The organism is Paenibacillus sp. MAEPY2 (assembly GCF_000499205.1).
Taxonomy (GTDB): Bacteria; Bacillota; Bacilli; order Paenibacillales; family Paenibacillaceae; genus Paenibacillus; species Paenibacillus vandeheii.
In genome coordinates this window covers 115,344-173,014 of record NZ_AWUK01000012.1, presented here as the reverse complement: position 1 = coordinate 173,014, position 57,671 = coordinate 115,344, and the positions used below count along the sequence as shown (strand labels likewise).

The following is a 57,671-nucleotide window of genomic DNA, read 5'->3' as shown; positions in this document are numbered from 1 at the left end:
GAGGTGATTTTGGATTTTACAACATCCAAGCCTACTCCACGGCCGGAGATATCCGAGATTTTATCTGCAGTACTGAAGCCTGGTGCAAACAACAGCTGATTGACTTCATCATCACTCATCTTGGCACCTTGTTCTTCGGTAACAACGCCACGTTTGACAGCTGTTCTCAACAGATTATCGCGATAAATGCCTTTACCGTCATCTTCGATTTCGATAAATACATGATTTCCGCTATGGAAGGCGCGAAGGTTAACTGTCCCCAATTCCGGTTTACCTGCTGCCACACGCTCTGTGATCGATTCAACACCATGGTCTACAGCGTTACGCAGCAAATGCACCAGCGGATCGCCGATCTCATCGATTACCGTCCGATCAAGCTCCGTTTCGGCACCCGTAATGACCAGATCGATCTTTTTGTCCAGTGTTTTAGCCAGGTCACGAATCATACGCGGGAAACGGTTGAATACCGTATCCACAGGAACCATCCGCAATTTCAGTACAATATTTTGCAAATCTGTACTGACTCTGCTCAGATGAGCTACCGTGTCAGACAAATCATTATTACCCGTCTCGCTGGCCAACTGCTCCAAACGGGAACGATCGATCAGTAACTCGCTGAACAAGTTCATCAGTACATCCAGACGTTCTATATCCACACGGATGGTACGTGAGGGTGCAGCAGCTTGTTTAGGTGCAGCTGTTTTGGTCGCTGCCGGCTTCTTTGGTTCGTCTTTTGATGAAGAAACCGATTCCGGGGATGCATCTACTGGAGCAGGAACAGGTGCAGCTTCCATTTCAGCTGTTGCCGCTGCCTGATTGGTCATTTGCTGAAGAGTCTCTTGATCCAGCTGAATGACTTTGGCACTCTCAATTTCAGAGATGCTCATAATGCCTTTTTCAAGTTCCTGCGCCTCTTTGGTTGTTATGTAATACAACGAAAAACTGCGCTCAAACTTCTCTTGTTCGATATCCTGTACTGTTGGGAACGATTTAACAATTTCACCCGAGCGTTCTAACAGATCGAAGACCATATATGCACGTACGCCCTTCAGCTGGCTCTGCTCGCTGACAAGAACTTCAATATAGAGCACACGGTGACCTTCAGCTATGGACTGATCCAATACGGAGTACTGGAATTCGTCCAGTTCAACCGCACTTGGTGTTACTGTACTTGATGATTGGTTTACTGCGGCTGCTGGAGCAGCAGTACCTCCCGTCCATTCACCACTCTCAATGGCTTGGAGAGAGGCTACGATGGAAGAGACATCCGCTTTACCCTCTCCACCTTCGGTAATATCCTGAACCATTGTTTCCAGAGCATCCAAACTCTTGAACAGGGTATCAAAAATGAAATCTTGCATTTTTAACTTTTCATTACGTACCAGATCCAGCACATTTTCCATTTTGTGCGTCAATGATGCCAGATCCTCAAAACCCATTGTAGCAGCCATACCCTTCAACGTATGAGCGGAGCGGAATATGACCTGAACAATTCCCAGATCCTCCGGACTGCCTTCGAGTTGAAGCATATTTTCGTTAAGGGACTGCAGATGATCATTAGACTCATCAATAAACATAGATAAATATTGATTCATGTCCATTGTGAGGCACCTCCTCCATGAGTTACACTCCGTTTATTTCACAGCTTGAACAAGTTTAGGCGCAATCTCCTGCAATGGCAGTAGATGACGCACGCATTGCAGCTCTACAGCAGAACGCGGCATACCATACACAACACAAGTTTCTTCATTCTCCGCAAAGGTTGATGTGACACCGGCTTCATACAATTTTTTCATCATACGAGCGCCGTCACTGCCCATCCCTGTCAGCAAAACCAGATGTCGTTGCAATGACGTGTACGACAGCAGCGACTCAAACATCGTATCTACTGAGGGCCTGTGACCATTGACTGGTTCTTCCTCTGTCAGCTTTATGGTAAATCTTCCGTCTGCCGTTTTGTTGACTTTGACATGAAAGCCACCTGGAGCAATGTAGGCTGTCCCTTTTCGTAGAACCATTCCTTCCTCAGCTTCAACCACATGCAGTTCACTGAATGTATTCAAACGTTGGGCAAGGGACCGGGTAAAATTAGGCGGCATATGCTGAACAATAATGACTGGAGCCGGTAAATCACCTGGCAGCTGCTCCAGCAAAGTCTTGAGGGCTCTCGGTCCTCCAGTTGAACAACCAATAGCCACAAGCTTGTTGAATGAACCGTCTGCTCCCCCTGCTCCCTTATGGGACGGGATTACCTTGGCAATATCCTTGGATGGTTCGGCTGCAGCGGCTGCTGTCTCCTGTTCAGCCAATCGAGACGTATTGGACAAACGGTTTCCCTTGGGAAGCTGCGTTGATTTGTTCGCCTTTGCTAACTTGTCAGTGCTCGTATCCGAGGCTCCATTTGCATCTCGTAAACGCTCCGGCTTCTTGTCCAAACGTCCCGCATTCTGATTCGTCAGTGGAGCAGTTGGCTGCTTCGGTTTTGCTCGCAAGGATTCAGATTTATCACTACCAAGTCGTGTTCCTGACTGGGCAGGTTCTATCGTTTTCTTCAAAAGACCTTTGCGGTCTTGTAAAGGTGAGTCAACCTGAACTCGCTGGGACTGATGCAGCAGTTTGCTCTGCGCTTCATCCCGATTCTTCTTCATGGATGCTTCTCGATCGGCTTTTCGCTTGATTTCATTCATTGCTGCTCGCATCCGCTCAATCAGTGCTTTACCTACTTGGGCAATATCCTGATCATGCACAATGGATGGCTTACGAATAAAGTCAAATGCACCGGCCTCGAGCGCCATGATGGTCTCCTTCATGCCTTGTTCATTAATTCCCGAGAGCATAATTACCGGAACGAAAGATTGCTTCATGATCGATTTTAATGCATCCAAGCCATTCATTTCGGGCATCTCAACGTCCATTGTGATGATATCCGGCTTCAAGTCTATTGCTTTTTGAATGGCTTCCTTACCATTTGATGCTGTTGCCGTAACCTTAAACTCCGAATCTGCTTCTATTAAATCTGAGACAATTTTACGCATAAAAGCGGAATCATCGACAACCAATACTTGATACACCGCCATGTTGTTTCCACCCCTGTTTCCTTTATTCAGAGATCATGTTGTCCGCTTTAGCCACTTTTTCATAAAACCTCTGATTCCTGTCAAGGTTTCGGTTCCCGATCCCGGAGCAGCAGGTGCAGCCAAGTAGTGTTCTGCCAGTTTCTCAATATCCCTGGAAGCTTTGGCATTCGGATATGCCAAACTGTATGGCACTTGCCTTTTAACTGCCTTTACCACTTGGGCATCTTCGGAAATGTATCCAAGCAGCGGGATATCGATCTGTAAAAATCTCTTTGCCACTCCAGCTATTTTCTCCGCCACCCGTTCCGCCTCTTGCTGGTCTTCAACCCGGTTTACGATCATCCGAAAGGGTGTAGCATTTTCCTGGCCATGCATAACTTTGACTAAAGCATAAGCATCGGTTATTGAAGTTGGTTCAGGTGTGGTGACGATCAGGCATTCATCGGCTGCACCGATAAATTTCATATTTTCTTTGGAAAGTCCTGCTCCTGTATCAAAAATGACATAGTCCATCTCCTGAGCAATCTCTTCAACTTGCCCAGCAAAAAACTCCAGATCTCGATCTGACAATGAAAACAATTCTTTCATCCCCGAACCTCCGGCGATATAAGGCAACCCGCTTGCACCAAGCTGTATGATTTCCTGTATGGATTTCTGTCGGTATAACAAGTGGTACAGATTATAGGGAGAAGAGGTTCCCATTAAGACATCGATATTAGCCATCCCTATGTCTGCATCAAATACTAATACCTTTTGCCCCAATGCCTGTAAACTCAGTGCAAAGTTAAGTGTAAAATTGGATTTACCAACCCCTCCCTTTCCACTAGCAACGGTTATGATTTTGGAGGAACGTGAATTACGTCCCCTTTCTTCCACTCCGCTAGGCATGGAGACCATACTTCTGAGTGAGGCTGCCTGGTCCTTCATCGTACAAGCTCTCCTAACAATTGTTTGGTCAGAGAATCCGCATCAGGTTTGAGCAAATCATCAGGCACATTTTGCCCGTTAGCCACATAAGCAAGTTTGAGTGGAAAACGGTGCAGCAGATTAAACATCGGGCCGCAGCTTCCGGTCTCATCCATCTTCGTAAAGATGACCTTATCCAGCCCATATTTGCTGAAATGCTCTGTAATTTGAACCATATCGGCACTTTTGGAGGTCATGCTCATAACCAAAAAGGTTTCACTATTTTCCACAGGCGCGAGTAAGCTTTGCAGTTCTGAAACAAGCAGCTCATTTCTGTAGTTTCTTCCGGCTGTATCCATGAAGATCAGATCACATCCTTCAAGACGGGAGATCGCACGCTGTGTATCACCTGGAGATTGTACGACCTCAAGCGGGACATTTAAAATGGATGCGTACGTTCTTAGTTGCTCTACCGCTGAGATCCGATACGTATCTGAAGTGATAAACCCTACCTTTCGCTGTTTGTTGAACATCTGTTCAGCAGCCAGCTTGGCAATCGTTGTTGTTTTACCAACCCCTGTTGGCCCAGCTACATATACAATACGTGTGGTCGGCAAAATGCCTGCATCGGTACGTTTCTCCAAAAACTGTGAAATTTCCAATTGAACGGCTTGAACGGCTTCTACTTCAGTTAATCCTTTTTCAGCAAGCACCGACTGAACAACGTCAAACCATGATTCCCATACTTCTGGCCAAATGTCTTGCTCCATCAACCTTTCTCGAAGAGCATGAAGCTCCTCTGGTACCGGGTCTGCCGAAGCCCCTTGCTTAGACAACTTGGTCATCATCAGTTTGAGCTCCTGCAATTCAGACATCAGCTGGTCTTGCTGCGGATTGATCTCCTGCTTCTGCTGCCCACTAGCAGATGTTAAACCCGAAAAATCCGCCCCTTGCGGTCGCGGTTTATGCTCGAAACTCAAAGAAGATCTGCCGTTGCTCATGTCTGAACCGATTTTACTCGATTCAGACACAGCAGGGGCATCCGTTAATCTCTCCTGCACATGTTTGTCGGCTGTATTTACAGCCGATTCATCTGAAGCGGCGACAAACGAATGAGCCGTTTGTCGATATGCTTCAGGTACAAATGCGCGAGGCACGGGTGTAAATTGGTTTTGCACTTGCTTTGTTGCTTGTTTTTTTTCTTCCTTATCCACTGCTGCTACAACTTCGATCCTTTTTTTGCGGAACATCCCCAGCATACCGCCCACCTTGATTTCTTTGGTGGACAGAATGACGGCATCACTTCCCAGGTCTTTGCGAATTTGAAGCATAGCTTCGGGCATGGTCTCCACGACGTATTGTTTTACTCTCATAAGTTCACCACCCCGACACTTTGGATTTCAACATTCGGCTCCAACTCACTATAGGAAAGCACTGGTATATCCTGCATGGTGCGTTCGATCACCTGGCGCAGATACATACGAATGGTTGGAGAAGTTAATACAACAGGCTGCTGACCAGACTGGATTAATCGATTGACTTGTTCAGTCAACTTTTGATATACACTCTGCGTTGAGGCCGGATCCAATGCAAGGTAACTGCCTTGATCGGATTGCTGTACACTCTCTGCAATTTTCTTCTCCAGACCAGGTCCAACAGTGATTACTCTAAGCGTCTCTCCTTTTTGAGAGAATTGCTGAGTAATCTGACGAGAGAGGGATTGTCTCACGTATTCCGTCAGTACATCCGGATCTTTGGTATACGTTCCGTAGTCAGCCAGTGTCTCGAAGATTGTAACCATATCCCGAATGGAAACTTTCTCACGCAGCAGCTTGGCGAGTACTTTCTGTATATCTCCGATGGAGAGGACAGATGGAATGAGTTCATCCACCAGCGCAGCATAATTCTCTCTGAGATTATCCACAAGTGCTTTCGTTTCTTGTCTGCCAAGTAACTCATGCGCATGCTTCTTAATCAATTCAGTCAGATGTGTTGCTACAACGGAAGGAGGATCAACAACCGTATATCCTGCAAGTTCAGCTCTGTCTTTGGTTACTTCATCAATCCATAACGCTGGAAGTCCAAAAGCTGGCTCTGTCGTTTCTATACCTGTTACAGACTCTTCTTCGTAACCCGGGCTCATCGCCAGATAATGATTTAACAACAGTTCCCCGCCGCCAACCACATTACCCTTAATTTTGATGACATATTCATTCGGTCTCAATTGGATGTTATCCCGAATGCGGATTACCGGAACAACTAACCCAAGTTCAAGAGCACACTGTCTTCGTATCATAATGATCCGATCCAACAGGTCTCCACCCTGCTGATTATCAGCCAGAGGAATCAAACCATACCCAAATTCAAACTCGATAGGGTCAACCTGAAGTAAGTTAATTACACTCTCTGGACTTCTCACTTCTTCTATCTGTTGCTCCTCTTCCATTTGCTCCTCCGCGACTTGCTTCTGATTCAGGTTGTTCTGCATTCGCCAACCCGAATAAGCTAGCAAACCTGCGAGAGGCAGCGTTGTGATAATATGGATCGGAGTGAAAAATCCGAGCATTGCTATTACAAAGGCTACAATATAAAGGAGCGTCGGGTATGTAAACAATTGCCCCGTAATGTCATCGGCCAGGTTACCTTCCGATGATGCTCTTGTCACAATTAGACCTGCTGCTGTAGAAATTAGAAGTGCAGGAATCTGACTTACCAATCCATCCCCGATAGTTAATACGGAATAGGTGGACAGCGCATCAGCAAAAGCAAGACCATGTACTGTCATTCCGATGATAAAGCCGCCAATCAGATTGATTAGGAGAATAATGATGCTCGCAATAGCGTCCCCTTTTACAAACTTACTCGCACCATCCATGGCTCCATAAAAGTCCGCTTCACGTTCAATTTTGGAACGTCGTTCACGCGCCTGCTGCTCATTAATCAGTCCAGCATTCAAATCTGCGTCAATACTCATCTGCTTACCAGGCATCGCATCGAGGGTGAACCGTGCTGCTACTTCAGCTACACGCTCGGAACCCTTGGTTATAACGATAAATTGAACAACGACGAGAATTAGGAACACAACAAATCCGATTGCAATCTGTCCACCGGCTATCCAGCTACCAAAGGTGGCTACAACAGATCCCGCGTTCCCTTGTCCCAGAATCAGTTTCGTTGTCGATATGTTGAGTGCTAATCGAAACAACGTCGTGATTAGCAACAACGCAGGAAAGATGGAAAATTGCAGTGCTTCTTTGCTGTTCATCGCAACAAGCAGTATCATCAGTGCAAGTGAGATATTGATGACAAGCAGCAAGTCCAACAACCAGGTTGGGATCGGGAGAATCATCATCAACACGATGCCGATGATACCCGCAAGGACAGCTATATCTTTTGTTTTCAATGGATGTACGGCCTCCGATCCCCTGTTATTTCGTTCTGCCCTTTAATTTATATACATAAGCCAGCACTTCGGCTACCGCTTGAAACAAATCAGCCGGTATAGCGTCACCAATCTCGGCTCTCTGGAACAATGCCCGTGCCAGCGGCTTGTTTTCCATTGTAATGACACCGTGCTCTTTGGCAATTTCCTTAATGCGCAAGGCGACGTAATCCTGACCTTTGGCTATAATCTGCGGTGCTTCCATCTCAGACCCTTCATACTTAAGCGCTACGGCAAAGTGAGTTGGGTTAGTGATAATCACATCCGCTTTGGGAACTTCCTGCATCATGCGCTGAACAGCCATACGACGCTGACGCTCCCTGATTTTCCCCTTGATCAGTGGGTCACCCTCCATTTTTTTGTATTCGTCTTTGATGTCTTGTTTGGACATCCTAATGTTTTTCTCGTAATCATACTTCTGGTACATATAGTCGAGTACGGCAAGTACTAACAGGGCTACTGCAATCTTGATCCCCAAGTTTAAGGTGATTGAAGCCGCAAAATGCAGAATCGCATCCAATGAAAAATGTGAAAGCGAAGCAATATCTGACTGATAACCTGTGATGGTACTGTAAACCAGGAAGCCGATTATCGACATTTTCATTATAGATTTAGCAAACTCCACCAAAGAACGAAGAGAAAAAATGTTTTTGAACCCTTTAATCGGATCCAACTTTTCCAGTTTCGGCTTTAGGCCCTCTCCTACAAGCAAGAAACCTACCTGCATGTAATTGACGATTAACGCAACCAGTACTGCACCGAGCAAAACAGGAGCAAGCAATAGCATCACCTCGATGCCATAACGCATCAATAAGGCTACGACGTTCTCCCCAGTGACCTCCATACTCAGTCGATTAATGAAGATGTCTGTAAACAGTCGAACCATACGTTCTTTGTAAAAGTTACTGAACATCATCATGATCAAAAAGGTGAATAGGAGAATGGATGCGCCGGACAACTCCATACTTTTGACAACCTGTCCTTTTTTCCGCGTATCCTGCCTCTTTTTCGGGGTAGCCTTCTCTGTTTTTTCCCCTGCGAACATCTGGAGGTCGAGTTGATATTTCATTTGAATCTTGTCCTCCGTTTCACTCAGCCCGGCCTTTGTCCAATGGTCCCAAGCAATTTTTCCATGGATCTGAACATTACTTCGAACAATTGACTAAATACAAAGGCAAAACTGGGAACCAGCAAAAGCAAAATAGCAAGCCCAACGAGTACCTTAAGCGGCATTCCGACGGCAAATACATTAAATTGAGGAGCCGTCTTTGCCAAGAATCCCAATCCTACATCCGTCAAAAACAGGGCAACAACAATCGGTGCAGACATCTGAAAAGCCAACATAAATGATTCACCTAATGTACGCACCAAAAATTCAGCAATACTTCCATCTGCCAATCGTATAAAGAATGCGTTCGACAACGGAATCCAGCGATAGCTGTATACAATGGCATCGAGCAGATAATGATGTCCGTTCATTGTCAGAAAGAGTAATATTGCAAAGGCATATTTGAAGTTACCTGTAAGCGGTGCAGAAGCACCAGTCATTGGATCAAATACGTTAGCCATACCAAAACCGATCTGAAGATCAATAAAAGTTCCTGCTGTCTGTATAGCTGTCATTAACAGATAAGCAACAAAGCCTAGCAGCAAGCCAATCAATATCTCTCGGATGACCAGCAGGATATAACTCAGATCCGTAGGTACAACCTGGTCTATGCCGTATACCATATACACAGTTAAGGTTACAAATGCCGATAAACCAATTTTAATAGAATTCGGCACATTCCGAGCCGAGAAGACAGGTGCGGTTACAAAAAATGATGCTATTCGACAAAACATAAGCAGAGCGACAGGAAAACTTTGCAACAATGTCTCCATCTGCAACAGCCTACCCTATGTATCTGTATAAATTATCGAGAATGTTATACGTGAAATCGACCAGTATATTCAATATCCAAGGACCAAACAAAAGTACTGCCAGAAGTACGGCAATGATTTTAGGCACAAAGGCCAGTGTTTGCTCCTGAATTTGAGTTGTTGCCTGAAAGACACTGATAATGAGTCCTACAACCAGAGCTAGAATAAGCATGGGTGCGCTGGCCAGCAGTGAAGTATAGACCGCTTTCCCGGCCAGACCGATAATAAACTCCGAAGTCATGACCGTCCTCCTTTAATATTCCGGCTCAAGTGTTAAAACTCAGCAACAGTGACTTCACGACCAGATACCAGCCATCGACAAGCACAAATAGCAGTATTTTAAAAGGTAATGAGATCATGACAGGCGGAAGCATCATCATCCCCATAGCCATGAGCGTACTCGCCACTACAATGTCTATAACCAAGAATGGAATAAAGATCATGAATCCCATCTGGAATGCTGTCTTCAACTCACTGATTGCATATGCCGGTACCATCACAGTAATCGGAATATCCTGGTATGTGCTGGGCTTTTCGGTTTGATTGTACTTCATAAACAGCAATAGGTCTTTCTCCCTGGTGTGGGAGAACATAAACTTCTTCATGGGATCCGCAGCTTTTTCCAACGCCTCGGTTTGTGTGATGTCTCCCTTGAGATAGGGCTGAAGCGCTACCTGATTGATGGATGACAACGTCGGTGACATAATGAAAAGTGTCAGAAAAAGCGCCAAACCGACCAGCACCTGATTGGGTGGCATTTGCTGCGTACCCAAGGATGTCCGCACAAACCCGAGAACGATAACAATCCGGGTAAAACTGGTCATCAGTACTAGCAAAGCTGGTGCTATACTAAGTACCGTGATCAACAGGATAATGGAAAGTGAACTCGTGCTTGGTGTGCTCCCATCCCCGTTTCCAATTTGAATGTCAATATTCGGAATCGGTTCGGCAAAGGCAGCAGTGACGGAGGCCAGACTGAAGAGCCCTATGAATAAACACGCTAACCAAATCTTTTTCTTCATGAATCCCTCGACCGATCTGTAGTATTGTCTTCTTCCAGGACCTTCTCCATCTTCTCTTTACGGTTAGGCATCTGCCGAAGTTTAGATTCAAACAGTTCGTGAAAAGAGGTTGTATCCTCAAGTTCCATTTCCCGCGGCGGTTCATCTTTGCGCAAGCGGGCTGCCAGCTTTGCAATGAGAGGCGAAAGGCTTCCCTGTTGTGCTGAAGCATCCCGTTCAAATGAATCAATGATTCGCTGTGCCTCTTCAAGATCCGAAACCTTATCCACCAGCTGTATGTCATCACCCACACCGAGTAGATAAACGCTACCGCCAATTTCTATAATTTGCAGCGACTTGTTTGGTCCCAGTCCAACTCCACCCAAAATACGAATTGTGCCGTTCCGGAACCATCGCTGATTCCGTTTGTTTAGAAAACGAATCAGGTAGACTATAAGAACCAGAATGACGGCCAGGACAACAATCACCCATACAAGCTGAAAATAATAATTGACTCCCGTGCCTACATCATTTGGAATCTTATCCTGAGCCATCATCATGTCTCTTAAACGCCCAGCGTTTTGCTGATTGCTTCGATAACCCGGTCAGATTGGAACGGCTTCACGATGAAATCTTTAGCTCCGGCTTGAATTGCATCAATAACCATCGCTTGTTGACCCATTGCAGAGCACATAATCACTTTTGCGTTAGCGTCAATTTTTTTAATTTCTTTCAATGCTGCAATACCATCCATCTCAGGCATGGTAATATCCATGGTGATCAGATCAGGACGAAGCTCCTTAAACTTCTCAATTGCTTGTGATCCATCCTGTGCTTCGCCAACGACCTCGTATCCGTTTTTGGACAAAATGTCCCGGATCATCATTCTCATAAATGCAGCGTCGTCCACGACTAAAATTCGGTTTGCCATCTTGATTCAAGTCCTCCCTAAATTGTGCTTATTGTAATTTCTGAATTCGGTCCCATTGGCTTACGATATCTATAACACGGACACCAAAGTTTTCGTCGATGACTACAACCTCACCTTTGGCAATCAGCTTGTTATTCACCAAGATATCGACAGGTTCACCGGCCAGTTTGTCCAGCTCGACAATTGAACCTTGTGACAGTTCTAAAATATCCTTAATTTGCTTCTGGGTCCTTCCTAATTCTACGGTGACTTTAAGGGGAATGTCCATCAATAAATTCAAATTGTTTTCGTCTACCTGGCCGAACGCCCCATTTTGCAAATTGGCGAATTGAACCGGTTGTACGTTTACATTCCTGTTCGGCACACCACCGTAATGCTGCGGTACACCATATGGTTGCTGCGGAGGCATGCTGTAAGGCTGCTGTGGCGGCATTCCTTGAGGCGCCCCCATCGGAGCCTGTCCATATCCATTATAATCCTGAACAGGCGGCTGTTGCGCCTGTGGCGGCATCTGTTGCTGAACCGGAGGTTGCTGAGGGGCAACAGGTGCTGCTGCTGGTGCTGGCTCAGGTGTCGACGTAACTGGCGCACTGGCAGTCGACTCTTGGGCACCTCCAATCAACATCTCTACCATTTCTTTCGCAAAGTGTACCGGAAGCAGCTGCATGAGATTGGAATCAATCAGATCACCAATCAACAGACGGAAGGATACTTGGATCAACGTCTCATCTTCTGGAAGATTGCTGACTCCCTCACCACTTTCCATATTGAGAATATCAATCCCCGGAGGAGAAATATTCACGAAACGGTTAAAGATTGTGGACATGGATGTAGCAGACGAACCCATCATCTGATTCATTGCTTCCTGTACTGCACTGATATGGATTTCATTCAGTTCTTCATCGACCGGATTCCCTTCGCCACCAAGCATCAAATCGGCAATCACTTGCGCATCCCGTTTTTTGATGACCAGCGAGTTGATTCCTTCAAATCCATCTACATAGTTTACATGGACGGCAACGTGAGGCTTAGGAAATGCTTCATCAAACTGTGTCCGGCTAATGATGGACACCTTAGGTGTTGTAATATCTACTTTTAGGCCCAAAAGTGTGGACAAAGCTGTCGCTGCACTACCAAATGTAATGTTACCGATCTCTCCCAAGGCATCCTGTTCCAACTCGGTCAAAAAATCATCAACTGTTTTCTCAGCCGGTTCCGAACTGTTCATCGATTCCGATTGTCTGAGCAAAGCATCGATTTCTTCTTGGGATAAATAATCCTTACTCGTCAAATTCTTCAACTCCTTCGGTGACAATCTTGTCTATTTGCACAGCCACACGATCCTTGATCGTTCCCGGGCTTCCCATATACTTCAGCCTGTCTCCAACTTTAATGGACAGTCCCTCATCAACGGGTTTGTTCAACGTAATGACATCGCCAACAGACAGTCCCAGAAATTCAGCAATTGAAATTCTGGATTCTCCTAATTCCGCAACGACGGGCAATTTGGCTTTGTTCACACGCTCTTTGAGAGCATCATATTCTTCCGGAGCTCTCGTCTTTTTCTCCGAAACAAACCACTGATGAGTCGACAACCGGGACATAATAGGTTCAAGAACGACATGCGGGATACACAAATTGATCATACCTGTGGTGTCACCGATTTTGGTGCTCAGCGAGATCAGAGCAATGGTCTCATTGGGAGATACAATCTGCATAAATTGCGGATTGGTCTCCAGCGCTTCCATCCTTGGAGAAATATCCAACACGGTCTTCCAGGCTTCCTGCAAACTCTCAAACGCACGGCTGAAAATCCGCTCCATAATCGTCGTCTCAATTTCCGTCATCGATGCGATCTTTGTCGGTGCATTTCCTGTTCCGCCTAGCAGACGATCCAGCATTGCATAACCCACGTTGGGATGAACCTCCATTACCATCCGTCCCTGTAATGGCTCCGCCTCAAATATGTTCAATATCGTCATCTTCGGAATAGAACGGATAAACTCGTCATAAGGCAACTGTTCAACCTGAACGACATTGATCTGAACGAACGTCCGCAGTTGGGCTGAAAAATAAGTGGTGAGAAAACGTGCAAAGTTTTCGTGAATACGGGTCAAGCTTCGAATATGATCTTTGGAAAAACGAACCGCTCGCTTAAAATCGTATGATCTAATTTTCTTTTGAGTTTCTTCCTTTTTCAATTCCTCAGCATCCATCTCACCAGAGGAAAGGGCAGCTAATAGGGCGTCAATCTCATTTTGTGATAATACATCCACCATGTTCTCACCCCCTTACAGATTTACAGCGTGTCCTGTTCATTATATTGGTGCTGTCAAAAAAGAAGAAAAACTAGTGCTGGTCAGCTTACCTTCTGGCAAAGCTTCATTAATAAGTTCGGTCAATTTTTTATTAAATTGAATGCGACCTTTTGCTGTAGCCAGTTCATCAGACTTGGTATCCGCAAACGTCTGGATGATAATAGGCTTCACCGTGATTTCCTTGATTTTCTCAAAATCTTCTTTGGCTTTTTTGTCGGATAACTTGAAAGAAAAACTTACAACGACAATATGGTCTATATCAGCCAAATTGGTTTTAATTTCGCCAAGCTCTGAGGAAACTGCAACAATCTCATCCGCAGTCATCTTCTTCTCTGCAGCAGCTGCCGTATGTGTGACAACATTATTTCCGTTCATAAATACAAACACAACTACCACAATGAGTGTTATAGCTAGCAAGCTCGTTGCAAGCCAAGGCAACATCTTTTTCATCAGGACTCCTCCGTTTGCTGCACTTTGATAGTGGCTGCCTGAACCCCGATTTCACGGTTGTAATCTTTAATTTTGGAAATGACTTCATCGGCCTTTTCAAGCACAATAAGTCTCTTTCCGGTTACCAGAGTAATATACGTGTCTGGTGTCTCTTCCACAATTTCAACCATCAGCGCATTTAACCACATGGGAGAACCATTTAACCGCGTAACCGAAATCATGCTAAGCCCCCTCGATCAGAGTGGAGGAGCAAGCTCCCCCACGCATTAAATTACTAATCAGTTATTAACGTTTCAGGTTAACAACTTCCTGAAGCACTTCATCCGACGTTGTAATGATCCGCGAGTTCGCCTGGAATCCACGCTGAGCCACGATCATCTCTGTAAATTCTCCAGTCAGATCCACGTTGGACATTTCCAATTGGCCTGCAATAATTGAGCCTGTTCCATCTTCTGCGCTATTGGCAGTCAAAGGTTCAAGTGCACCATCTGGATTGGCATTGGCAGTCATGCGATACAGGTTGCCCCCGATTTTTTCAAGTCCTTCCGGATTGACAACTTTACCGATCCCAATCTGTGCACCTGGCTCGATAGTTCCATCAGCCATGGTTTGGTTGATCGTTCCGTCCTGACCAATCGTAAATGAAACAACATCATCAGGAATGGTAATGTTACCACCACCGCTGTCCATTACAAATAGACCGTCTGAAGTCACCAAGTTGCGTGCCGCATCAACGTGGAAATCACCGGCCCGAGTAAGGTAGGGAACTTCCTGATCTTCGCTCAATCGTACCAGGAAAAAGCCATCTCCATTAATACGCAAATCTGTTGGATTGTTTGTTGTCATCGGACTTCCTGCAAGATGCAATGTGTCAATAGATCCTACAGATACACCCAAACCGATTTGCCTCGCATTCACACCACCGGATGGAGTATCAGTCGGTGCAGTCACCCCTGCAGTGGTTTGGCTCATAATATCTTTGAACATGACACGACTACCTTTAAAACCAACCGTATTTACGTTCGCAATATTATTACCAATTACATCCAATTTCGTTTGAAAACCCCGCATCCCGGAAACGCCTGAGTACATTGATTTCAACATTTTTAAAAATCCTCCCAGCCTTAATTTGGTTACCGCGTCAGTCGGTCAGCGGCATTCCGGCTCCCGAGAAGGGCCAGCCGGTCAAGAAATAATTACAGCACTGTCAATCTGGGTGAATACATTATCCTTCATACTTTCACTATCCATGGCTGTAACGACAGTGCGATTTTTGACATTAACGATAAAAGCCATATCATTCATCAGAATCAAGGATTCCTTGGCTCCTTTGGCAGCAGCCTTATCCAGGGCAGTGCCAATCTGTTGCATCTGCTCAGTCTTGAGCTCAATACCACGCTGTTCCAACCTTTTGGCAGCATGATTACTCAATTTCAGAAGATTGTCTTCCAAGACCTGTGCAAAAGGCCGTTCAGGTACATTGGACGCTTCTCCCGCTTTAGAGCGATTAAGCAAATTAGGTGTAATTGGGCCTGTGTACAGTTGACCTACTGTTATCCGTTCACTCATAACGTGTTTCCATTGTCTTCAGGCTGCGCTGATGCTTCTGGTTCCTTACTTTCGGTCGTTTCAGCAGAATCTGCAGCGTTCTGAACCGGAGTTTCATTTTCCTCAGCCTGTGTTGGATTGGTTACCTGAATAATTTCATCCAGCTTGATTTCGTCATTGCCTACTTTTGCGTACTGAACACCATCTCGTACGATGATGGAATCCACAATGCCTTGACGCAGGGTTCCGTTATCCTCTTTATTAGAAGAAAGCCAACTGATCTCGCGGCCAATCATGCCAGACACTGTCCCAAGAGACTGATTTAAAGTCTTGAGCTGAGATGAGATATTCACCAGTTGTTCTACCGAACTGAACTGAGCCATCTGAGCAATAAACTCCTTATCCTCCATCGGCTGCATCGGATCCTGATTCTGCAGCTGGGTAATCAAAATTTTGAGAAACTGATCCTTACCTAATTCCTTTGTTGCAGCGCTTGTTGTAGCTTTATTCGCTGCCGAATAGTTAGGCCAGGTATTATTGGTAGAAATCGCTTCATTAGCCATCTTTTCACCTCATTTCTGATTAAGCCTCTGCTGTAAACGTGTCTCTTCGCTGGTCATTACCTTCTTCATGCTCACTGCGCCAGTTGCGTAATTCTTCCTGGAGAGTTGCTGTAGTTACAGCATCATCCGATTGTTCTTCACGTTCACGTGAGCGGCGTTGCTGCTGAGAATTGCTTCCTGGCTGGCGACCACCATCCTGATACATCTGTGAACCAAGTGAGCTGTTCTGAGTAACCTCAAGTCGTTCCACTTGAATACCTTGAGCTTGAAGCGAGCTGCGCAGCTGCATCATTTGCTGTTCCAGCATGTCTTTGGCCATCGTATGCTCGGTCATAAAACGTGCAACCAATTGTCCATTTTGCAAAGTAATCTGTACATCCAGCTTACCCAGATGCTCTGGACGGAGTGAGATCGTCGCCTCCGAGAATCCCTTTTGCTGCACAATATCCAACTTATTCACAACAAACTGTGTCATCTCTTTTGCAAACTGGGATGCTTGCATGACAGGCTCAGCCGGTTTACCTGCTGATGTACCTGATGAACGTAAGGACAACTCTCCTGCGGTGATGATACTGGAATGATCCACTTCTCCAACTTCATTTGTAGTAGGTGTTGAATCCGTTTCAACTGTAACTTTAGTTCCAGCATTTGAAACTGCCGCAACAAGAACTTGCGGTACTACAGAATCTTGCTTGGACGTTTGAACGGGATTGGTTGGAGCCACTTGCACCGCCTGATCCTTAGCGACCACTAATGTATCCAGAATGGATTTAAGTTCAGTCCACCCTTTGTTAAGTCTAGTGTCAACGCCAGCATCTTGCAGCTGACTTTGAAGAGATTGAAGCAGGTGCTTGAATTCTGGAGCATTCTTGGCAACTGTACTATCCGGCTCAGTCATTCCAGAAATCAGCTGTGTAAGCACATCCTGTAATACAAAGCGCACTGCTGCGGGATGCTCGGCCAAATCAATTGCTGATGCTGCACTTCCCGCTTCAGTTGCGGGCTCGTCAGAACCTTCAGCTTGAGTGCCTGAAGCAGCGTTTAATTGAGCATACATCTGCTGAATCAAACTTTGTAAATCCCCTAGTAGCGACGGATCATTTTCCAAAGCTTCATCTAACGAATCCAAATCTGCAAATAATGAACTCAAGATATCTGTAATCGATGTCGGTTCTTCGTCCTCGCTAGTTGCAAAGGTAAACATTAGCGGATTCGCTGTTAAACTCCCTGCTACTGCTGAACTGTTCTCCGCTGTTGCCCCACCGCTTAATGATTGGGCAAGAGTTTGCAGAAAATCACCGCTTCCAGCAGTTGCACCTTTGGATGCAGTTCCGGCAGTCTGAGCTGCTCCTGTTGTCTTGGCGGATGATGTGGATGTCATTTGATATACAATCGACATTTGTTTTCACCTCCTCTCCGTAGTAAACAGACGCTATTAATCTTACTTGTTACCCATTAATTTATTTAATATTTTTGCAGTTTCAACCGAGTTTTCAGTCGACATATTTTCAAGTAATTGAGAACGCGTTGCATCGTCAACAGAATTCAAAATGGTCAAGGTTTTATCCGGGCTCAGCTTGTATGTTTCGAGCAATAGCTTCGCTCCACTAGAGGCCGACATCGAAGCAAACGTTTGACTAAGCTGATTTTTATCCAAATTTTTGGAGTTAGTCGTAGACGCCGTAGATGTCGTTGCAGTCTCTTTCTTTAAGCGGGATTGCAGTGCATCCAGTGCCAGATCACCGGATGGTTTCGCATCCTTCATCATCATCGTGACATCAGCCGCTGTTTTGGGGTCCATTTTCTCCAGTACCTTGGTCCGTGCAGCCGATTGCATCGCACTCAGAAGCAAGACCATCTCTTCATTCGTCATATTTTGCAAAATCGGCGCGGCTTTACTTGGACTCATGTCCGCATACATCTTAGCTAAATCTTTGATCTGTTTCTGATAATCGGACTCCGTCTCCGGAGTTGTTGTCGCAGCGGTTTCAGCCGCTTTTTCCGCATCATCCAATTTCTTTTGCAAATCAGTTGCTTTTTTGGCCTCAGTCGTCGTGGCTTCCTGTGCTGCCTTGAGCTCAGTTTCTTTTGCATTTACCTGTGCCTTCAGCTTTTCTATTGTGGCTTCTGCACTTTCGACCTGCTGCTCGCTCTTCTCCAGTTTCTTTTTCTCCGGATCTAGCACAGGATCAGGTACCCAGTCTTTCACGACAGGAATTTTGTTAGCTACTTCAAGCAGGTTGTTGCGAATATCTACATTAAATAGAGTGAGCAAAACACCCAACAAAACCACAGTGAACACAATTGGGATTGAAATCATCAGAAACTTTTCCCAACCGCCGCTCGACTCTTTTTCCATATCCGTGTCTTTAACAGCCATTGTTCATTCCTCCTTCACGAGACAACTTCGCGTCCGGCCCACATCAATTCGCGCGTCCGGCTTTGGCAGCGAAGCGTACAGTAGCCATCTCGTCCAGATCGTTCTGTTCCCGGAGGAGCATCTCCTGCTGAAATTTGATTTTGGCCTTGTCTCTCGCCCCAAGCCATACTTTTTCGTCCATCATTCTGCCGTTCAGAAACGTCTGATTCCGTTGCACATTGACCTGAGCATGTCTGACATCACTACTTTTACGTGAAATGCACTCGTCAAGGTGATGGACATACCGCTGCATTTCCTGCAGGCTGGATACGGAAGCCGAACTTTCCGTAGCGGATTGAATGACATCAATCATTTCCCTTTTATCATTCATTAGTTGTAAAAGATGCTCTTCCTCTGTCTGGAGTTTCCCGATCGCTGTGGATAACATCCACTCCGCTTGCGTTTTTTCATTGCTTTTCAGGTCAACAACCTTCTGGAAATGATATCGAAATTTCATCGTTTACCCATTCATCTCCTTGCAAATTCAAGAATCAAACGTTCCTGTACTTCACTCAGCGTTACTTTTTCATCGACTTTCTGCCTTGTAAAATTCCAGATGCTATCAATCTGATCTATCGATTCATCGATGGCTGCATTAGAACCTCTTTGATAAGCACCAATGTTGATTAAATCCTCTGATTCTTTGTATACCGCCATGAGTCTCTTCATATTATTAACGGCTTCCAGCTGTTCTTCAGGAGCAATATCCTTCATAACACGGCTAATACTCGCAAGAACATCAATGGCAGGGAAATGACCTTTATTAGCGATAGACCGATTCAGTACAATATGACCATCCAATATACCTCTCACCGCATCCGCAATCGGTTCATTCATATCATCCCCGTCGACAAGGACGGTGTAAAAAGCTGTAATTGAACCTGTAGGCCCAGTCCCCGCTCGCTCAAGCAACTTGGGTAAACTCGCAAAAACAGAAGGAGTATATCCTCTCATCGCAGGAGGTTCTCCCACGGCAAGTCCCACTTCCCTCTGTGCCATGGCATAACGTGTGACGGAGTCCATCATCAACATGACATTCATGCCCCTGTCTCTGAAATACTCCGCAATCGTAGTTGCGATGACCGCACCTTTGATTCGAATCAGAGCAGGTTGATCGGAGGTAGCGACAATAACGACGGATCTTTCCAGTCCTTCCGGGCCCAAATCCCGTTCAATAAAGTCACGTACCTCCCGGCCCCGCTCCCCGACCAAAGCAATGACATTGACGTCTGCTGCTGTATTGCGTGCGATCATGCCCATCAACGTACTTTTACCAACACCTGACCCGGCAAATATGCCGACCCTCTGCCCTTTGCCAACCGTCAGCAGCCCATCAATCGCTCTCACACCAACACTCATCGTTTCGAGCACCCGTGGACGATCCATCGGGTTCACTGGCGTATTGGATGTGGAGTACATCGGCATTCTGGAAGGTAGTAATGATCCGTCTAAAGGTTGTCCCAATCCATCTAACACCTTACCGAGCAACTCTGATCCAACCTGAACCCCAAGTGGTTTACCCGTTCCGACCACATCACATCCAGGACCAATGGATTGAAGCTCACCGAGTGGCATGAGCAGCACTTTGTTATCCCGAAACCCGACTACCTCCGCCTGAAGAGGCTTGGCAGATTTCCCCGGGTAGATGTAACATACATCTCCGATGCTAGCATCCGGACCTTCAGACTCAACCATAAGACCAATGACTTGAGTGACCTTACCGTTAATGCGAACAGGATCAAATTGCTTAAGATGATCCATGTATCGCTGTGAGCTAAGAATCTTCATGTTGATTTTTTCGCCCCTCATCCTCAAGTGCTATGCGGATCAGTTCTTTTTTAATTTCAGAGAGCTGGGTATCTATTCTGGCATCTACGCTGCCAAACGATGATCGTATAACACATCCCTTGTCTTTTACCGTCGCATCAGGCAAAATCTGCAGTTCTGCCTGGGAGTCAATGGCCAGAGCCAATTCTTCACGTGCGGCTTGCACAAAAGAAAATTGATCAGGTGCCACACATAAGGTGATCATCCCCTGTTCACGTTTGCGAGACAAATTCTGACGAATCAGCTCAAGCGTGTGTTCTGGTTCAACCGAGAGTTGCTTGTCAATGACCTTCTCAGCGATACCACAGGCGAGATCCACAAGGAAAGGCTCTGCTTCCTGAATGATCTGATCTTTGGCAACGTATGCTTCTTCAAGCACCCCACGGGCTTCCTTCATCATCTCTTCGATCTGCACCTGGAGATCCAGTTCAGCCTGCACTTTGCCTTCTTCAAAACCCTGCTGAAAACCTTGTGAACGAAGTGCTTCAGTCAGATGTTCATCCTGCTGACGCTGCTCCTGCCACCAGCTATCAATCTGTTCACGGGCTTCTTGAAGCAATCGCTCCGCTTCCTCTGAAGCTTCACGTACCTGCTTTTCTGCAAACTCCTTGGCATCCTCCAGCATCTCCGCGGTAAGACGTTGTGTTTCTTCGTCCACGCGTGCCTGCAGCATCTCAGCTTCGGAACCTTCAGCACGTTCACCGTTTAATTCCGATTCAGACTCTGATCCACCATAATGATGATGATTTTCGAGTCGTTTGCGGTCATCTACCGGTACATACTGGAAAGATTTAATCAAATTAGACAATGATATCATCTCCTCCACCGCGAGCGATAATGATCTCACCAGCTTCTTCCAATCTACGGATCGTTCCTACGATACGAGTTTGTGCTTCCTCAACATCACGCAGCCGGACGGGCCCCATGAATTCCATTTCTTCCTTGAATGTCTCGGACATCCGTTTCGACATATTCCGGAAAACAGCATCCCGTACTTCTTCGCTTGCCACTTTGAGTGCCAGCTGTAAATCTCCGTTGTCGATATCCCGGATAATACGCTGAATCGATCGATCGTCCACATTGACGATATCTTCGAATACAAACATGCGTTTTTTGATTTCTTCTGCAAGTTCCGGATCTTGAATTTCCAACGAATCGAGAATGGTACGTTCCGTACCACGGTCGACGCCATTCAAGATCTGAACGATGGACTCGATACCACCTGCATTTGTATAATCCTGCGTAACAGTAGAAGATAATTTCTGTTCGAGCACCCGCTCCACTTGAGAAATGACCTCTGGAGAAGTACTGTCCATAACAGCAACTCTGCGGGCTACATCGGCCTGCTTCTCTTGTGGTAACGAGGACAAGATCGCTGCTGCCTGCTCAAATTGCAGATATGATAATACCAGAGCAATCGTTTGCGGGCTTTCGTTCTGAATAAAGTTCAATATTTGATTCGGATCCGCCTTACGTGCAAAGTCAAATGGTCTAACTTGCAGCGTAGCCGTCAAACGGTTAATAACTTCAAGTGCTTTTTGCGATCCGAGTGCTTTCTCCAGAATTTCTCTCGCGTATGTAATACCGCCTTGAGAGATATATTCCTGTGCGAGACAGATCTGGTGAAACTCAGACATAATCATATCTTTTTCGGAAGCATCCACTTTGCGAACATTGGCAATTTCCAACGTCAGTTGTTCGATCTCCTCATCACGCAAATGTTTGAAGATTTGAGCGGATACTTCCGGACCTAATGTAATCAACAAAATTGCTGCTTTCTGTCTTCCAGTCAGACCTTGACTGCTTGCCTTCGCCAATGCGTTCACCTCTATTCGTCAGCCAGCCACGTACGCAGCAGATTGACGAATTCGTCTGGCTTTTTCTTGGCCAAACTCTCCAATTGTTTGCGCACTTGACTTTCGTTCGTTACACTGTCCAACGTAATGGACGGAAACTCTGTTGCTACCGGAAGAGGAATTTCCTCTTCTTCTATTTCGTTTTGTTTGCGACGACGGCGTACTAACAAAATCACAACCGCTGCAATCAATGCTGCCACCAGTGCTCCTATGCCCCACATCATTCCGGTGGAAAGCTGGAAACCTGTATTTGCTGTCGCAGCAGTCTGGAAGCCCTGTGATAATACAGAAACTTTTTTGGTCAAATCAGCGTCACTTATTACAGTGCCAGAGTCGGCCAACGAAGCCCGAACGATATTAACCAGTATATTCTCAATAGCATCCTTGACCGGTTGTGCCAATTCGGTTTGTCCTTCAGGTGGTTCAACCGCGACATTAATGGTTAAGTCTTTTACAGTATATGGACTGGATATAATATCCTTAGCGATTCGATTAACCTCATAATTGATGGTGCTTGATGATTCTTCCGAGTTCGCATTGCCTGATGTATCCGAGGATGGATAACCCGGAACATCCTGTTGGCCGGTACCCGCAACACCGCCTGTTGGATTACTGGCCCCCGTGTAACTCTTTTGAATCTCCTGTACACTGATTTCGATGCCTTTCATATTGTCTACATCGACCGGTGTAACCAGATTTTCTTTCCGAGTTTCTTTATCAAAGTTCAGCTTGGAAGCCACAAGAACGTTGACTTTATCCTCGCCTACAATCTGGGAAAGAAATTGTTTCACGTTATTCCGAACATCATTTTCAAATTTTTTCTGCAAAGCCATGTTTTCCTGTACTTCAGTAGATAATCCACCACTGCCACCACGTGCTGTTGGAATCAGTTCCGCTTCATCCGTGTTGGTAATCGTTATGTTTTCAATAGGTAGATTAGGAATAGCTGTCTTAACCAAATTAAAATATCCATCTACCGCAGCCTGATTAGGGTGATAACCCGGTTTAAATTGCAGGGCCACCGATGCGGATGCTTTATCCTGTTCTTCTAGGCCAGCAAAGATATTATCTTTTGGCATATTGACAAGCACTTTAGCATCCTGTATGCCTTGCATTCGTTGAAGCAACTGCTCTACTTCTCCGTTCAATGCATTGTTGTACTTTACATCAAACTCTTTATCCGTCATCCCGATTGGAGATGATGACTCCTCGAATGACTTATATCCTAATGAACCATTCTGAATAATTCCTTGTGATCCGATATTTACTTTTGCAATAGCAACATCCGTGCTCGGTACAGATATGGTTTTTCCGTCTGCACTTAATTTGTAAGGAATACTGGATGAATCAAGATAACTAATGACACCTGCCGAGTCGCTTGCATTCAAATCTGTGAAAGCAACTTCATATTCCGTCTTTGACAATTGCATTGTTAGTACAACTGCAGCCAAAATTAAAAACAGGAAGGTGGAAATAAATAATACTTTTTGCTTTTTGCTAAAACTATTCCAATACTGGGATGCCTTTTCCCTGTACTGGGCAATTCTCTCATTCACTCTGTCACCCCATCCGAAACTTTGCTGGTCTGTCCTTCCGTCATCTCTATCGATTCTAAAGATTAACGATCAGGAGCAGCATCGCAGCTGCTTGTTGTAATAATCAGCGCTGTTGTCGAAGCGCATGTAAGCCAATTTACAATTGCGTACGCATAATCTCCTGATAAGCTTCGACTACTTTGTTTCGGACTTGAGTCGTAAGTTGCAGACTCAACAGGGCCTGTTCGGAAGCGATCATCACCTGATCAACATTCACTTTTCCAACCAGGAATTGGTTTGACATTTCATGTGCTTGGGTCTCCTGTGCAGCTACAGACCCTAGCGCATCCTGTAGGTATGTACCGAAGCTCTGAATCGTTTCGGCTGGTGTAGATGGTTTGCTTTGTGCCGTACTTTGCATCTGAAGCGGTTGAATCCCCTGTGTACTGAACATGTTGTTCTGAATCATTAATGTCCCTCCGTTTCGTATCTGTTCTTTGGTTTTAGGAATATTTCCACCTTTAAGCCGTTAATTAAGATCTTCCGATCTCCAATGCCTTGGATATCATTGCTTTGGTTGAGTTCAAAGCTGTGACGTTTGCTTCATATGAGCGCGAAGCCGAGATCATGTCCACCATTTCTTTCGCGATATCCACGTTAGGCATGTACACATACCCCTCAGCGTTGGCATCCGGATGTGAAGGGTCATAAACCGGCTTCAGGGGCGACTGATCTTCACGAATCTCTGATACTCGAACTCCCTCTCCAGACCCACTACTTCTCATCTGATTTTGAAGCAAACTATTGAAGGAAGTTTTATTGGGCTCAAGCACAACCATCTTACGCTTGTAAGGGACCGCCTCACCGTTAGTTACACTCGCGCGCGTCGTCTCCGCATTGGCGATGTTGGAAGATATAACGTCCATCCGCAAACGCTGAGCCGTCAGAGCCGATGCACTGATACTAAAACTGTTACTGATGTTCACCTAAGTTATCTCCCTTCGACTCCAACACGCATCATTTTGATTTGTTCATTCACTTGCTGAATATAAGCGTTGTAACGTAACTGGTTCTCCGCCAGAAGACTCATTTCTTTGTCTACATCGACGTTGTTCTGGTTGTTATTCATTGAAGTTGACTGGTCCATATTAACTACTGGTGTAGGTACGGAAGAGGAAGGACCTATGACAAAATGCCTTGAATCCGTTACTTTTCCTTTAAGTACAGGCATATCTCCATTCATTTGTTCCTGCAGCATTTCTTCAAAAGCAACGTCGGAACGCTTGAAATACGGGGTGTCCGCATTCGCAATGTTGTCAGCAATTGTTCGTTGTCTAATGTTGGAGGCATCGAGTGCACCTTGTAACCTTTGAAAACTAATATCATTCAAAAGATTCATAATCGCCCTCCTCTCTTTAGAAATTATGGAAATAGATTCAATCTTTTTCCGTCAGGACACTTATGTTTTTTCGACAAAAAACATTCGCTTTTACACGGTTTTCTAGGACTTAAGTAGAATTAACTCTGATGTTGTCGTATAACATAAGTTTCTTCGAGATTGGGATATATTACAATAAGAAAAAAGCCCTATCTTTTCTGAAAGACAGAGCTTTTTGTGTATTTTCTGCAAATTATGAATTTTTTCGTAAATGTCGGGGCCCAAAACAAAAATAAGCTTAAGCACTCTATATGAGCTCTTAAACATTCTTAAAATTTATACTATGCTTCTGTACGATTGAGCACCTCATATTATCACAAACCTGAATTCCATGGAGAGGCTTTAATCTGTTTTCAGTTAGAAATATTTACCGATATAATAAGCTTTCTTATCAAATCAACGATTCTCTTTGATCTTCAATGAAATAGATAATTGACAAAATATCCATAGTAGATTATCTGATTTCACTGAATTTCCACAACACTTTTTTAACATTTACCCCTGGTATGCAGATTTTAATGAACCGATAAAATTTTGTCACATCTGCAATACAATTAAATTCTCTTTTTGCGCATTTATGCAAATTTTTCTAACAGCTTTAATTAAACCGATCACCAGACTTGGAAAAAATAAATCCTTTTATTGGAATTTATAGCATTATTGAATATGAGCTGCAAACACGTCTTTAGGGTTTAAATACATTATCTCTGCGGCACAAGTCCTAGATTTTCTTTCGTCTTATAGAACTCCAACTCTATTATCGGTTACAATACTGCATTATATTAGGCTAAAACAAAAATAAACGGCATACAGATGGATTGAATAAAGTCTACGATAATCAGGACCAGGACCGAATATCCTGTTTCCGTGTGGTCGCTTACTCTTTAATCATCCATAGTATACCGTTATTTATACTTTAATCACGCTCTCAACAGAGCAATACACCTATGTTATAAGATATATTGGCTTAAATCACGATCCAGTGCAATGTCATTCAATTTTTCACGTACATATTCCGGAGTGATTACCATACGCTCCAGCGTAAGTTCTGGTGCTTCAAAAGACAGATCCTCAAGAAGTTTCTCCAAAATAGTATGCAGACGTCTTGCACCAATGTTTTCGGTATTTTGATTCACGGACTCAGCTAGCTTGGCAATCTCACGAATGGCATCATCCGAGAACTCAATTTCAATATTCTCCGTACGCAGCAAATCCACATATTGCTTGGTTAACGCATTTTTAGGTTCCGTGAGGATCGATACAAATTCATCAAGTGTCAGACTGTTCAGTTCTACACGGATTGGGAAACGCCCCTGAAGCTCTGGAATGAGATCCGAGGGTTTTGCCACATGAAATGCACCGGCTGCCATAAACAGGATATAATCCGTTTTGACAGGGCCGTATTTGGTCATTACCGTAGATCCTTCCACGATAGGCAGAATATCACGCTGCACACCTTCACGGGATACATCGGGGCCGCTACCGCGCCCTTGACTGGCCACTTTATCAATTTCGTCAATAAATATGATACCTGTCTGTTCCGCCCGCCGGATGGACTCCTGAGTAACATCATCCATATCGATCAACTTGCCCGCTTCTTCCTGGATCAACACTTTGCGAGCTTCTTTAATCGCCAGTTTACGTTTTTTGGTACGACGAGGCAATAAACTGCCAAACATCTCCTGCATGTTCATCCCCATCTGATCATTTCCTTGACCAGCGAACATGTCCATCATGTTAGGTGCGGTATCTTCCACATCAATTTCGATAACGTCTTCTTCCAGTTTCCCAGATAACAAATCGAATTTGATTTTACGGCGCCGCTCGGCTACTCCCGTATCCGGTTCTTGTTCATCAGCTTCTGGCGTGTTATTGCCATTGTTGCCAAATATCATTTCGAACGGGTTGCGCTGATTTTTGGATTTGGATTGCGAAGGTGCCAAAATATGTACAATTCGCTCATTGGCAGCTTCTTCAGCTTTATCCTTCACTTTCTCTGTACGTTCCAGCTTGACCATCCGCAAGGATGTTTCAATCAGATCACGTACCATCGATTCCACATCACGGCCAACATAACCCACTTCCGTGAACTTCGTTGCTTCCACTTTTACGAATGGAGCTCCTACCAGCTTAGCCAGTCGGCGTGCAATCTCCGTTTTACCAACACCGGTAGGTCCAATCATCAGGATATTTTTAGGCACAATATCATCCTGGGTATGCTCAGGCAAGAGGCTGCGACGATAACGATTGCGAAGGGCGACCGCTACCGATTTTTTAGCCTGTTTTTGACCTACAATGTACTTATCAAGCTCTGCAACGATTTGTCTGGGTGTTAACGCTTGTGTATGCATATAGCTTCCCTCCTATCAGTATGCGAACCTTGTATATGAGATGACTTTATAAAATGACCTATAAGGACAAAGAATCTCCACGAAGTAACTGAAGCCGATTTAATCATCATGCTCCATCACGGGAGATTGCTTTTCCTTACAACTCTTCAACAATAATATTATTGTTGGTATATACACATAACTCTGAAGCAATCTGGAGTGATTCACGAGCAATGTCTTTTGCTTCCAAATCCACCGCATGACGTTTTAACGCACGCGCAGCAGATAAGGCAAAGTTTCCTCCCGAGCCGATGGCAATAACATCATCATCCGGCTCGATAATTTCGCCCCCGCCAGAAATCAGCAGCATACCCGTTTTATCCATAACAATCAGGAGTGCCTCCAGTTTGCGCAAAATCCGATCCTGGCGCCAATCCTTGGCAAGCTCTACCGCCGCACGCTGCAAGTTACCATGGTGCTCCTCAAGCTTGCCTTCGAATTTCTCAAACAAAGTAATGGCATCCGCTACGGAACCGGCAAAACCCGCCACAACCTGACCGCGATACAAACGTCTTACCTTTTTGGCTGTATTTTTCATTACAACACTTTGCCCCATGGTCACCTGACCATCACCGGCAATCGCTGCTTTGCCATTATGACGAACCGCACAGATCGTTGTAGCATGAAATGACATATCCATGATATCAGCCTCCTCCCACGATTAATTTACACGCGTTCCGGAACGATTAGACCTTCTTCTGCTGCAAAACGAGCAATGCCATCCAGTGCACGCTGTGCAAGTGCTTCATTTTTTTCCTTTTTGTTACGTATTTTGGTTTCCAGCTTCGGCAGTAATCCGAAGTTTGCATTCATTGGCTGGAAGTGTTTGAAATCAGCTGTTGTAATATACTGTGCCATACTGCCCAGTGTTGTCTCCACCGGCAATACGACCATTTCCTGTCCGAGGGCTGCTTTGGCTGCATTCATACCCGCGATTAAACCGGATGCTGCAGACTCTACATAACCTTCTACTCCTGTCATCTGACCTGCAAAGAACAGGTTTGGACGCTCTTTGAACTGATACGTTGGACGAAGCAGTTTGGGAGAATTAATAAATGTATTACGGTGCATTACGCCATAACGGACGAATTCCGCATTTTCAAGTCCAGGGATCAAAGAAAAGACACGTTTTTGCTCTCCCCATTTCAGATGCGTCTGGAATCCCACCAGATTATACAGCGTTCCTGCTGCATTGTCCTGTCTAAGCTGAACAACAGCGTGTGGCAGTTCTCCAGTATGCGGATTGACGAGTCCTACAGGTTTCATCGGACCAAACAAAGCCGTTTGCTTACCACGCTTCATCATCACTTCAATCGGCATACAGCCTTCGAAGTAAATTTCTTTCTCAAACTCTTTTAGTTGAGCAACTTCCGCTGTGATCAATGCTTCATAAAACACATCGAATTCCTCTTCTGTCATTGGACAGTTCAAGTATGCTGCTTCGCCTTTATCATAACGTGAAGCTAGATAGACCTTATTCATATCAATGGAATCTTTTTCGATAATCGGCGCAGCCGCATCATAGAAGTAGAAGTATTCCTCACCCATAAGGGACTTGATTTGCTCTGACAATGCTGGCGAAGTCAAAGGTCCAGTTGCAACAACAACGATTCCGTCTTCTGGCAAAGAAGTCAGCTCTTCATTGACAACCTCGATGAGCGGATGCTGATGAAGCGTAGATGTGATTTCGCCTGAGAATCCGTCCCGGTCCACAGCAAGTGCCCCACCTGCTGGAACGGCATGACGGTCTGCTGCACCCAAGACTAGAGAATTAAGCATTCTCATTTCTTCCTTCAACACACCAACTGCATTGGTCAAGCCATTGGCACGAAGCGAGTTGCTGCATACCAGTTCTGCAAATTTATCTGTATGGTGAGCCGGCGTTTTCACAACCGGTCTCATCTCGTATAGTTTTACGCGTACACCACGACTTGCGATCTGCCAAGCTGCTTCTGTTCCTGCCAACCCGGCACCAATAACGGTTACTTGTTGTTCATTATTCAAAATCATTTACCCCCATTATGCTAATCCGCTCATTCTTCTTCCGGTTCCTCTACCGGCTCTTGATGATCACATGAAGTACACTGCAATCGTGTTCCCTGTTTGTTCCGTTTCTCAATCATTAGCGATCCACAACTTGGACATGGTTTCGCCGATGGTTTATCCCATGATACAAAATCACATTCAGGATACTTGTCGCAGCCATAGAAAATACGTCCCTTTTTACTGCGGCGTTCAACAACATGCCCTTCCTTACACTTCGGACAAGTTACACCAATATCCTTGATAATCGGTTTGGTATTACGGCAATCCGGGAACCCGGAACATGCAAGAAACTTGCCGAAACGACCCAGCTTATAAACGAGCGGTTTGCCGCATTTCTCACATATTTCATCCGATACTTCATCTTCAATCTCGATTTCCTTCATTTCTTCTTCTGCAAACTCTAAACGTTTCTCAAAAGATTCGTAGAATTCTGCGAGTACCTTAACCCAATCCTCCGACCCTTCTTCCACATGGTCAAGATCACCTTCCATGTTCGCAGTGAACTCCACATTCAGGATCTCCGGGAAAAACTCCTCCATCTGTTCGATGACCAGTTCGCCCAGTTCAGTTGGCATGAATTTCTTCTCTTCAATTGCAACATATCCGCGCTTCTGAATGGTCTCCAGCGTTGGCGCATATGTACTCGGACGCCCTATGCCCAGTTCCTCAAGCGTTTTAACCAGCCTTGCTTCCGTATAACGTGGTGGCGGCTGTGTGAAGTGCTGTTTCGGCTCAATCTCCCGATTCTCTAGCACATCTCCATTTTTCAGCGGAGGCAGCAGACGATCTTCTTCCGTTGTACCGTCATCATTACCTTCTACATACACCTTCATGAATCCCTGGAAACGAACCTTGGAACCTGCTGCCCGGAAAATCGTATCACCCGCAGCAATGTCCACGGATAGTGTATCCAAAACGGCAGATGACATCTGGCTTGCTATAAAACGTTCCCAAACCAGTTTGTACAACCGGAATTGATCACGGCTCATAAACGATTTAATGGAATCCGGATCACGCAAAATCGACGTTGGACGAATCGCTTCATGCGCGTCTTGAGCATTGGCTGCTTTTTTGGAATAGTTTCTAGGCGTCTCTGGTGCAAATGGCTCACCGTACTTGCCAACAATGTATTCCTTGGCTTCTTCCTGAGCCGATGCTGCAATTCGGGTAGAGTCTGTACGCATATACGTAATGAGACCGACTGTGCCTTCTTTTCCGAGGTCTACCCCTTCATACAGCTGTTGGGCAACCGACATCGTCTTGGAAGCTCTGAAATTCAATTTACGTGCGGCTTCCTGCTGCAAGGAACTCGTTGTAAACGGAGCAGAAGGATTACGGCTGCGTTCTTTTTCTTTAACTTCTTTGACTGTAAAAGAAGCGCCCTCGATTTGTTTTAAGATGGCCTGTACTTCTGCTTCACTGCCAAGTTCGGTTTTGGTACCGTTCAACTGATGGAACTTGGCTTCAAACGGATTTCCGTCCGCTGTAAGTTTGGCAGTAATGCTCCAGTACTCTTCCGGTTCAAAATCATTAATTTCATTTTCACGATCCAAAATGATTTTGACGGCCACGGACTGTACGCGGCCAGCGGACAATCCTTTTTTGACTTTCTTCCATAATAAAGGACTAATTTTATATCCTACAAGCCGATCCAGAATACGTCTTGCCTGCTGCGCGTTAACCAGATCCATATTAATTTTGCGCGGCGTTTTGAACGCATCTTTGACAGCCTGTTTCGTAATTTCATTAAATACGACTCGGCAATCCGCGGTTTCGTCCAGTTCAAGTGCATGGGCCAGATGCCATGCAATAGCCTCACCTTCGCGATCCGGGTCAGCTGCGAGATACACTTTTTTCACTTTCTTACGGGCATCCTTCAGTTCTTTCAAAATTGAACCTTTGCCGCGGATCGTAATATATTTCGGATTAAAATCATTCTCTACCTCAACGCCGATCTGACTCTTTGGCAAATCGCGTATATGTCCCATCGAAGCTTTTACGATGAACTTGCTGCCTAAATATTTGCCGATCGTCTTCGCCTTTGAGGGCGACTCAACGATTACGAGTGCATCCGCCATAGGTTCATCCTCCTCTCAGTCATGAAACTGCTGCTTGTTTTTATGATTCTTACTTCAGCAGCATGACTAACTTCCGCTAATAATCTATTTTCACATGCTGCCTTAATTGCAGCATCGTCATACCCTTGCGTATTTGGTTCCAGGTAATTGGCTAATCTGCTTTTTTATGATTAAAGATAACAGAACTGAATGCAAATGTCCAAAATCCCAGTTGAGCTGTTCAACAAGTTGATCCAGGGATTGCTCTTCCTGCTCTAGCAAATAAATAACACGTTGTTCATCTAAAGATAGTTTTACGACAGGGAATATTCCTTGATTGGAAGTTTCACTGCTTTCCGTTGAACGTCCTCTATTGTAAGGAAGTTGTTCCGTATTTGGCAAGTCCAATTGAAACTCTTCCAATAAATCAGTGGCACATGTCACCAATTTTGCGCCCTGACGAATCAGATTATGCGCACCTCGACTTTTGGGAGATGTTATGGGGCCTGGAACGGCAAACACGTCTCTCCCAGCTTCAAGCGCAGCATCTGCAGTAATAAGTGATCCACTTCGGATATCAGCCTCAACGACCAACGTACCCAAAGTTAAACCTGCAATGATCCGATTACGTTCCGGAAACAATCCCTGACGTGCTCGCGTACCCGGAGGATATTCTGACAAGAGCAGCCCTGTTTCGGCAATTCGTTCGGCAAGACTGGTGTTTTCGGGAGGATAAATGTTGTCAATTCCTGTCCCAAATACCGCAATGGTCTTACCATGTGCACGAAGAGCCGCATCGTGACAAACACTATCTATTCCTCTGGCTAACCCACTTACAATGGTCAGACCCGCCTTGCATAATTGCTCCGCCAGCTTCTCACCAATTTTGCGTCCGTATACTGTGGGCATGCGGGTTCCTACCATTGCAATGGATTGCGTGTGCAGCAGTTTCATATCTCCACGCCCGTACATGACCCAGGGTGGCTGAACGGTTTCCTTCATTAATATGGGGTAATCCTGATCCAGATAGGTAACGACCTCAATTCCAAGTTTATAAACACTCTCTTGTCTCTGCTCAATCCAGTCTATATTGAATTGTTTGGTTAGACGGGCAGCCTGATCCTTGCGTAATCCCGCAGCAATCCAATCTCCCTCTTTATAGTCCAACAAATCCATCAGTTGATCTTGTCCTGAGAGCAGTTTGGAGATTGTTTTCTTACCTATACCGTCCGTTTCATGCAATCCAATCAAAATCCATCTTTCTTCCATATCAAAAACCTCCCATATCGGGAAGAAAATCTTCCCTCATATTGTGTGTTATGTGACAACGGAATGCAAGCGTTTACTCTCGCAGGCAAACAATCACTCTCTTTTTCACCCGATAAAAAACGCAAAAAAGCAACCCTTCGCCCTGTTCAGGACAAAAGGTTGCTTACCTTTTCCGCATTATTAATAGTCGGTTCACCAGAAAATTATATTCCTGAGCCGTTTCTTCTATTATAACGGAAAAGAATTAATGTGTCGTGCACAAATTCAGAATACCGCGTTCTTCAAGTACGCTCACAAGAGTCGAGCCCATTTCAGCTGGCGTTGGAGCAACTTTGATTCCGCAAGATTCCAGTTTCGCAATTTTTTCTTTGGCAGTACCTTTACCACCAGAGATGATAGCACCTGCATGACCCATCCGTTTCCCTGGAGGCGCAGTAACGCCACCAATGAAACCAACTACCGGTTTGGTCATGTTATCGCGTACCCATTCCGCCGCATCTTCTTCAGCCGTACCGCCGATTTCACCGATCATGATGACCGCATGTGTCTGCGGATCTTCATTGAACCGTTTCAGGATATCAATGAACTCGGAGCCTTTAACCGGGTCGCCCCCGATTCCCACAGCAGAAGATTGTCCGATTCCACGTGCAGACAATTGATGAACAGCTTCATACGTGAGTGTTCCACTACGGGAGACCACGCCAACATGGCCAGGCATATGAATATAACCTGGCATGATGCCGATTTTGCATTCGCCTGGTGTAATAACGCCTGGACAGTTTGGTCCGATCAGAACGGTATCTTTGCCTTCCATGAAACGGTCAACCTTGACCATATCAAGTACCGGGATACCTTCGGTAATACAGATCACGAGATCCAGCTCTGCGTCCACAGCTTCCATGATGGAATCGGCTGCAAATGCCGGAGGAACGTAGATGACGCTCGCTGTTGCGCCAGTAGCTTCCTTCGCTTCCTGTACTGTATTAAACACCGGGAGACTGACTACTTTGCCATCTTCCAGCGTGATATCAACATTGGTTCCGCCTTTACCCGGTGTAACGCCGCCTACCATCTGGGTTCCGTAGTCCAATGCGCCCTTCGTGTGGAACATTCCCGTTGAACCCGTAATGCCTTGCGTAATGACTTTTGTATTTTTATCAATCAAAATACTCACGTTGCTTCACATCCTTACGGTTATTTTTCAAGTGCCGGACAGCTCCGGAACTAAGGCAGCAATTTGCCCAGGAATGAACTTATTTTACGAGGGCAACAATTTTCTGTGCACCATCGGCCATGGAATCAGCAGGAACGATATTCAGGCCGGATTCACCCAAGATACGTTTACCAAGTTCCACGTTAGTTCCTTCAAGACGAACAACCAGCGGTTTAGTCAGGCCAAGCTGCTTCGCGGCTTCAACAACACCGTTGGCAATGACATCACAACGCATAATGCCGCCAAAAATGTTAACGAAGATACCCGCCACTTTGGCGTCAGACAAAATGATTTTGAAAGCTTCGGTCACTTTCTCTGTTGTCGCACCGCCCCCAACATCCAGGAAGTTGGCCGGGTCGCCGCCATAGTATTTGATGATATCCATCGTCGCCATCGCAAGTCCCGCACCATTAACCATACAGCCGATGTTGCCATCAAGTGCTATGTAGCTCAGGTCGTATTTGGAAGCTTCGATTTCTTTTTCGTCTTCTTCATCCAGGTCGCGCAGTTCCAGAATATCTTTGTGACGGAACAAGGCGTTGGAATCAAAATTCAATTTTGCATCCAGCGCGATAACGTTTCCATCTCCGGTAACAACGAGTGGATTAATTTCGGCAATGGAGCAATCTTTTTCGACAAATGCTGTGTACAACGCAAGCATAAATTTAACCGCTTTGTTCACCAACTCATTCGGAATACGAATACTGTACGCTAGTTTACGTGCCTGGAACACTTGCAATCCAATTGCAGGGTCAATAATTTCTTTGAAAATTTTCTCAGGTGTAGCTTCAGCTACTTCTTCGATCTCTGTACCGCCTTCTTCGGAAGCCATCATCACGACGCGGCCTGTGGCACGGTCCACAACAACACCCACATAATACTCTTTGCGGATATCGCATCCTTCTTCAATCAGAAGACGCTTCACTTCTTTACCTTCAGGTCCAGTCTGATGTGTTACCAATACTTTTCCCAAAATTTCGGATGCATAAGCACGAACTTCGTCGATACTTTTCGCTACTTTCACGCCGCCGGCTTTCCCCCGGCCACCTGCATGAATTTGCGCTTTGACTACAGTCACCGGACTGCCCAGTGCCTCTGCGGCCGCAACCGCTTCATCGACTGTATAAGCAACCTTTCCGTTTGGAACGGTGACTCCATACTGTTTCAGTACTTCTTTTCCTTGATATTCATGGATATTCATTCTCGAATCCTCCTATCAACATGACTGCAACAAGGCGGGTTGGTAGACTAACAAAAGACAAATGTTGACTATTTTCACTTAAACCCAATTCATTGTAACATGTTTTTAAAACGCTTTCCTTAAAAATGTAATGGTTAATAGACAGTATTTTGATATGAGTATGATCCCATATTGTGAATGCTTGGATATTAATGGAAAAAACCTTAGCTAATAAGCCAAGGTTTCTTGATAATATTACGACGATGCACTTTATTTTCTGGCTTCTTTGGTGTTCGTCTGATGGACTTTCTCCAGAAGGCCCTTGAACTGTCCCAGTAAAGATTCAAACTCTGAACTGTTCAGACATGCATCTTCCTGGATCGCTTCAGGTATAGACAAAGCTTTATGGCGAAGTTCCCGCCCGGCGTCTGTAAGTGTAATCAATACTTTTCGTTCATCCTGGACTGAACGTTCGCGATGAATAAGTCCTGCTGACTGTAAACGTTTCAGAAGTGGTGTCAATGTCCCCGAATCGAGGTAAAGCGCCTCTCCGATTTCCTTAACCGTACATTCTTCACGTTCCCACAACACCATCAAGACCAGGTATTGAGAATAGGTTACACCCAGTACCTCAAGATAGGGCTGGTACATCTTCGTAATTTCACGTGAACAAGCGTATATGGCAAAGCATAATTGATTATCCAGCTTCAAACTTTCATTCTGCATATATCTGTCTCACCTACCTATTGTGCTATTGAGCATTCTATATTCCTTATAATAGAGGTTGCCCCCTGTTATAACCGCAAGAATTTGCGAATATAAGGAACCTCAATCTATCTTATCATAAATTAGAAAAAAAACAGAATAATTGAGCACAAATGATTTCATCAATCTATTTAATAGCTATAAATTTAATTGCCTAAAATTAATAACAGGTATAGATGATAATCAAAATATATAACCACATAACAAAAAATTCTTGATACATTGAACAGCTCACCCATCTTCTACTTACACCTCCACAACAGCGCGATATTGAATCGGAAGTGAATAATTTTTATTCTGCGGGAAACTTCATGCGGAAATCTATATACAATCCAAAGTAAGGGATAGATAAACCGTACTATGACGAGACGGGTTGACGCCCTGATTTCTTTTATATAAAATGCTTGTAGAAGCTGAGGAAGCACCTTAATTCGTAGACTGGCCCGTACTATGCGCGCCAAGGACGAAGTGAGGTGTTTCTTGTATTATGTATGGAAAACTGCATAGTGCCTGTTTATATGGAATTGACGGAGTATTAATTGAAGTGGAAACAGATTTGTCGAATGGTTTACCCCAAACGTCTATTATCGGATTGCCGGATTCGGCTATACGTGAAGCGGTTGAACGCGTTCGTGCGGCTATAAAAAACTGTGGCTATCAGTATCCGTTACAACGGATTACGATTAATCTGGCCCCTGCGGATCTGCGCAAGGAAGGAGCTTCCTTTGATCTTGCCATTGCTGTTGGTTTACTTATGACAAGTGGCCAACTGGTACTTCCTGTACAAGAACGGACATTAGTAGTGGGTGAACTGGCATTGGACGGTTCAGTGAGATCTGTTCCTGGCATTTTATCCATGGTAGATTTGGCAAAACGGCAAGGCTTTACCTCTGTTCTTCTGCCCGCCGATAATTTGGAAGAGGCTTCGCTAATTCGGGGTATTCAGGTATATGGGGTTCGTCATTTGCAAGATATCGTACCAGAGAGCGTAACCGCTGCAAAGAGCACGAAAGAAACGATACCAAATAAGGGGCCTGTTGTTATAAAAGACTACGCTCACCTTTCTGTTCGAATTCCAGATCACGAAAATTTGAATAACCACGAGCGCTCGAAACACACTTCATTCCTGGAGGATGATTATAGTGATGTGTTAGGACAGCATCATGTGAAACGAGCACTCATGATTGCCGCAGCAGGGATGCACAATATTTTGCTAGTTGGCCCGCCAGGAACAGGGAAAACCATGTTAATTAAACGGCTGCCTACGATTCTTCCCCCATTGTCCGAAGACGAAGCGCTGGAAGTAACCAAAGTGCTAAGTGCCGCAGGCAAACTTAAGGAAACCTCTCGCGGACTGGTTGCAGACAGACCTTTTCGTTCACCACATCATACGATCTCCACATCAGGGCTAATTGGAGGCGGCGGAATTCCCAAGCCGGGCGAAGTTAGCCTTGCCCATCGGGGTATATTGTTTCTGGATGAGCTGCCCGAGTTTCAGCGGCAAGTCCTTGAAGTGTTGAGACAGCCATTGGAGGATCGCAAAGTCACCATAAGCCGCGCGCGAGCCGCGTTCACATTTCCAGCACAATTTATGCTCGCCTGCTCTATGAATCCCTGTCCTTGTGGATATCTCTCTGCCCAGTCTGAGGAACAACGATGTATATGCAGTCCTGCACGCGTGGCCGCGTACCGTGCCAAAATTTCCGGTCCCCTGCTGGACCGAATCGACCTTCAGGTTGAAGTGCCTCCCCCAGGTGAGTGGCGCAAGGCTGGCGCTTCTCCTTCATCTGCGGAAATGCAGGCCAAAGTCATTCACGCTCATCATATTCAGGCTGCCCGATATGCGAACAGTTCAGTTCGCTGGAATAGCCAGCTATCAGGAACCCTTCTGCGTCGAACGATTCGTCTGCCTGATGAAGCAGACTATCTGCTCCAGCAGACACTGCAAGCATTGAACCTGAGCATGCGTGCACATGATCGAATTATTAAGATGGCCCAGACGATCGCCGACCTGGACCATAATGGCGTAATTTTGACTGCTCATGTGGCTGAAGCGATACAATATCGTCAGTTGGATTTGAATTTATTTTAAGAGAGATCACTCCAGCAATAAAAGCTTTAAGGGGAATATATGTCCTCACCATTCAGCACCATGATCGGGTTCAAGCGCGATTTCAGTAGATTTTAAATCTAATGTTTCATAAATTAAAACAAACAAATACCCCTGCAAGTATTTCTACTCCGTAGAGAGAACGTGCAGGGGTATTTGCATAGAGAATTATGTTCGAATGTGTAGCGAAAAACATATTAATTATTCAAATATAGTCAGCTTGTCCTTAGCTGGTGTACGTTCTTTGGCAGAAGGAACAACCTCTGGATACCCCATGTAAACCATGCCGATAATTTTTTCCCCAGCCTGAATACCAAGGGACTTGCGGAATTTGGGTCCGTACAGGAAAGGCTTGGTTACCCAGAAGGTACCAATGTCTTCACTCCATGCTGCGAGTAGGAAGTTCTGTACCAACGCACTCACTGCTGCAAAATCTTCATCCCAGACATTCTGGCGCGGATCTTCTTCCATGACTACAAGCATAACGGCTGGGACCTGCTTGATATTCGCAGAGAACTTGTTATCCTCACCCATCTCTGCATCTATGGCTTCTGCCAGCTTGTTCAGTCCATCTCCGCTAAATAGCAAAAAGCGCCACGGCTCACGCAATTTATGATTAGGTGCCCATACGGCTGTGTCCAACAGATCAATAATCTGCTGTGTAGGAACAGCTTCTTTTTTAAATTTTTTGACGGTGCGACGGTTTTCAATGGCTTCTCTTACGGCGTTACCCGTTTGGGTAGATTTACTCATGACCATGCCTCCCAGATTATAAAAATTATCCGTGACCGCAGTTCAAACCTGCGATGTGAATCGACTCATTTATAAAAAAACAAATAGTGCAGCAAACTGGATTACCCTCTTGATTATACACTGATCGGTTCATTGGATTCAAAGGAATGCTTACAACATTATTTCGTTCAGTTATTTTAGATCTAAAAAGACGACTTCGACTCTTACCCCGCGAAGGGATTCAAGTGACGTCGCCTTTCTTCATTATAAGTAGTTATTTAATCAATAGGGGTATGAACCTGCTCCTTCAAACTTCCCGTTCACAAAATCCATTTTGTTTATTTTCTCTTGGTTGCCGGCGACATCTGTACTGAAATACTCCACTGTTTTGACATCAGGAGCATAAATTTTTATTGGTCCGGTAAACGTGATCCATTCACCCCCATTGATTCTGTACTGGGTCATTTTCAAACCTGATCCCTTAACTTCGTCCGTTGCCTTTAACTTAAAATTAAATCCATTAATATATTGTTTTCCGTTGGATATTTCTGTCAAAGGAACTAAAGCATATTTGGTTACAGGCGGGGTTTTGTCCACATTACTTTTAAGGAAAAAATCAAATGTATTGTTAGGTCCTTTGACCAAAGTTACCCTAATCGTTTGGTTGATATAACCATCCGCTTCGACAGAGATTATGCTTGTTCCCGGAGACAGTCGATCCATGGAATACTTGCCTTGTTTGTCTGTTATCATCTTAAGATTATTAATAGATACCGTGGCCCCAGCCACTGGCCTCCCCTGTTCATCTTGCACCAAGCCACTCACCTTGGCGGCCTCTTGAAGTGTTATGTTCAACTTCTCTGTAACACCGGTGTATAGAAAAAGATATTTTGTGTAAGGAACATATCCATCTGCATCAACCGAAACCATAATATCAGGGGCGGAATAAGGATTAATACCTGTAATTGCGTAGTTGCCATCCTTGTCCGTCTTTACAGACTGGCTGACAGTTGTTACTTTAATGACAGCACCCACAACTGGTTTTCCTGATTGATCAGTAACTTTGCCTACAACTGTTGCTGGTTCATAGAGGGAAAAATTAAATGCCCTTGTTTCTCCCGGAATCAAATAATAGCTAATATAATTATTGTCGGTTTGCAAGTACCCCTTGGCAACCGTACTAATATTGATGCGTATGCCTTCACTTAACGTTGTTTCAAAATTGTACTCTCCCTTGGAATTAGTTTTAATCGTTTTGGTTGCTATTTCGATGTTTTCGATTGTGTACATCTTGATATTTACATTTACATCTTTCACCGGAAAACCATCCATATCGGTAATTTTCCCAAAAATTCTTGAACTTTGAGCAAGTTGATTAACTTGCCCCTCCGCTAAAGCATCTTTGGAAGCAGCATATGTCGTCCCAGAAAGCAACAGACCACACACCCCTAAAAATAATAAAAACACACTTAAACGAATCATCCATTTCCATTGAATACTCATGACAATCGTTCACCTCATCCATATATAGTAGTAAGTCCGGTGACCCTATGAACTCGTTTTATCTATCTAACTAACTAGCATTTCGAGCTTCCAAAACTCCCCGCCCCATACATATTGCCAAATTCCTTCACCGCCGTTCATGGTTTCGCTAATATCCAGCACTTCCATTCGAGGGGTCTCCCACACCTGTTTCTCTTTCTTTGCCGCAGCAGATTGAATTTCTCTCATAGTTCACACCTCTTTTTTGATTTTCTTTTTTCATTTTATTATAAATGATACATTTTGTATCTAATTATTTTAAGAACTTTAATCTCTTTTCGTCGTCTAGAAACAAGTTAGATACATAGCGAAGCTTTATTGTTTATTGAATTAAAACGAACTTTGAAAAGGACATATACATGGTAAGGAGAAAGAGGGCACTTTATAACAGGAACTTAGTATCATAGACTGGATTGAAACACATCGTTTGAGCTTTTATTTAGAAAATTATTTATTAGATATAGCTGTTTACAATCAGAAAAGGGAGTAAAAACAACGGTGATAAATAAATAATTTTACCAACAAATTGATACAAAATGTATCTGTATTGTGAAATGTAATGTATTGTATTGTATTGTATTGTATTGCTGCTCTTAAGTTCTTTTTTACCTCTAACCGGTTCCAAATAAAAATAACCCACGAGAGAGACACTTTTTCTAGTGTCTTTCTCGTGGGTTAACACAGCTAATAAATCGCGAATATAGTAGCAGCTCAAAATGCATTAATAATATGATCAACCGACACGGTTTCGCCCGCTTTATCCAGCATTACTGCGATCACATCAAAACGGATTTGATGATTGGTCTCTCCCGTCATTTGCAAATATACAGATGCGGTTGCACGTACCTGCTGCATTTTACGGATATCTACCGACTCCTGGGGTGTACCATACTTTCCAGTTCCGCTTCTACTGCGGACTTCAATAAAAATGATCATGCCTTCATGGGCAGCAACGATATCAATCTCTCCGCTTCGGCAACGCCAATTTTGACGGAGAATCCGATAATGATGCTCTCTAAGCCAGTTACAAGCAGCCTCTTCACCCAATAGTCCCTTTTGCTGACGTGTCAGTTTTGAAGCTGGACCCTGATCTGATCTGCGCTCTACCATGAATCTTCTTCCTCTCGTCCAGAAGCCAGACGATCAGCTCGATAAATATAGGTTAACACTTCGGCCACCAGTTGATATAGCTCTGACGGGATCTGTTCATCCAAATCCAGCTTGGATAACACTTCGACAAGTGCAGCATCCTCCTGAACAGGGACACCATTTTCCTTGGCTTTATCCAAAATGGCTTCTGCCACTTTGCCACGGCCTTTGGCCACCACGACTGGCGCTTCACTCTCACCAGGTACATATTTTAATGCAACGGCCTTTTTGGAGATCAGGTCCGGTTGCGAATCCTCTTTCATACCCGCATGTCCACCCCTTTGTATCGTTCAGGACTGTAGTCCGAGGCAGTCATTTTCCGTTCAGCACCCGGTTCCTGGCCCACAGGCCATGGTTCTGCCTTGAAGGTCAGCAACTGATAGCCCAGCTTGTCCAACGCCCGGTGGATCTCTTCACGCCCACTTTCCAGGAGCGGTCCCATTCCTTCACCGTCATTAAGTACACGCAGACTGACGATATTATTAACAACATGCACATCCACCAGCGTTGGGCCAAGACTCTTCATATCCAGATCAAACCACAGGCGGCAGTTGGATGCATCCAATTCACCGCGTTGTCCCCGGCGTGATTGAATCTGGACGGAAGCTGTCTCTTCTCCGTCGGGTCCCGTAATCGGAATAAACCAGTGCATCTGGGCAAAAGCAGCACTGCGATCCGTTGTCAGCAATAACTGCTGACCTGTCAGAAATTGCACGGCCTGTCCGGCGGCATCCTTGAGCGCCGCCGGTGCACCATCGCTGCTGGCAAGCTGCAGCAGCAAGCCCTTTAGCGAGTCTGCGGTTCCCGGACTCGCCACATCCCCCACTCGCGCCTGCGCAGCCGCGCCGTGCACTGCCTGCTGCTCGTGCTCCGCACCGAGCAGCTTCAACACGCGCCCCACCCACGGGTCCCCCTCGTGGGTGACAGGCGCCGCCGCAGCTCCCGCAGGTGCTGCGGCACTACCGCCAGCCGGCAGCGCATCCGCGCCGGCTGGCAAAGGCTGCGGCACGCCTCCGGCAGCCGCAGCCGCTTGGCCGCCCTGCGATGCAGGGGCGGCCTGTGTCGCCGCACCGGGCTGTGCCGGTGCGGCTGTGGACGCGCTGCGCAGCGCGTCCAGCAGCGCCAGCAGCTTGGGCGCCAGCTGCGCTGCCGATGGAGCTGCTGGCGCCGCCTGCCCTACTGCGGCAGAAAGCCCCGCAGCAGCAGGCGTTTCACCGCGGCCGTCCACTCGACCGGCCGCGTTCCCCTCAGGCTGGACCGTAATCACACGGCCAGCCGCAGTATCCACAGCCGCCCCCGGTGTGCCCGGGCGGCTCCCCGCAACGCCCGCATCAGCTGTACGCGGGCTCTCACCAGGTATTCCGGTTCCCGCCGGAATACCTGCACCCATCTTGCCAGCAGTTTCAATATTGCTGGCCCCTGACTTCATTCCAGTAGCTTCCGCATTTACCGTACCTGCACCTGTCTGCCCATTGCCTTTCACCGCATTACCAGCAGCTTCCTCTGATCCAACAGCCACTGGAGCAGCACCTGCAGGTGCCCCGGGCACGAGTTGACCTGTCAAGCCAGACGTTCCTCCTGTCACTCGCGCACCGCCTGACGGACCTGACGTTTCTACCATCTGCTCTCCGCTTAACGGTACAGGCATTCCTCCCATAACGGACGTTCTCATCGTGGCTGCCTGTTCTCCACTACCTGCCGGTTTGCCCGCTGTTTGGGTCAGCATGGATTCCAGCTGTTCAGCCAAACCCTTTAACAACTGATGTAGTGGCGGACCAAATACAGCCTGATGCAAGCCCTTTACCGTTTCCGCTGTAATCGGTAGACCACGCTGAAATGCAATACCTGTCGCCTGCACCCATTCTTCGACAGGCACCTGTGCAGGTTTAGCTGTCATCATATTTTGAACCATAGCTACATTATCCTTGGTTAAGGGTAACCCGCTTCGCTGCATGGATAACAATAGTTCACGATTACCTTTGGTATCCGGCAAACCTACCTCCTGAAGCAAATTGTTCAAAGAAGCTTGTGGAAGTTCTGCCAATGTGCCCGTGAGCGGCTTCATGACCGTTACGCCATTCTCACCTGGAGGCTGGACCTGAAGCAGTGTTGTTTCACCTGGTCGAAGCGGGGTTTCCAGTTTTGCTCGTACCTGTACACCCTGAATTTGAAGAACCGCATCTGCTCCATCATCGGATACACTAACTACGGACCCTCGTACAACCTGACCTTCCTTTAACTCCAGCGGCTTGGCATTTCCCGGTTTACTATCCCCCAGCAAACCACGAATCACGGAACCTATATTCAAACCCTTCACCCTCCCTCCGTGTGTGGTCTAATTAAAATAAAGTGTGCTGCTCTCCGAGCAAATTGCCGAGAAAACTGCGACGGTGCATGGGTGTAGCACCCAGAGCCATAATTTGTTCACGATGAAATTTCGTTGCATATCCCTTATGTATTGATAAGCCATATTCCGGATATAACGTATCCCAGTCCTCTTTGCAAAGCCTGTCCCGGGTAACCTTCGCAATAATGGATGCTGCCGCAATGGATTGACTGTTTGCATCGCCTTTAATAATGGACAACTGCGGTATATGCACATCTACCTTTTCAGCATCTACCAGCAGATAGTCCGGCACACCCTCAAGCGCTTCTACCGCACGTTTCATAGCAAGCCTTGCAGCCTGTTTAATATTCAGTTGATCAATCGTTTCCGCATCCGCATATCCGATCCCAACTGACAACGCCTTTTCCATAATGATGTCATATAATGCATCTCGCTTTTTCTCCGTTAATTTCTTGGAATCATTAACCCCTTCCAGAATCAGATCCCGAGGCAAAATAACGGCTGCGGCTACGACATCTCCAAATAAACAACCACGTCCCACCTCATCAATTCCGGCAATCCGTTCAAATCCGCTTTCCCAATATTCACGCTCATAGATTAGCAGATCTTTGGGCTCGACCCATTCCTTTTTCTTCTTTTTCGGTTCAACCAGGGCATCCAACTGTGTCAAATCAGTTATCTCATTCATATCATTCATTACAGTGTCATCTCCTCTGCCCACTCTTGCTTCAATGCATCACTTTTATATCATTTATTATATAGACGTAGATTCCCGATTTTTGTTCTATCAAATCCAATTAAACAAGACATATATTTCCGTGAAGCCTATAGATAATACGATGATGAGTTATTATTTTATCGGTATCTGATGGCTTAAATTGAAGATATTCAGCATTGAGCAGGCTAAATCTTTACCACTCATCATAGCATGATTTACAATCCTCAGATATACGTACAAAACAATACCATAAAGTGCAATTTACTAGAATCACCTTCCAGCTCAAGCAAAGTTCCTTTATTTTAAATTCCAGTATGACAAAAAGCGACCGCTCCCGGTAATCCGGTAACGGCCGCTTCTTTCGGCAGTTGTTTCGTATTTAATAAGGAGCTTCCATAGAGAATCGTCCCATTTTGCCCGCACGCAGTTCACGCAGAAATGCTCGCGATGCCTTTTCCAAATCGATACGCCCACCACTCACAACACAACCACGTATACGGCCAACCTGTTCCATGATCGCAACGACACTGTCTGAATCATCCGCATCCTTAGAGAACTCCTGAAGTCCATATCGTTCTTCAAGAGAATCCCAGTAATAACGCATCAGGTAACTAATGCCAAAAAAGGCGATGTCTTCAGCATTCAGAATCTCTTCCTTGATTGCACCCGTTACCGCAAGACGATAACCCACGTTTTGATCTTCAAATTTCGGCCAAAGAATACCCGGGGTATCCAGCAGTTCCATTTCTTTACCCACTTTGATCCACTGTTGTCCCTTTGTTACACCAGGACGATCTCCCGTTGCCGCAATGTTCCGTCCAGCCAGTCGGTTAATTAGCGTGGATTTACCCACGTTTGGAATACCAACAATCAGTCCACGAACCGCTCGAGGGTTAATCCCTTTAGCTATTTGACGGTCAATTTTTTCTTTAAGGAGAAGCTTCGCTTGTGTTGGGATGTCTTTCACGTTGGTACCTGTTGAAGCATCTACAGGAAAAGCCGTGATTCCCTCTTTTTTGAAATATTCAATCCATTCTTGCGTCACTTTTGGATCCGCCAAGTCGGCCTTATTCAACAAAATCATCCGGGGTTTGCCCTGTAAAATCTCGTCAATCATCGGGTTGCGGCTGGAGACAGGCAGACGGGCATCCAGCAGTTCGATGACCACGTCAATCAGCTTTAACTTATCCTGAATCTGGCGTCTGGCTCGGGTCATATGACCTGGAAACCATTGAATCGTCACCTTGTCTTCACCTCATTATTTGTTGATATACAAGCTTTAACTATAATATCCACACCGCATCATTTCGCTGACAAAATAATCTTCCGGTCATTATTATCCCCAGATTATCTCTGCTCTCTACGTTTTAGTATATATTTTATAATTTGCTTGTATATCCTGCATTCATATTAATGGTTAATCCACTTGATATCGCCGATCGGCCAGAAAATCACATCTGCACGACCTACAATATCCGTCAGTGATACATAACCGATCATCCGGCTATCCGTACTGTTCGGGCGGTTATCCCCCATTACAAAAACATGACCTTCAGGTACTTTCCCATCCGGGAATTGCTCATTAGGGAAGTCCTTCACGTTGTAGGTTCCACCGTTCGCTTCAGCAGCATCGATTGCTCCCTGAATGTAAGTCTCATCGACTTTTTTACCATTGACGAGAACCGTATCGTCCTGAACCTCAACGGTATCACCAGCAACAGCAATGACACGTTTAATGAAATCACGGCCTTCAGATGGAACGTGGAATACGATAACTTCTCCGCGCTGTGGTTCCCTGATATCATATAAGATTTCATTGACGATCACACGTTCACCTGTATGAAAATTCGGCTGCATGGAAGGCCCGTCCACAACAAACGGTTTGAACAGCAACCACCGAATTAAAATGACAAGTACTAGTGCAATCACGATGGCTTTGAGCCATTCGAAAATTTCATTTTTGGCTTTTTTGGATCGACTGCCTTTCTCTTCGGCAGCATTGCCCTGGTCCTGTTGAACTTCCTGTTCCATTAATGATCTTCCTCTCTTCACAGTACATGTTATAGCAGTTTGTACACATCATCAGTTATGTAATCTTACACGCAAGCATTACCAGTACATTTAATCCACAATTCAAATGTTCTTCAATAACTGATTTCACAAGCCTCCCGGACTATTCGCGCATGTGCCGCCATACCATTTTACTCGGAAGTGCACCTCCGGTTCAACTTTTCCCGGACAAAAACGAAAAGGGCTTGTCTCCAAGCCCTCCCCGGTATCCGTTATATTAACGAATTTCTTTAATTCTCGCTGCTTTACCGCGTAGTTCACGAAGATAATAAAGCTTCGCACGACGCACTTTACCACGGCGAGCCACTTCGATTCTATCGATTTTAGGGGAATGAAGCGGGAAAGCTCTTTCCACACCTACACCGTAAGAAATTTTACGAACTGTAAAAGTCTCACTGATTCCACCACCACGGCGTTTAATCACAACACCTTCGAACAATTGGATACGCTCACGAGTTCCCTCGATTACCTTAACGTGCACTTTCAAAGTGTCACCAGGACGAAAACTCGGAATATCCTTACGAAGTTGTTCTTGTGTAATCGCTTGAACGATATTCATCTATGACTCCCTCCTTCCGTACAGGCGTTCATACTTCTTCCAGAGAACACCTTGTCTCCTTCATTATCCATAGAGGACCGCCGTATTCCACATAACAGACTTATTGTATCACGCACCATAACAAAACACAAGGAAAAATAAACAAATTAGAAGTTCCACCGCGATGGATCGTCATGATTAGTATTCTGGAATAAGTCAAGCATTAGACGGAAAAAATACTGTAACTTTCTGTCAAGAAAGATCGTCTATGATATAGCTTGTTGGATTACGTGCTAATGCATCTAAAATGTAATTCCATGAAGAAATGAAATGGTAAAAGGAGAACCTGTTGACTTATGAAACTCTTCAAAAAAATCGCTCTTGCTGCACTCGCTCTACTTACTTGTTCCATTACAATGTATGCGTATGCGGTAACTCATCCTACCAATGCAATGTCCCACAAAGCATGCACGTCCTGGGATATGGTAAAACGTAAGGCATTTCTAATGTCTCACTCCGATTATTCCAGCAAACCTGTACTTGATCAGGCTACCTTTCACATCGCACAAGGTTCGGCTACTGAAGTACCTGTACTGATGTATCATTACATACAGCCCAAAATCAACAATCATGAAAAAAACAACAAATCGATCATTAATCTGGAAGACTTCGAAGAAAACATGAAATATCTGCATGAAGAAGGTTACAACACAATAACACTGGAGCAGCTCGAGCAATACGTGAATGGACAGATCTCCCTGCCCCAAAAGTCTATTGTCATCACCTTTGATGATGGCTATCAGAACAATTATACTTTAGCCTACCCGGTGCTCAAAAAATATAATTTCCATGCTTCCCTGTTTGTCATCGGCAGCAAAATTCAGGATCATCCTTCGGCTTTTGATCCAGACAAAAAAACGTTTATCTCCAAACAAGAGATGCAGGCCGCTAAGGACGTTTTTGAATTTAATAGCCATACCTATGATCTGCATCACAAGGGATATATGCGTTGCGGTGACAACGTACCCGTCGGACTCGACACAAGTCTGCTGAATGATGACGTCAAACTAATGAAGGAAACCGGTATAGACGCGCCGTATATGGCCTATCCTTTCGGCTATACCAGCACGCAGATGATCTATCAACTGCAGAAAAATGGGTATCGCATGGCCTTTTCCGTACGTTCAGGTTTTGTTCGACCCGGGGATAACCCCATGAAGCTCCCACGATTAACGGTTACGACAGGAACCGATTTGGCTGCATTGCTCCACCCTGAATCAAACCAACAGGAAATCCTTCCTGTCGTAGAGATCAGTCATTAGGCTAGATTGAAACTTCCCCGCCTGGATAAAGAGTCGAGCTATACAGTCTTTTCGGCTGAAGCTGGGCTCTTTTTATGTCCAAAGCGGTTGGAGTGGTTAGATCCATCACTGAGCTGGAATAGATTACTGCCTCATGTGCATCATAGATGATAATCTGTTCCCTGCCGCTCTGACACAAGTCAGCATGTACGGCATAGCCCTCTTTTTCAAATACTGCAACCGTTTGCATGTGACCATTGACCAAAGATGGCAAGACGCCACCACCTCGACGGTAAGCCAAGATGTAGTCAAACCCGCTGTCATCCCAGTTCTGTACAGGCTCGATAATCGTTAACCATCCACGAGTTTTACGATCTTCTTTCCATAGTTCTTTTCCTTCACTATCCAGCATAAACATACCATCCTTGCCACTTTCGTCTCCACGAATAATCCGATCCAAACCTGCAATCTGTAAACCTTGTCTGTCTTCACAAAATTTTCCCAATGCGATATGCTGTGATTCAATCGAATCCTCATAACGCCATATCTCATGACCGTACCGATCCATCATCACCGTGACACTGCCACCGATAACAATTTCAACCTCCCCATCCTCATCCACATCGCCAAACCATATACAGTCTGCGTGATCATCAAGATTCTGACAGGACCATAATAATGTTCCATCATGATCCAGCATATCATACCCGGCCATCACTTCATCCTTGCCATCCCCATCGATATCGTATACCCACGGAAAATGACCTATATTGCCTTCGTGCTTCCACAACAAATTGAAATCATGGTCTAAAGCCCATAACCTCTTATAACGATCCTTCAGCAGGATATCCATTCTGTGTTGGTCTCCAGTGAGGTTGGCAAGAATAATACAGTCATGCGCTTGTTCTCCAGGCAGATCATGACGTTTCTTTATCTCTCCCGTTCTTCCGTCCAGAATAAGAAATTGCTTGTTCATTACACACAGCACTTCATTATTTCCGTCCCCATCCCAATCTGCAATCTGAGCAGGATAGTCTGACCCTGGCCCCCCTGCATCCGGATCCGGTGTTCCGACCTGCCAAATTAATGTTCCATCCAGATCATATGCCGACAAACAGCATACCTGATGCGGAACGTAACGATCGTCTATGCCTCCATCACCCTGCACCAACAGCATCTCAAGCCTGCCATCTCCATTCAGATCCCCCAGAAGCATCTTGCAGCGCACTCCTGCTTCGCTAATATTCACTCTACCAATTTCATAAGGCTGATGATCCATATTTTCTTCCTCCTCAGCATATCGTCTTCATACGCTTCTAGCTGAGATCACCATAAAGAAATTCTTCAGTTTATACAACCCTATTTCGGAACATGCAAAAAAGTTCAATCCCGGCAAAAGTGTTCTATACAGAAAAAAGACCAACCTTTATATCACATGGTTGGTCTTTCAATCTTTTGAATGAGATTATATTACGTACTCAAATATCAAATTACTCTGCACTCTTTTCATGTTCGGAACGTAGCTTGTTTAGCCAAATTCTTTCTTTGTCCGTCAAATCCGCCGTTTCCAACAGATCCGGTCTGCGTTCCAACGTACGAAGCAAGGACTGCTCCCTGCGCCACGCCTCAATATTTAGATGATGTCCGGATAACAGCATATCCGGCACCTTCATGCCTCTAAATTCGGGAGGACGTGTGTAGTGCGGGTATTCGAGCAATCCGGTACTGAATGAATCCGTTACAGCACTTGTCTCATTACCCAGCACACCCGGAATAAGGCGCACAATACTGTCAATCGCCACCATCGCAGGCAGCTCGCCACCCGTCAACACATAGTCACCAATCGACAATTCGTCCGTCACGAGAAATTCACGGATACGCTCATCATAGCCCTCATAATGTCCGCAAATAAAAATCAGATGATCTTCCTGTACAAGTTCCTCTGCTTTTGTCTGTGTGAACGTCTCACCTTGCGGACACATTAGAATAATACGTGGCGGTTTCATCGTTGCCGCAGCTTCGCCCCGTTGCTCTAACACATCCTCAACGGCAGCAAAGATTGGATCTGGTTTTAATACCATACCCCCACCTCCACCATAAGGTGCATCGTCGACTGTGTTATGTTTGTTGGTGGCATAATTCCGAAAGTTTGTTGCTCCCAGGGATACAAGTCCCTTGGTTTGGGCTTTGCCCAGAATGCTCGTCCCAAACACGCCTTCAAACATTTCCGGGAATAGGGTTAATACATCCACTTTCATGTTACAGCAGCCCTTCCATCAGGTGAATCTTGACCTGCTGCTGATCAACGTCCACATCAAGAACAACATCATCAATGACCGGAAGCAGAATTTCTTTGCCTGCTGGTGTTTTGACAACCCATACATCATTCGCTCCAGGAGTCAAAATCTCAGTGATCGTTCCAAGTGTTTCGCCTTCATCTGTAATAACCGAACACCCAACAATTTGGTGGAAGTAGTATTCGTTCTCTTCCAACTCAGCCAAGTTTTCTTTCAAAACTTTGGCCATGCCACCCTTGAACTTTTCGACTTCATTGATATTTCCGTATTCTTTCAAACGAAGAATGTACATATTTTTATGCAAACGCGCAGATTCCACATTAACTAATACAGGATGATTATCCGGTGTAAAAAGAAACAGTTCCGCATCTTTAGCGAACCGTACTTCCGGAAAATCGGTTAAAGGCATGATTCTCAACTCACCGCGAATGCCGTGCGTATTGACGATCTTCCCTACATTCATAAATTCTGCCATAAGTTCCTCCTACAATCCATTCATATTGGTACTCATATGTGATGATCTCCCTGCGACCGTTCCGGTTATGGATCGTTCAAAGATCGCTGTTATCCCCTGATTTTTTTAATTATTTTAAAGGTGAAAATCCGGTGATAGCTTAAGCTTACGAAGCAGCTCTCATAGAAAGCTCTGAGACGAACACTAACGCTTCTTTAGAATCGATTCCGTACCCTTCACTACTTCCGCAGATAATTTACTTGACGAGCTATTTCAATCCTATTATTTAAGTTTCAGCATGCACGAAAAGGGGCTAGGACATGCATCCTAACCCCCTTTCGTATATCTTTAAGATATGATATCGACGGTTACCCGTTTATCCATCTTAACTGCTGCTGATGTGACGACCGTACGAAGAGACTTTGCGATTCGTCCCTGTTTACCAATCACTTTCCCAACATCGTCAGGATGAACGGTTAACTCATATACGACAAGCCGATCTTTCTCAACCGTCCGAACCGCCACATCTTCCGGATGATCGACCAAAGCCTTAGCAATTATGCTTACTAATTCTTCCATAGATGACCCTCCGAATCAGCACCTTATTTAGTCAATTTAGACTCGTGGAACTTCTTCATCACGCCCGCTTTGCTCAGCAAGTTGCGGACAGTGTCGGATGCTTGCGCACCGTTTTGAAGCCATTGCAATGCTTTATCTTCATCGATCTTAACAACAGCCGGTTGTTCAACCGGGTTGTAGTAACCGATCTCCTCGATAAAACGACCGTCACGTGGGGAACGGGAATCCGATACCACTACGCGGTAGAAAGGAGCTTTGTGAGCACCCATACGTTTCAGACGAATACGAACTGCCATTTGAAAATTCACCTCCTTCAATGAAATCTGTATATCGTTCAGCTGCAATTGAAATCAACGGAAAGGAAACTTCATTCCTTTACCCAGACCCTTAAGCTGCTTCATCGCTTTATTTTTGCCGCCTTTAGGTCCCATCATATCCGAGAACTGTTTCATCATGCGGCGCATCTCATCAAACTGCTTGATCAGACGGTTTACTTCGGCCAGGGATGTTCCACTACCTGTAGCAATCCGCTTCCGGCGGCTATGATTGATCATATCCGGGTTACGCTTCTCTTCGGTCGTCATGGAGTACACGATCGCTTCGATCCGGCCCATCTGTTTATCATCAACCTTCAGGTCCTTGGCTTGTTTCATCTTGCCCATGCCAGGAATCATATCCATAATCTGATCGATTGGTCCCAGCTTTTTCACTTGATCCATTTGCTCCAGGAAATCTTCGAACGTGAATTCTGCATTACGCATCTTCCGTTCCATTTCCTTGGCTTTTTCGGTATCAATGTTGGACTGTGCCTTCTCGATCAGAGAGAGCATGTCACCCATACCAAGAATACGGGAAGCCATACGCTCTGGATGGAAAGGCTCAAGTGCGTCCAGTTTCTCTCCAAGGGAGGCAAACTTGATCGGACAACCAGTGACGGCTTTAACAGAAAGCGCGGCACCACCACGAGTATCTCCATCAAGCTTAGTCAGAACCACACCTGTCAGATCAAGCTGCTGGTTAAAGTGTTCTGCCACATTAACTGCATCCTGACCTGTCATGCTGTCCACGACAAGCAATACTTCATCCGGATTCACTACGCTGTGAATCTGACGAAGTTCTTCCATCAATTCTTCATCGACATGCAGACGTCCAGCTGTATCGATAATGACATAATCATTACCGTTATCCTTGGCATGCTGCAAACCCTGACGTGCGATCTCTACAGGGCTTGTCTGATCTCCCAGTGTAAATACTGGCGCTTTGATCTGCTCGCCGAGCACTTGCAACTGCTTGATCGCTGCTGGACGATAAATATCTCCTGCAACAAGTAACGGTCTGCTGTTTTGCTTTTGCAGCATCTTGGCCAGTTTACCGGATGTCGTCGTTTTACCCGCACCCTGCAAACCAACCATCATCAGTACCGTAGGCGGTTTGTTGGCTTTGGCCAGCTTCGACTGGCTTCCACCCATCAAATCCGTCAGTTCCTTGTTTACAATGTCGATAATGACCATTCCGGGCGTGAAGCTCTCCATCACTTCTTTGCCAACAGCCTTCTCTTTCACCTTGGCGATGAATTCCTTGACCACTTTGAAGTTTACATCCGCTTCGAGCAATGCCAGACGTACCTCGCGCATAGCTTCGGCAACATCTTCGTCAGACACCTTGCCTTTGCCGCGCAGCTTGCTGAACACATTCTGCAATCGGGTCGTTAATCCTTCAAATGCCATGATCCCACCTCCTTAAGCTGTAATACTGTTTTCAGAACTGATACGTTTCGTTCAACTCTTACGAACTATTCTCTGAGCTGATGAACAATATCGTTTATTTGTTGGTTGTTATCAATGGAAACGCCTGCGCGCTCCAATGCATTTTGCAAATCTTCAAGATTACGGTTGCGCCGTTCGTGCTTCTCCAGCAAGCCAAGCTTGCTTTCGTAATTTTCCAGCATTTGTTCGGCACGCTTGATATGCTCGTATACCGCCTGGCGGCTGATCTCAAACTCGGCTGCAATCTCGCCCAGCGAAAAATCATCATGAAAGTAATACTTTAGAAAAGTCTGCTGTTTCTCGGTAAGTAAGCTTTCATAGAAAGCAAACAGCAAGTTAATCCGGTTTGTCTTCTCAAGCCGATTTTCTTGACTCATAACGGGGCACTCCCTTCGTCAAGGAAAAACACTTTACACTCTTGCAACGTTCCTAATAATACCTAAAACAAATCAGGTTGTCAAGCAAAAATACTTGTCACAATAAAAACGTGCATCAGGAGCTCATATTTCGTGCCTACACGGTTGATCTCAGCCATTCATCTACTGTAAATTACAGCCTGCTTTGTCCTTAATATAGAACAAAAAACGAATGCGTCTCCCCCAGGTGGAGCCGATTCGTTTCACATGGCGTACCCCCCTTAGCGAAGAGGAGTCAGGTATATTAATACCATAAAGAAATGAAGAATACTGCCTGCCAGCACAAACAGATGCCAGATCGCATGGTGGTACGGAAAACCACGCCACACATAAAAAAGTGTACCTAGCGTATACATCAGTCCTCCAGCAACCAGCAGCACAATTCCGCCTGTAGGAATGGCAGCCACAAGCGGTTGCCAAGCAATAATGATGAGCCAGCCCATCGCAATATAGAAAATCGTGGACATGAATAGAAACTTTTTCGTAAAAAACGCCTTAAAGATCACGCCGAATAATGCAATTGCCCAGATCACACCGAACAAGCTCCAGCCAAGCGTGCCGCGAACAGCAATAAACAAAAGCGGAGTGTATGATCCCGCAATAAACAAATAAATTGAAGAATGGTCAAAAATTTCAAACAAATCTTTTACTTTGCCATCTTTCCATGCATGCACGAGTGTTGAGCTTGTATAAAGCAGCAGCATCGTGATCCCGTAGATCGTGAAACTGACCACATGCCAGGCTGTGCCTTTCATACTGGAAACTACAATCAATAGCACCAGTGCAGCTACACTGAGCGCAGCGCCGATACCATGTGTCACCGCATTGGCGACTTCTTCACGGCGGGAATAGGTATAGGTATTGGCCATTTCAACCGTCCTTTCTAATCCTGAGGAATTGCCTGTTTTATTTTATTATACACGTATTGCCACTGATATAACACGTGACACTTATCACGTATATCAGTGGCAATACGGTCAAAAACATTGATTTATTTAACGACTACGAATTGGATTCCTCTTCTTCTGTGCTTTGCTCTGGCTGTTCCTGGATCAATCCCGAGAACAACGCATGCACGAATTGCTCTGAATCAAATGGCTGCAGATCATCGATCTTCTCACCGAGTCCGACCAGCTTCACTGGCAAGTCCAGCTCCTGACGAATCGCAACAACAATACCACCTTTGGCGGTACCATCCAGCTTCGTCAACACTAATCCGGTTACCCCGCTCTTCTCTCCGAAGAGTTTGGCCTGATTCAGTGCATTTTGACCTGTAGTTGCATCCAGCACCATTAATACTTCATGAGGTGCTTCCGGAATCTCACGTTGAATAACACGATAGATTTTGTTGAGTTCGTCCATCAGATTCGATTTATTTTGCAGACGGCCCGCTGTATCACAGAGCAACACATCAGCACCCCGTTGTTTTGCAGCCTGTACCGCATCATACATTACAGCGGCAGGGTCAGAACCTGATTGTTGCTTGATGACTTCCACACCAGCACGTTGCCCCCATACTTCGAGTTGCTCAATCGCTCCGGCGCGGAATGTATCGCCTGCTGCCATGATGACCTTTTTACCCTGCTGTTTGAAGCGATGGGCCAGCTTGCCAATCGTTGTTGTTTTACCAACACCATTAACACCAACAAACAAAATGACCGTGATCCCATCCGGATTCATTTTCAGTTCATTATTCTGCTCACCACGAAGTAAATCCGTCAGTTTTTCGGACAATACAGGCTGTAGTTCAGCCGCATCTTCAATTTTGCGTTTTTTGACTTCGTCACGCAGATCTTCGATCAATTTCATGACCGTATTGACACCTACGTCGGCCCCAATCAGAATTTCTTCCAATTCTTCATAGAATTCTTCGTCGATTTTTTTGCGACGGATGACGAGGTCCGATACTTTCTCCACAAGGCCTTTACGTGTCTTTTCCAATCCGTCCTTGAACTGTTTGGTGACTGACTCCGTTTTGCTTGCAATGCTGTCTCTCAGCTTTTTAAAAAAACTCATAAAGCCCCTCCATCGTGTACATTTCTTGGTTTAAATGATATTAGATGAGTTCATGTGTGACAATCACTCAAAGATCAGGCAATGACAGCTTCCTCATCTTCCAGTTTAACCGAAACGAGCTTGGATACTCCGCCCTCTTCCATCGTAACGCCATACAGCACATCCGCTTCTTCCATTGTGCCTTTGCGATGTGTAACAACAATGAACTGTGTCTGTTCCGAGAACTCACGCAAATACTGGGCAAAACGTACCACGTTAGCTTCGTCCAGCGCGGCTTCGACTTCATCCAGTACGCAGAACGGTACAGGCTTAACATGCAGAATAGCAAACAACAACGCCATCGCAGTCAGCGCTCGTTCTCCACCGGATAATAGCTGCAGGTTTTGCAGCTTTTTGCCAGGCGGCTGAGCGACGATGTCAATACCCGTGTCCAGCAAACGCTCAGGGTCCATCAAGACCAGATCCGCGCGCCCTCCGCCAAACAGCTTGGTGAAGACCGTGCCGAATTCCCGGCGAATCGCATCAAATGTCATTTTGAATCGCTTGGCCATCTCGTCTTCCATTTCGCGAATGACCTGATACAACGTTGTTTTCGCTTCAACAAGATCGTCCTTCTGCGTGCTGAGGAACTCATACCGCTCATTAACCCGCTGGAATTCCTCGATCGCTCCCAGATTGACATCACCAAGAGCTGTTATACTGCGCTTCAGTTTCTGTACCTCAGCTTGTGTGCTCTCCACATCTTCCGGCACTGGATAACGCTCTTTGGCAAGCTCATAGCCGAGCTCATACTCATCCATTAATTTGCGTAAAATGTTTTCCAGTTCAACATCAAGTCTGTTCACGGAAATCTCCGTTTGGCGCATCTGTTCTTCCACAGCTTTCAGCTGTGTCCGCTGTTCCTTCGTTTCGCTCTCTGCAAGCTCAAGCTTCTTCGACAGCTCGCTTCGGGCAGCACGCTTGAAATCCAGCTCCTGTGCAGATTCCGCTTTTTTCAGCTTGTATTGGTTAAGATCTTCAATCTGTTTAACACTCTCAGTCTCTGTTTTCTTCAGATCGGCTTCCATGGAGGCCAGCAGCGTGCGATTTTGACGAAGATCCTTCACCAGTGATTCCACTTCACGCTCCAGACGCCGCAATTGCTCCTCATTGGAGAATCGCTCCTGATCCAGTTTACCTTCTCGAACTTTCAGTTCGGTGAGCTGGGTCTGCAATTCCTCCTTCGCGGATTCATTCGCTTTACGCGCGAATTCTGCGGCATGAATGGCACGATGGGTCGCCTTCTCTTCTTCCTCAAGCTGCTCCAGCTTCTTCACAGCGACATCGCGGGCTGTATCCATCTCTTTGATTTCCTCGGTAAACCCGCTCTTTTCCTGCCCGGCTACCGCAACCTGTTCCAGTACGTGACGCAACTCATGCTCAACCTGCTTCATTTCCATTGAAGCCTGCTGCTCTGCATTTCGGGTGTCATCTCCTGACTGGCGC

58 protein-coding genes (2 of these 58 cut by a window edge) are annotated in these 57,671 nt (G+C 45.4%); 2 read left to right on the top strand and 56 right to left on the bottom strand.

Annotated features, from left to right (window positions below; all coding sequences use genetic code 11):
- The 36 genes from P364_RS0111285 to P364_RS0111110 all read right to left on the bottom strand — a co-directional run.
- Nucleotides 1-1,601 carry the 5' portion of a chemotaxis protein CheA gene (locus P364_RS0111285; RefSeq protein ID WP_024630233.1) on the bottom strand. It extends 478 nt beyond the left edge of the window, so the window shows 1,601 of its 2,079 coding nt (coding positions 1-1,601); the start codon lies at nt 1,599-1,601; its stop codon lies off the left edge, out of view.
- A gap of 33 nt (nt 1,602-1,634) precedes the next feature.
- The gene (locus P364_RS0111280; protein ID WP_024630232.1) at nt 1,635-3,077 is read right to left on the bottom strand and encodes a protein-glutamate methylesterase/protein-glutamine glutaminase; all 1,443 of its coding nucleotides are present in this window, start codon (nt 3,075-3,077) and stop codon (nt 1,635-1,637) included.
- A gap of 33 nt (nt 3,078-3,110) precedes the next feature.
- Complete coding sequence (locus tag P364_RS0111275) at nt 3,111-4,004, bottom strand: MinD/ParA family protein (protein WP_024630231.1); 894 nt, start codon at nt 4,002-4,004, stop codon at nt 3,111-3,113.
- Nucleotides 4,001-5,356: a flagellar biosynthesis protein FlhF gene (flhF, locus tag P364_RS0111270; protein WP_024630230.1), complete on the bottom strand. Its 1,356-nt coding sequence runs from the start codon at nt 5,354-5,356 to the stop codon at nt 4,001-4,003. The genes P364_RS0111275 and flhF overlap by 4 nt, the downstream gene beginning before the upstream one ends.
- Nucleotides 5,353-7,386 carry a flagellar biosynthesis protein FlhA gene (gene flhA, locus P364_RS0111265; protein ID WP_024630229.1) on the bottom strand — a complete coding sequence of 678 codons (2,034 nt, stop codon included), beginning with the start codon at nt 7,384-7,386 and terminating at the stop codon, nt 5,353-5,355. The genes flhF and flhA overlap by 4 nt, the downstream gene beginning before the upstream one ends.
- A gap of 25 nt (nt 7,387-7,411) precedes the next feature.
- On the bottom strand, nt 7,412-8,494 hold the full coding sequence (gene flhB / locus P364_RS0111260; protein WP_029880928.1) for a flagellar biosynthesis protein FlhB: 1,083 nt from the start codon (nt 8,492-8,494) through the stop codon (nt 7,412-7,414).
- A gap of 23 nt (nt 8,495-8,517) precedes the next feature.
- Nucleotides 8,518-9,306 (bottom strand): flagellar biosynthetic protein FliR, encoded by a 789-nt coding sequence (fliR, locus tag P364_RS0111255; RefSeq protein WP_024630227.1) that lies wholly within the window; start codon nt 9,304-9,306, stop codon nt 8,518-8,520.
- Between the two features lie 10 nt (nt 9,307-9,316).
- Nucleotides 9,317-9,586, bottom strand: a complete 270-nt coding sequence (gene fliQ / locus P364_RS0111250) for a flagellar biosynthesis protein FliQ (protein WP_024630226.1) — start codon at nt 9,584-9,586, stop codon at nt 9,317-9,319.
- 25 nt (nt 9,587-9,611) lie between these two features.
- A complete protein-coding gene (gene fliP, locus P364_RS0111245; protein ID WP_024630225.1) occupies nt 9,612-10,367 on the bottom strand; it encodes a flagellar type III secretion system pore protein FliP in 756 nt (251 codons plus the stop codon).
- The gene (locus P364_RS0111240) at nt 10,364-10,900 is read right to left on the bottom strand and encodes a flagellar biosynthetic protein FliO (protein WP_024630224.1); all 537 of its coding nucleotides are present in this window, start codon (nt 10,898-10,900) and stop codon (nt 10,364-10,366) included. Before P364_RS0111240 ends, fliP begins: the two co-directional genes overlap by 4 nt.
- 11 nt (nt 10,901-10,911) lie before the next feature.
- The gene (locus P364_RS0111235; protein ID WP_017689175.1) at nt 10,912-11,277 is read right to left on the bottom strand and encodes a response regulator; all 366 of its coding nucleotides are present in this window, start codon (nt 11,275-11,277) and stop codon (nt 10,912-10,914) included.
- Nucleotides 11,278-11,305: 28 nt separating this feature from the next.
- Nucleotides 11,306-12,568, bottom strand: coding sequence for a flagellar motor switch phosphatase FliY (gene fliY, locus P364_RS0111230; RefSeq protein WP_024630223.1), 1,263 nt, complete (start codon nt 12,566-12,568; stop codon nt 11,306-11,308).
- Nucleotides 12,558-13,556, bottom strand: coding sequence for a flagellar motor switch protein FliM (fliM, locus tag P364_RS0111225; protein ID WP_024630222.1), 999 nt, complete (start codon nt 13,554-13,556; stop codon nt 12,558-12,560). Before fliM ends, fliY begins: the two co-directional genes overlap by 11 nt.
- Nucleotides 13,557-13,595: 39 nt before the next feature.
- Nucleotides 13,596-14,045, bottom strand: coding sequence for a flagellar basal body-associated FliL family protein (locus P364_RS0111220; protein WP_024630221.1), 450 nt, complete (start codon nt 14,043-14,045; stop codon nt 13,596-13,598).
- Nucleotides 14,045-14,266, bottom strand: a complete 222-nt coding sequence (locus P364_RS0111215; RefSeq protein ID WP_024630220.1) for a flagellar FlbD family protein — start codon at nt 14,264-14,266, stop codon at nt 14,045-14,047. The genes P364_RS0111220 and P364_RS0111215 overlap by 1 nt, the downstream gene beginning before the upstream one ends.
- A gap of 64 nt (nt 14,267-14,330) precedes the next feature.
- Nucleotides 14,331-15,149, bottom strand: a complete 819-nt coding sequence (gene flgG / locus P364_RS0111210) for a flagellar basal body rod protein FlgG (protein ID WP_024630219.1) — start codon at nt 15,147-15,149, stop codon at nt 14,331-14,333.
- An 81-nt stretch (nt 15,150-15,230) separates the two neighbouring features.
- Nucleotides 15,231-15,614 carry a TIGR02530 family flagellar biosynthesis protein gene (locus P364_RS0111205; protein WP_024630218.1) on the bottom strand — a complete coding sequence of 128 codons (384 nt, stop codon included), beginning with the start codon at nt 15,612-15,614 and terminating at the stop codon, nt 15,231-15,233.
- Nucleotides 15,611-16,156 carry a flagellar hook capping FlgD N-terminal domain-containing protein gene (locus tag P364_RS0111200; RefSeq protein WP_024630217.1) on the bottom strand — a complete coding sequence of 182 codons (546 nt, stop codon included), beginning with the start codon at nt 16,154-16,156 and terminating at the stop codon, nt 15,611-15,613. Before P364_RS0111200 ends, P364_RS0111205 begins: the two co-directional genes overlap by 4 nt.
- Before the next feature lie 19 nt (nt 16,157-16,175).
- Entirely contained in the window at nt 16,176-17,555 is a 1,380-nt protein-coding gene (locus P364_RS0111195; protein WP_024630216.1) for a flagellar hook-length control protein FliK, read from the bottom strand.
- Between the two features lie 42 nt (nt 17,556-17,597).
- Entirely contained in the window at nt 17,598-18,536 is a 939-nt protein-coding gene (locus tag P364_RS0111190) for a MotE family protein (protein WP_024630215.1), read from the bottom strand.
- Nucleotides 18,537-18,579: 43 nt separating this feature from the next.
- Complete coding sequence (gene fliJ, locus P364_RS0111185; protein ID WP_024630214.1) at nt 18,580-19,032, bottom strand: flagellar export protein FliJ; 453 nt, start codon at nt 19,030-19,032, stop codon at nt 18,580-18,582.
- Nucleotides 19,033-19,043: 11 nt separating this feature from the next.
- On the bottom strand, nt 19,044-20,363 hold the full coding sequence (gene fliI / locus P364_RS0111180; RefSeq protein WP_024630213.1) for a flagellar protein export ATPase FliI: 1,320 nt from the start codon (nt 20,361-20,363) through the stop codon (nt 19,044-19,046).
- A complete protein-coding gene (locus P364_RS0111175) occupies nt 20,350-21,210 on the bottom strand; it encodes a FliH/SctL family protein (RefSeq protein ID WP_024630212.1) in 861 nt (286 codons plus the stop codon). Before P364_RS0111175 ends, fliI begins: the two co-directional genes overlap by 14 nt.
- A complete protein-coding gene (gene fliG, locus P364_RS0111170) occupies nt 21,203-22,219 on the bottom strand; it encodes a flagellar motor switch protein FliG (protein ID WP_024630211.1) in 1,017 nt (338 codons plus the stop codon). Before fliG ends, P364_RS0111175 begins: the two co-directional genes overlap by 8 nt.
- Before the next feature lie 11 nt (nt 22,220-22,230).
- The gene (fliF, locus tag P364_RS0111165; protein WP_024630210.1) at nt 22,231-23,814 is read right to left on the bottom strand and encodes a flagellar basal-body MS-ring/collar protein FliF; all 1,584 of its coding nucleotides are present in this window, start codon (nt 23,812-23,814) and stop codon (nt 22,231-22,233) included.
- A gap of 136 nt (nt 23,815-23,950) precedes the next feature.
- The gene (fliE, locus tag P364_RS0111160) at nt 23,951-24,262 is read right to left on the bottom strand and encodes a flagellar hook-basal body complex protein FliE (RefSeq protein ID WP_024630209.1); all 312 of its coding nucleotides are present in this window, start codon (nt 24,260-24,262) and stop codon (nt 23,951-23,953) included.
- Nucleotides 24,263-24,326: 64 nt separating this feature from the next.
- Nucleotides 24,327-24,779 (bottom strand): flagellar basal body rod protein FlgC, encoded by a 453-nt coding sequence (gene flgC / locus P364_RS0111155; protein ID WP_024630208.1) that lies wholly within the window; start codon nt 24,777-24,779, stop codon nt 24,327-24,329.
- 5 nt (nt 24,780-24,784) lie between these two features.
- A complete protein-coding gene (gene flgB / locus P364_RS0111150; protein WP_024630207.1) occupies nt 24,785-25,192 on the bottom strand; it encodes a flagellar basal body rod protein FlgB in 408 nt (135 codons plus the stop codon).
- 989 nt (nt 25,193-26,181) lie between these two features.
- Entirely contained in the window at nt 26,182-27,582 is a 1,401-nt protein-coding gene (gene hslU, locus P364_RS0111145; protein ID WP_024630206.1) for an ATP-dependent protease ATPase subunit HslU, read from the bottom strand.
- A 136-nt stretch (nt 27,583-27,718) separates the two neighbouring features.
- On the bottom strand, nt 27,719-28,261 hold the full coding sequence (gene hslV, locus P364_RS0111140) for an ATP-dependent protease subunit HslV (protein WP_024630205.1): 543 nt from the start codon (nt 28,259-28,261) through the stop codon (nt 27,719-27,721).
- 26 nt (nt 28,262-28,287) lie between these two features.
- Nucleotides 28,288-29,631, bottom strand: coding sequence for an FADH(2)-oxidizing methylenetetrahydrofolate--tRNA-(uracil(54)-C(5))-methyltransferase TrmFO (trmFO, locus tag P364_RS0111135; protein WP_373456177.1), 1,344 nt, complete (start codon nt 29,629-29,631; stop codon nt 28,288-28,290).
- 23 nt (nt 29,632-29,654) lie between these two features.
- Entirely contained in the window at nt 29,655-31,745 is a 2,091-nt protein-coding gene (gene topA / locus P364_RS0111130; RefSeq protein ID WP_029880927.1) for a type I DNA topoisomerase, read from the bottom strand.
- Between the two features lie 117 nt (nt 31,746-31,862).
- Nucleotides 31,863-32,993, bottom strand: coding sequence for a DNA-processing protein DprA (dprA, locus tag P364_RS0111125; protein ID WP_024630203.1), 1,131 nt, complete (start codon nt 32,991-32,993; stop codon nt 31,863-31,865).
- 244 nt (nt 32,994-33,237) lie between these two features.
- Nucleotides 33,238-34,167 (bottom strand): succinate--CoA ligase subunit alpha, encoded by a 930-nt coding sequence (gene sucD, locus P364_RS0111120; RefSeq protein ID WP_024630202.1) that lies wholly within the window; start codon nt 34,165-34,167, stop codon nt 33,238-33,240.
- A 79-nt stretch (nt 34,168-34,246) separates the two neighbouring features.
- Nucleotides 34,247-35,407 carry an ADP-forming succinate--CoA ligase subunit beta gene (sucC, locus tag P364_RS0111115; protein ID WP_024630201.1) on the bottom strand — a complete coding sequence of 387 codons (1,161 nt, stop codon included), beginning with the start codon at nt 35,405-35,407 and terminating at the stop codon, nt 34,247-34,249.
- A 249-nt stretch (nt 35,408-35,656) separates the two neighbouring features.
- The gene (locus P364_RS0111110) at nt 35,657-36,112 is read right to left on the bottom strand and encodes a MarR family winged helix-turn-helix transcriptional regulator (protein ID WP_024630200.1); all 456 of its coding nucleotides are present in this window, start codon (nt 36,110-36,112) and stop codon (nt 35,657-35,659) included.
- A 526-nt stretch (nt 36,113-36,638) separates the two neighbouring features.
- Here P364_RS0111110 and P364_RS0111105 point away from each other — a divergent pair.
- Nucleotides 36,639-38,243 (top strand): YifB family Mg chelatase-like AAA ATPase, encoded by a 1,605-nt coding sequence (locus P364_RS0111105; RefSeq protein ID WP_024630199.1) that lies wholly within the window; start codon nt 36,639-36,641, stop codon nt 38,241-38,243.
- 219 nt (nt 38,244-38,462) lie between these two features.
- Here the strand turns inward: P364_RS0111105 and P364_RS0111100 are convergent, their stop codons facing one another.
- The 10 genes from P364_RS0111100 to rplS form a co-directional block, all read right to left on the bottom strand.
- Nucleotides 38,463-39,014 carry a nitroreductase family protein gene (locus tag P364_RS0111100; RefSeq protein WP_024630198.1) on the bottom strand — a complete coding sequence of 184 codons (552 nt, stop codon included), beginning with the start codon at nt 39,012-39,014 and terminating at the stop codon, nt 38,463-38,465.
- A 261-nt stretch (nt 39,015-39,275) separates the two neighbouring features.
- Nucleotides 39,276-40,496 (bottom strand): carboxypeptidase-like regulatory domain-containing protein, encoded by a 1,221-nt coding sequence (locus tag P364_RS0111095; RefSeq protein WP_024630197.1) that lies wholly within the window; start codon nt 40,494-40,496, stop codon nt 39,276-39,278.
- A gap of 66 nt (nt 40,497-40,562) precedes the next feature.
- Complete coding sequence (locus P364_RS37325) at nt 40,563-40,724, bottom strand: paeninodin family lasso peptide (protein ID WP_144424623.1); 162 nt, start codon at nt 40,722-40,724, stop codon at nt 40,563-40,565.
- A 522-nt stretch (nt 40,725-41,246) separates the two neighbouring features.
- Nucleotides 41,247-41,645, bottom strand: coding sequence for a YraN family protein (locus P364_RS0111085; protein ID WP_024630196.1), 399 nt, complete (start codon nt 41,643-41,645; stop codon nt 41,247-41,249).
- A complete protein-coding gene (locus P364_RS0111080; protein ID WP_024630195.1) occupies nt 41,639-41,947 on the bottom strand; it encodes an EscU/YscU/HrcU family type III secretion system export apparatus switch protein in 309 nt (102 codons plus the stop codon). The genes P364_RS0111085 and P364_RS0111080 overlap by 7 nt, the downstream gene beginning before the upstream one ends.
- Complete coding sequence (locus tag P364_RS0111075) at nt 41,944-44,001, bottom strand: DNA ligase (protein ID WP_236642446.1); 2,058 nt, start codon at nt 43,999-44,001, stop codon at nt 41,944-41,946. Before P364_RS0111075 ends, P364_RS0111080 begins: the two co-directional genes overlap by 4 nt.
- A 22-nt stretch (nt 44,002-44,023) precedes the next feature.
- Nucleotides 44,024-44,728 (bottom strand): ribonuclease HII, encoded by a 705-nt coding sequence (locus P364_RS0111070; RefSeq protein WP_024630193.1) that lies wholly within the window; start codon nt 44,726-44,728, stop codon nt 44,024-44,026.
- Nucleotides 44,729-45,128: 400 nt separating this feature from the next.
- Nucleotides 45,129-45,992, bottom strand: coding sequence for a ribosome biogenesis GTPase YlqF (ylqF, locus tag P364_RS0111065; protein ID WP_024630192.1), 864 nt, complete (start codon nt 45,990-45,992; stop codon nt 45,129-45,131).
- Nucleotides 45,993-46,159: 167 nt separating this feature from the next.
- Nucleotides 46,160-46,780: a signal peptidase I gene (lepB, locus tag P364_RS0111060; protein ID WP_024630191.1), complete on the bottom strand. Its 621-nt coding sequence runs from the start codon at nt 46,778-46,780 to the stop codon at nt 46,160-46,162.
- Between the two features lie 256 nt (nt 46,781-47,036).
- Nucleotides 47,037-47,378, bottom strand: coding sequence for a 50S ribosomal protein L19 (gene rplS, locus P364_RS0111055; protein ID WP_024630190.1), 342 nt, complete (start codon nt 47,376-47,378; stop codon nt 47,037-47,039).
- Nucleotides 47,379-47,713: 335 nt separating this feature from the next.
- Here rplS and P364_RS0111050 point away from each other — a divergent pair, with 335 nt between their 5' ends.
- Nucleotides 47,714-48,679 (top strand): polysaccharide deacetylase family protein, encoded by a 966-nt coding sequence (locus tag P364_RS0111050; RefSeq protein ID WP_024630189.1) that lies wholly within the window; start codon nt 47,714-47,716, stop codon nt 48,677-48,679.
- Nucleotide 48,680: 1 nt separating this feature from the next.
- Here the strand turns inward: P364_RS0111050 and P364_RS0111045 are convergent, their stop codons facing one another.
- From P364_RS0111045 to smc, 10 genes are all read right to left on the bottom strand, one after another.
- Nucleotides 48,681-49,937, bottom strand: a complete 1,257-nt coding sequence (locus tag P364_RS0111045; RefSeq protein ID WP_024630188.1) for a hypothetical protein — start codon at nt 49,935-49,937, stop codon at nt 48,681-48,683.
- Nucleotides 49,938-50,148: 211 nt separating this feature from the next.
- A complete protein-coding gene (gene trmD, locus P364_RS0111040) occupies nt 50,149-50,916 on the bottom strand; it encodes a tRNA (guanosine(37)-N1)-methyltransferase TrmD (protein ID WP_024630187.1) in 768 nt (255 codons plus the stop codon).
- Between the two features lies 1 nt (nt 50,917).
- A complete protein-coding gene (rimM, locus tag P364_RS0111035; protein ID WP_024630186.1) occupies nt 50,918-51,430 on the bottom strand; it encodes a ribosome maturation factor RimM in 513 nt (170 codons plus the stop codon).
- 327 nt (nt 51,431-51,757) lie between these two features.
- Nucleotides 51,758-51,988 (bottom strand): KH domain-containing protein, encoded by a 231-nt coding sequence (locus P364_RS0111030; RefSeq protein ID WP_024630185.1) that lies wholly within the window; start codon nt 51,986-51,988, stop codon nt 51,758-51,760.
- A 23-nt stretch (nt 51,989-52,011) separates the two neighbouring features.
- On the bottom strand, nt 52,012-52,284 hold the full coding sequence (rpsP, locus tag P364_RS0111025) for a 30S ribosomal protein S16 (protein WP_024630184.1): 273 nt from the start codon (nt 52,282-52,284) through the stop codon (nt 52,012-52,014).
- Nucleotides 52,285-52,338: 54 nt separating this feature from the next.
- Nucleotides 52,339-53,715, bottom strand: coding sequence for a signal recognition particle protein (ffh, locus tag P364_RS0111020; protein WP_024630183.1), 1,377 nt, complete (start codon nt 53,713-53,715; stop codon nt 52,339-52,341).
- A gap of 65 nt (nt 53,716-53,780) precedes the next feature.
- Nucleotides 53,781-54,131 (bottom strand): putative DNA-binding protein, encoded by a 351-nt coding sequence (locus tag P364_RS0111015; RefSeq protein ID WP_024630182.1) that lies wholly within the window; start codon nt 54,129-54,131, stop codon nt 53,781-53,783.
- Between the two features lie 260 nt (nt 54,132-54,391).
- Nucleotides 54,392-55,039: a PAQR family membrane homeostasis protein TrhA gene (gene trhA, locus P364_RS0111010; protein WP_024630181.1), complete on the bottom strand. Its 648-nt coding sequence runs from the start codon at nt 55,037-55,039 to the stop codon at nt 54,392-54,394.
- Nucleotides 55,040-55,172: 133 nt separating this feature from the next.
- Entirely contained in the window at nt 55,173-56,186 is a 1,014-nt protein-coding gene (gene ftsY / locus P364_RS0111005) for a signal recognition particle-docking protein FtsY (protein WP_024630180.1), read from the bottom strand.
- Nucleotides 56,187-56,260: 74 nt separating this feature from the next.
- Nucleotides 56,261-57,671 carry the 3' portion of a chromosome segregation protein SMC gene (gene smc / locus P364_RS0111000; protein ID WP_024630179.1) on the bottom strand. 2,159 nt of this gene lie beyond the right edge of the window, so only the last 1,411 of its 3,570 coding nucleotides appear in the window; the start codon falls outside the window, past its right edge; the stop codon is at nt 56,261-56,263.

Coding starts and splice junctions, on each gene's coding strand:
- P364_RS0111280 (WP_024630232.1), bottom strand. CDS start 3,077: ATGGCGGTGTATCAAGTATTGGTTGTCGATGATTCCGCTTTTATGCGT.
- P364_RS0111275 (WP_024630231.1), bottom strand. CDS start 4,004: ATGAAGGACCAGGCAGCCTCACTCAGAAGTATGGTCTCCATGCCTAGC.
- flhF (WP_024630230.1), bottom strand. CDS start 5,356: ATGAGAGTAAAACAATACGTCGTGGAGACCATGCCCGAAGCTATGCTT.
- flhB (WP_029880928.1), bottom strand. CDS start 8,494: ATGAAATATCAACTCGACCTCCAGATGTTCGCAGGGGAAAAAACAGAG.
- fliR (WP_024630227.1), bottom strand. CDS start 9,306: ATGGAGACATTGTTGCAAAGTTTTCCTGTCGCTCTGCTTATGTTTTGT.
- fliQ (WP_024630226.1), bottom strand. CDS start 9,586: ATGACTTCGGAGTTTATTATCGGTCTGGCCGGGAAAGCGGTCTATACT.
- fliP (WP_024630225.1), bottom strand. CDS start 10,367: ATGAAGAAAAAGATTTGGTTAGCGTGTTTATTCATAGGGCTCTTCAGT.
- P364_RS0111240 (WP_024630224.1), bottom strand. CDS start 10,900: ATGGCTCAGGATAAGATTCCAAATGATGTAGGCACGGGAGTCAATTAT.
- P364_RS0111235 (WP_017689175.1), bottom strand. CDS start 11,277: ATGGCAAACCGAATTTTAGTCGTGGACGACGCTGCATTTATGAGAATG.
- fliM (WP_024630222.1), bottom strand. CDS start 13,556: ATGGTGGATGTATTATCACAAAATGAGATTGACGCCCTATTAGCTGCC.
- P364_RS0111220 (WP_024630221.1), bottom strand. CDS start 14,045: ATGAAAAAGATGTTGCCTTGGCTTGCAACGAGCTTGCTAGCTATAACA.
- P364_RS0111215 (WP_024630220.1), bottom strand. CDS start 14,266: ATGATTTCGGTTACGCGGTTAAATGGTTCTCCCATGTGGTTAAATGCG.
- flgG (WP_024630219.1), bottom strand. CDS start 15,149: ATGTTGAAATCAATGTACTCAGGCGTTTCCGGGATGCGGGGTTTTCAA.
- P364_RS0111205 (WP_024630218.1), bottom strand. CDS start 15,614: ATGAGTGAACGGATAACAGTAGGTCAACTGTACACAGGCCCAATTACA.
- P364_RS0111200 (WP_024630217.1), bottom strand. CDS start 16,156: ATGGCTAATGAAGCGATTTCTACCAATAATACCTGGCCTAACTATTCG.
- P364_RS0111195 (WP_024630216.1), bottom strand. CDS start 17,555: ATGTCGATTGTATATCAAATGACATCCACATCATCCGCCAAGACAACA.
- P364_RS0111190 (WP_024630215.1), bottom strand. CDS start 18,536: ATGGCTGTTAAAGACACGGATATGGAAAAAGAGTCGAGCGGCGGTTGG.
- fliJ (WP_024630214.1), bottom strand. CDS start 19,032: ATGAAATTTCGATATCATTTCCAGAAGGTTGTTGACCTGAAAAGCAAT.
- fliI (WP_024630213.1), bottom strand. CDS start 20,363: ATGAAGATTCTTAGCTCACAGCGATACATGGATCATCTTAAGCAATTT.
- fliE (WP_024630209.1), bottom strand. CDS start 24,262: ATGATTCAGAACAACATGTTCAGTACACAGGGGATTCAACCGCTTCAG.
- flgB (WP_024630207.1), bottom strand. CDS start 25,192: ATGAATCTTTTGAATGATATTAGTTTTCAAAGGTTACAAGGTGCACTC.
- hslU (WP_024630206.1), bottom strand. CDS start 27,582: ATGCATACACAAGCGTTAACACCCAGACAAATCGTTGCAGAGCTTGAT.
- hslV (WP_024630205.1), bottom strand. CDS start 28,261: ATGGATATGTCATTTCATGCTACAACGATCTGTGCGGTTCGTCATAAT.
- trmFO (WP_373456177.1), bottom strand. CDS start 29,631: ATGATTTTGAATAATGAACAACAAGTAACCGTTATTGGTGCCGGGTTG.
- topA (WP_029880927.1), bottom strand. CDS start 31,745: ATGGCGGATGCACTCGTAATCGTTGAGTCGCCCTCAAAGGCGAAGACG.
- dprA (WP_024630203.1), bottom strand. CDS start 32,993: ATGGAAGAAAGATGGATTTTGATTGGATTGCATGAAACGGACGGTATA.
- sucC (WP_024630201.1), bottom strand. CDS start 35,407: ATGAATATCCATGAATATCAAGGAAAAGAAGTACTGAAACAGTATGGA.
- P364_RS0111110 (WP_024630200.1), bottom strand. CDS start 36,112: ATGCAGAATGAAAGTTTGAAGCTGGATAATCAATTATGCTTTGCCATA.
- P364_RS0111105 (WP_024630199.1), top strand. CDS start 36,639: ATGTATGGAAAACTGCATAGTGCCTGTTTATATGGAATTGACGGAGTA.
- P364_RS0111100 (WP_024630198.1), bottom strand. CDS start 39,014: ATGAGTAAATCTACCCAAACGGGTAACGCCGTAAGAGAAGCCATTGAA.
- P364_RS0111095 (WP_024630197.1), bottom strand. CDS start 40,496: ATGAGTATTCAATGGAAATGGATGATTCGTTTAAGTGTGTTTTTATTA.
- P364_RS37325 (WP_144424623.1), bottom strand. CDS start 40,724: ATGAGAGAAATTCAATCTGCTGCGGCAAAGAAAGAGAAACAGGTGTGG.
- P364_RS0111085 (WP_024630196.1), bottom strand. CDS start 41,645: ATGGTAGAGCGCAGATCAGATCAGGGTCCAGCTTCAAAACTGACACGT.
- P364_RS0111080 (WP_024630195.1), bottom strand. CDS start 41,947: ATGAAAGAGGATTCGCAACCGGACCTGATCTCCAAAAAGGCCGTTGCA.
- P364_RS0111070 (WP_024630193.1), bottom strand. CDS start 44,728: ATGAATGATATGAATGAGATAACTGATTTGACACAGTTGGATGCCCTG.
- lepB (WP_024630191.1), bottom strand. CDS start 46,780: ATGGAACAGGAAGTTCAACAGGACCAGGGCAATGCTGCCGAAGAGAAA.
- rplS (WP_024630190.1), bottom strand. CDS start 47,378: ATGAATATCGTTCAAGCGATTACACAAGAACAACTTCGTAAGGATATT.
- P364_RS0111050 (WP_024630189.1), top strand. CDS start 47,714: ATGAAACTCTTCAAAAAAATCGCTCTTGCTGCACTCGCTCTACTTACT.
- P364_RS0111045 (WP_024630188.1), bottom strand. CDS start 49,937: ATGGATCATCAGCCTTATGAAATTGGTAGAGTGAATATTAGCGAAGCA.
- trmD (WP_024630187.1), bottom strand. CDS start 50,916: ATGAAAGTGGATGTATTAACCCTATTCCCGGAAATGTTTGAAGGCGTG.
- rimM (WP_024630186.1), bottom strand. CDS start 51,430: ATGGCAGAATTTATGAATGTAGGGAAGATCGTCAATACGCACGGCATT.
- P364_RS0111030 (WP_024630185.1), bottom strand. CDS start 51,988: ATGGAAGAATTAGTAAGCATAATTGCTAAGGCTTTGGTCGATCATCCG.
- rpsP (WP_024630184.1), bottom strand. CDS start 52,284: ATGGCAGTTCGTATTCGTCTGAAACGTATGGGTGCTCACAAAGCTCCT.
- ffh (WP_024630183.1), bottom strand. CDS start 53,715: ATGGCATTTGAAGGATTAACGACCCGATTGCAGAATGTGTTCAGCAAG.
- P364_RS0111015 (WP_024630182.1), bottom strand. CDS start 54,131: ATGAGTCAAGAAAATCGGCTTGAGAAGACAAACCGGATTAACTTGCTG.
- trhA (WP_024630181.1), bottom strand. CDS start 55,039: ATGGCCAATACCTATACCTATTCCCGCCGTGAAGAAGTCGCCAATGCG.
- ftsY (WP_024630180.1), bottom strand. CDS start 56,186: ATGAGTTTTTTTAAAAAGCTGAGAGACAGCATTGCAAGCAAAACGGAG.